This window comes from Labrys sp. (in: a-proteobacteria) (assembly GCF_047605565.1).
GTDB classification, from domain to species: Bacteria; Pseudomonadota; Alphaproteobacteria; order Rhizobiales; family Labraceae; genus Labrys; species Labrys neptuniae.
Window position 1 is genome coordinate 1 of the sequence record NZ_JASGFM010000023.1, and the last position, 57,671, is coordinate 57,671.

Here is a 57,671-nt window from a genome sequence, read left to right on the forward strand (position 1 = left end):
AGCTCGACACCAACACCACCAATCTCGCCAATGCCGCGGTGAAGTATGACGACCCCGCGGTGAAGGACAGGATCACGCTCGGCAATGCCGGCACGCCGGTGGCCATCGGCAATGTCGCCAATGGTGTGGCGGCCACTGACGCGGTCAATGTCAGCCAGCTCGACGCGGTCAGCCAGACCGCGAACAAGGGCTGGAACCTCTCCACCAACAAGGGCGCAAGCACCAGCAACATTGCGCCGGGCGGTACGGTCGATCTCAGCAATACGGACGGCAATGTCGTGATCGGCCAGTCCGGGCCGAACGCGACCTTCGACCTCGCCTCCAACGTGAAGATCGCCAACAGCCTGTCCGTCGGCGCGGTGACGATCGATACGACCAGCGTAGTGGTGGGCGCGTCCAAGCTCGACGCGACCGGCCTGACGATCACAGGCGGGCCGAGCGTGACGACTGCCGGTGTCGATGCCGGGGGCAAGAAGATCACCAACGTCGCCAATGGCGACGTGACGGCGACCTCGACCGATGCGGTCAACGGTTCGCAGCTCTTCGCCGTGGTCGGCAATGCCACCGCCAATGCGGTGCAGTATGACGACGCCACCAAGACCAAGATCACCCTTGGTGGTGCCGGCGCGACGCAGCCGACCCAGATCACCAATCTCGCCAATGGCGCGGTTGCGGCAGGTTCGACCGACGCGGTCAACGGCTCCCAGCTCTATGACGTGCAGCAGACCGCCAACATGGGCTGGAACCTGACCGCCAACGGCGCCAACTCCTCCAATGTTGCTCCCGGCAGCACGGTCGATCTCAACAACACCGACGGCAATCTCGCCATCACCAAGACCGGCAACGCCGTCACTTTCAACCTGTCCAAGGATGTCACGGTCGACAGCGTCACGTCCGGCAATTCCAAGCTCGACACCAGCGGTCTCACCATCGCGGGCGGCCCGAGCGTGACGACGGCCGGCATCGATGCCGGCAACAAGGCGATCACCAATGTGGCCGCCGGCACCAATGCCACCGACGCGGTCAATCTGAGTCAGCTCAACAGCGTCTCCACCTCGGTGACGAATCTCGGCAACAACGTCAACAATCTCGGCAATTCGACCGCTTCGACCATCGGGGGCGGCACGACCTACGATCCCAACACCGGCACGCTGTCAGGCTTCAGCCAGAATGTCACCGCGGTCGACGGCAAGGGTAATGCGGCCGGTGCGCCGACCCAATACACCACGGTGTCCAATGCGCTGACTCAGCTCGACACCAATACGACCAATCTCGCCAATGCCGCGGTGAAATACGACGATCCGGCGATCAAGGACAAGATCACGCTGGGCGGCATCGGGGCATCGGACCTCACCCTGATCACCAATCTTGCCAAGGGCAATATCAGCGCCACCTCGAGCGATGCGGTCAACGGCTCGCAGCTCTACGCGGCCTCGAACTCGATCGCCGACAATTTTGGGGGCGGCTCGGTCGTGAACCCGGACGGCACGGTGAGTGCACCGAACTACAATATCGGCGGCAACACCTATAACGATGTCGGAAGTGCGCTGAATGCCGTGAGTTCGACGGCGAGCGCGGGCTGGAACCTGTCGACCGGCGGCGATACCGCGGGCAAGAGCAATGTCGGTCCCGGCGGCACGGTGGATCTGAGCAACACCGACGGCAACATCGTCGTCGCCCATAACGGCTCGAACGCCACCTTCGACCTCGCCAAGAGCATCACACTCGACAGCGTCACGGCGGGCGGCAACACGCTCGACGCCACCGGCTTGACCGTGGGCAACACCACGGTGACCACCGACGGTCTCACCATCACCGGTGGGCCCAGCGTGACCACCGCAGGCATCGACGCAGGCAACAAGAAGGTCACTAATCTCGCCGACGGCAGTGATCCCAATGATGCGGTCAATTTCAGCCAGCTCAACACCGTCGCGACGTCGGTGACCAATCTCGGCAATAACGTCAACAATCTCGGCTCGACGACGGCCTCGACGCTGGGCGGTGGGGCAAGCTATGATCCTGCTACCGGCAAGATCGCTAATTTCAGCCAGAACGTCACGGCTGTTGACGGCAAGGGCAATGTCGGTGCCAGCACGGCCTATACGACGGTGGCCGGGGCGCTGACGCAGCTCGACACCAACACCACCAACCTCGCCAATGTGGCAGTGAAGTATGACGATCCTGCCACCAAGGACAAGATCACCCTGGGCAATGCCGGCACGCCGGTGACCATCGGCAATGTCGCCAACGGTGTGGCGGCCAATGATGCGGTGAATGTCAGCCAGCTCCAGGCCGTGGGCAACAATGCCAATGCCGGCTGGAACCTGTCGACCGGCGGCGATACCGCGGGCAAGAGCAATGTCGGTCCCGGCGGCACGGTGGATCTGAGCAACACCGACGGCAATATCGTCATCGCCCATAACGGCCCGAACGCCACCTTCGACCTCGCCAAGAGCATCACGCTGGACAGCATCACGGCGGGCGGCAACACGCTCGACGCCACCGGCCTGACGGTGGGAGGCACCACGGTGACGACGAACGGCCTGACCATCACGGGCGGGCCGAGCGTCACCACCGCAGGCATCGATGCCGGCAGCAAGGCGATCACCAATGTCGCAGCCGGCACCAACGCCACCGACGCGGTGAATGTCGGCCAGTTGCAGACGGTGAGCAATGCCGCCGGCAATCTCGGCAATTCGACGGCGTCGACCCTGGGGGGCGGCACGACCTATGACCCGGCGACCGGCACGCTGTCGGGCTTCAGCCAGACCGTCACGGCGATCGATGGCAAGGGCAATGTCGGCACGACCACGGGCTACACCACGGTAGCCGGCGCGCTGACGCAGCTCGACACCAACACCACCAACCTCGCCAATGCTGCGGTGAAGTACGATGATCCCGCGGTGAAGGACAAGATCACGCTCGGCAATGCCGGCACCCCGGTGACGATGACCAACCTTGCCAACGGTGCGGTGACGGCAGTCTCGAGCGATGCGGTAAATGGCTCGCAGCTCTACGCCGTGCAGCAGACGGCCAACAAGGGCTGGAACCTCTCGACCAACAACGGGTCGACGACCGCCAATGTGGCGCCCGGCGGCACGGTGGATCTCAACAACACCGACGGCAACATCGTCATCAGCCAGTCCGGCTCGAACGCCACCTTCAACCTCGCCAGCGCCATCACGGTTGCCACTCTCACCGCCAACAGCGTGACGACCGGCAATGCGACGCTCGACACCAACGGCCTCACCATCACCGGCGGGCCGAGCGTGACCACCAACGGCATCGATGCCGGCGGCAAGAAGATCACCAATATCGCCAAGGGTGACGTGTCCTCGACCTCCACCGATGCCGTCAACGGCTCGCAGTTGTTCAGCCTGGGCAATTCGGTGGCAAGCGGCCTTGGCGGCGGCTCGAGCTTCGATCCCAGCAGCGGCACGGTGATCACCAGCCTCAACTATGGTGGCAGCACCTTCACCTCGGTGCAGAGCGTGCTCGACAAGATCGGCGGCTCCATCAATGGCGGTGGCATCAAATATTTCCACGCCAATTCGACGGAGGCGGACAGCGTCGCCAGTGGGGATGGTGCTGTAGCGATTGGTCCGAAGTCCGTGGCGAGCGGCGCCAAGTCGATCGCCGCGGGCAACGATGCCAACGCGGGAGGTGCTTCATCCGTCGCGGTCGGCAATGGTGCCGAGGCCAGCGGCAATGACTCGATTGCGACAGGCACCCAGGCCAAGGCTAGCGGCGAGGGGGCGATCGCCACCGGTAAGAATGCCGAGGCGAGCGGTACCGGTTCCACCGCCATGGGCTCCGGCAGCAAGGCCACGGCTGATGGCGCCACGGCGGTCGGCGCCAATTCGAGCGCGACGACGGCCAACTCGACCGCGATCGGCAATGGCGCCCAGGCCTCGGCCAATGAAGGCGATGTCGCGCTCGGTGCTGGTTCGGTGACCTCGACGGTGATCAACACCACGGGCACGACGATCAACGGCACGCCCTACACCTTTGCCGGCACCAATGCGACCAGCACGGTGAGCGTCGGCTCGGCGGGCAATGAGCGCACGGTCACCAATGTCGCGGCTGGCCAGATCTCGGCGACCTCGACGGATGCGGTCAATGGCTCGCAGCTCTACGCCACCAACCAGGCGATCGAGGCTGCCAACCAGCAGGTCACGCAGCTTGGCAATAACGTCAACAACCTCGGCACCTCGACGGCCACGACCATTGGTGGTGGCGCGACATACAACTCGACCACAGGCAAGATCGAGAACTTCAGCCAGGGCGTGACCAAGATCGACAAGAATGGTGATGTCGATGCGAATGGTCCCACGCAATACAGCAGCGTGTCGGATGCGATGACGCAGCTCGATCAGAACACGACCAATCTTGCCAATACGGCGGTGAAGTATGACGATCCCAGCAAGACCAGCGTCACCTTGGGCAACGCCGGCACACCAGTGACCATCAACAATGTTGCCAATGGCGAAGTCTCAGGCGCTTCAAAACAGGCCGTCAATGGATCGCAGCTTTATGGCACGGCCAGTTCAGTGGCGGCCGCTCTAGGCGGCAACACTACCGTTGATGCCAATGGTCAACTCACGGGCACTAAGTATCAACTGAGCACAGGCACATACAATGATGTGGGAAGTGCGCTGACCGCCCTCGACAAGCGCTTCGACGGCATCGGCGGCAGCATCGCCAATCTGCAGAGCCAGGTGTCCAACAACCTCAAGGAAGCCCGGCAGGGCATCTCCCAGGCCATGGCGGCCTCGGCTTTGCGCTACGACGACAGGCCGGGCAAGGTCTCGGCCGCGGCAGGCATGGCGGTCTATCACCGCCAGGTCGGCCTCGCCGCCGGCCTGGGCTGGACCTCGGAGGACGCCAAGTGGCGCGCCAATATCGCCGGCACCTATTCGGCGGGCGGCCGCAAGCCGGACTTCGGCGTGATGGGCGGCCTGTCCTACACCTTCAATTGACGGGGACGGCGTCGCGCCCTGTCGACACGAGGCCCCGGGAAACCGGGGCCTTTGCCTATGCGGGGGCAGCGGTTTAGCAGAGAGCGGCGAGATCCTGCCTGAGGCGGATGGCCTGGCCGCCCGCCAGCGCCGTATCCAGCAGGGCATGGCTCTCCTGCCAGATCGGCACGGCCCGCGCCAGCAGCGACCGCCCCGCCGCGGTAAGCGCGAGCAGGCGGGACCGCCGGTCCGCCGGATCGCGCAATATCTGAACGAGGCCGCGGGCCTCGAGCCGCTTGAGGGCGGCGGTGAGGGTGGTGCGATCCATGGCCAGCAGTGCCGCCACCGGCCCCATTGGCGGCGGGGCAGGGCGGTTGAGCGCCATTAGCAACGAGAACTGGCTGTTTGTCAGCCCGACCGGACGCAGGGCGTCGTCGAAGCGGCGAGCCAGTGCCCGCGCCGCGCGCTGGACGTGCAGGCACAGGCAAGTATCGCGCACGAGCAGGGTCGTCGCGAAGGGAACGAGGGTTTCCTGCGTGCCCTCCGCGTCCGGGGGATCTGCCTCATCGAGGCCCGGCTGGGATGAAAAGCGCCGATGATCGGTGTGTTTTGACATGCACTAATAATGTTGATATCAACCTATTTAGTCAAGCGATCCAGAATCCGCTATCCAGGAACTGCTGCAGGGAGGTCGACATGCCAGCCCATCAGGTCGTGTCTCGGGAAGAATGGCTGACGGCGCGCAAGGCGCTGCTGATCAAGGAGAAGGAGGCGACGCGGGCACGCGACCGGCTGAATGCCGAGCGCATGGCGCTGCCTTGGGTCAAGGTCGACAAGGCCTATCTTTTCGACACGCCCCAGGGGCGGCGTACGCTCGCCGAGTTGTTCGAGGGCCGCAGCCAGCTGATCGTCTACCATTTCATGCTGGGCCCCGACTGGGATGCCGGCTGCACCGGCTGCTCCTTCCTGGCGGATCATCTCGACGGCGCCGTGGCCCATCTCAACCACCACGACGTTACGCTCACCGCCGTCTCGCGGGCGCCGCTTGCCAAGATCGAGGCCTATAAAGAGCGCATGGGCTGGCACTTTCCCTGGGCGTCGGCCTTCGGCAGTGATTTCAATTTCGACTATCACGTCTCCTTCAGCCGGGAGGACCTGGCGGGCGAGGAGATCGTCTATAATTTCACCAGCCAGCCGAGCGCCCAAGGCCATGACGAATTGCCCGGGCTGAGTGCCTTCTACAAGGACGAGCAGGGCGAGGTGTTTCACAGCTATTCGAGCTATGCCCGCGGTCCGGAGGAACTGATCGGCACTTTGATGATCCTCGACCGCGCACCCAAGGGGCGGAACGAGGCTTCGACCATGGATTTCGTGCGGCGGCATGACGAATACGAGGACAAGCCCGCTGCACATGGCTGCTGCAGCTGACACCCGTTTCGATGGCTATCGCCAAGGGGCTGTGATCGGGCCGCCATGGTCTCGGCCTATCGTCCCCTGCCAAGAAATCTGATCCGCAATCTGATCCGAAACCGACATCAAAGGGAGCCCGTCATGTCCGTCACGCATGGAAGCTTTGTCTGGTACGAACTGATGACCACGGATGTGAAGGCGGCGGCGGCCTTCTATAGCGCCGTGCTGGGCTGGGATGCGGCCGATTCCGGTATGCCGGGCCTCACCTACACGCTGTTTTCCAACAAGGGCGCGCTCGTGGCCGGCCTCATGGACATTCCGCCCGATGCTGCCGCCCGCAACGTGCCGCCGAACTGGACCGGCTTCGTGGCCGCTGACGACGTCGATGTCTCCGCGGCCGAGGTGGTGAAGCTCGGAGGCCAGGTTCATCGTGCGCCGGATGACATTCCCGGCGTCGGCCGCTTTGCCATTGCCGCCGATCCCTATGGAGCCGTGTTCGGCCTGTTCAAGGGGCAGGGGGAACCGCCGGAAATGCCGGGCCTGGGCACGCCGGGCCATATCGCCTGGCGGGAACTGCATGCCGGCGACGGGCCCGGCGCCTTCGAGTTCTATTCCAGGCTGTTCGGCTGGGAGAAGCACCAGGGCCTCGATATGGGGCCGATGGGGGTCTATCAGCTCTATGGCCAGAACGGCACCGATTATGGGGGCATGATGACCCGCACCAAGGACATGTGCGGGCCGATGTGGGTCTACTACATCCAGGTCGACAATATCGACGAGACGGCCAAGCGCGTCACAGACAATGGCGGCAAGATCCTGATGGAGCCGATGGAAGTGCCCGGTGAGATGTGGGTGATCCAATGCCGTGATCCGCAAGGGGCCCTGACGGCGATGGTCGGGCCGCGTTCCTGATCGTGTCCGCTAACGCGAATGATGGCGAGGCCCCGGAAGCGATGACGGGGCCTTTGTCATGCGCCACCATGTCCTTGTTTAATTTGTAAGACAAGAATTGGCCCAATTTGTAAGACAAGAACTTGCCTCACCTCGGCAAAGGCCTTATCGCTAGGCTGAGAAACGGCGGATTCGAGCCGTCTTCGGGCCCAGAACGGGCATCATGAGACAAAAGATGCGGTGCGATGCGCGAGGCTTCGGCTGGGTGTTTTCGGTCGCGGGGAAATGACGAGGCGAGGCGATGAAAGTCCTGATCCTGGGTGCGGCCGGCATGGTGGGCCGCAAATTGCTGGAGAGCATGAGCCGCGACGGCAAGCTTGGCGGCAAGTCCGTCAGCGAAGCATTGCTCAGCGACGTCGTGCTGCCCCAGGTTCCCGCCGGTCTGCCGTTCGCCTGCAGCGCCAGCCAGGACGATCTGCCGGTGCCCGGCACGGTCGAGCGTCTGATCGGCACTCGTCCCGATGTGATCGTCCATCTCGCCGCCATCGTCTCGGGTGAGGCGGAGGCCGATTTCGACAAGGGTTATCGCATCAACCTGGAAGGCACCCAGCGCCTGTTCGAAGCGATCCGCCAGGCCCATGGCGATGCCCGGCCGGGCGAGGGCTATTATCCGCGCGTGATCTTCTCCTCCTCCATTGCCGTGTTCGGCGCGCCCTTCCCGGAGCGTATCGGCGACGAGTTTTTCAACACGCCCCTGACCTCCTATGGCACGCAGAAGGCGATCGGCGAGCTGCTGCTGGCCGATTACAGCCGCCGTGGCTTCTTCGACGGCATCGGCATCCGCCTGCCGACCATCGCGGTGCGCCCCGGCAAGCCCAACAAGGCAGCCTCGGGCTTCTTCTCGGGCATTTTGCGCGAGCCGCTGAATGGGCAGGAAGCCATCCTGCCGGTCTCGGACGATGTGCGCCATTGGTTTGCCAGCCCTCGCTCGGCGGTCGGCTTCCTCCACCATTCAGCGGCGATCGACACGGCCCGCCTGGGCGCGCGCCGCAATCTTTCCATGCCCGGCCTCTCCGCAACGGTGGCCGAGGAGATCGAGGCCTTGCGCCGGGCCGCCGGTGACAAGGCCGTGGCGCTGATCAAGCATCAGCCCGATCCCGTGATCGAGAAGATCGTGGCGGGTTGGCCGCGCGACTTCGACACGGCGCGTGCCCTCGAACTCGGCTTCGTCGCCGATCGCGACATGGACGCCATCGTGCAGGCCCATATCGAGGACGAGCTTGGCGGCAAGCTGCCGGCCCTCTGAGCAGGCGCTTTCCTGGAGCGTCGTACCGAAAAGTGAATGCCGATTTTCGGTAAAAACGATGCAGCAACAATAGTCCATGGCGTGGGATCTGACTTCGAAAATCAGATCCCACGCCATGGATCTGCCTGCCTGCCGGAGCTTCTCGTTCCAATGCATTTTGCGATTTGGTGATTTCGCCAGACCGCAAAACGCTTTAGGTCTTGGCGCTATCCTTCGATCCATTCCATTCCCTGAGAGTTCCCTCGGCATGTCCGCACCCGATCTTCTGATGCCCAAGCCCATGCTTGCCCAAACGGTCGAGGCCTTGGATCAGGCCTTTACCGTGCACAAGCTCTGGCTGGCGGATGATCCCGATGCGGTGCTGGCGAGGATCGCCGACCGGGTGCGCTTCCTCGCAGCTGGCGGCCATGCCCATGTCGACGAAGCGCTGATCGCTGCTTTACCCAAGCTCGAAATCATCGCCAATTTCGGCGTCGGCTATGATTCCGTCGATGCCGCCGCGGCGGCACGGCATGGCGTCGTCGTCACCAACACGCCCGAAGTCCTCAACGAGGACGTCGCCGATCTCGCCATGGCCTTGCTGCTGGCGACCATCCGCGAAGTACCGCAGGCCGACCGCTTCCTGCGGCAGGGCAAATGGCTGAGCGAAAACTATCCATTGACGCCGGCGACGCTGCGCGGGCGCACGCTCGGTATCGTCGGCCTGGGGCGGATCGGCAAAGCCATCGCCCGCCGCGCCGAGGCCTTTGGCCTGAAGATCGCCTATTACGGGCGCCGGCGCCAGGCGGATGTCGCCTATGCCTACCACTCCAGCGTGAAGGCGCTGGCGGAGGCGGTGGATACGCTGATGATCATCGTCCCCGGCGGGGCGGAGACGCGCCATCTAGTCGATGCCGAGGTGCTCAAGGCGCTCGGCCCCGACGGCGTGCTGATCAATGTCGCCCGCGGTTCTGTCGTCGACGAGGGCGCCCTGATCGAGGCGCTACGCAATCGCACCATTCTCGCGGCGGGGCTCGACGTCTTCGCCGACGAACCGCAGGTGCCCGAAGCGCTGGTGGCGCTCGACAATGCGGTGCTGCTGCCGCATGTCGGCTCGGCCACCATTCACACCCGCCGGGCCATGGGCCAGCTGGTGGTCGACAATCTCGTCTCCTGGCGCGATGGCAAGGGGCCGCTGACGCCGGTGTCCGAGACGCCCTGGCCCCGAGAGAAGGCCTGACGGCCGTCAGCTTCAGCCATAGACAAGACAAGCAAGCACCGCTGGACCATCGGTCCGGCGGTGCTTGCTTGTGTCTGATGCGGAGAGATTTCTCGTCTCGTTGCATGGCATGCCACCTGCAAGCAAAACGGGATATCGGATAGGAACTTTTCCGAACTCATTCCGGCATCGATGTGCGGGGGCGGTGGATCGGTAAGTCTTATATTACCACATGGAAACTGATTGGCCTGCAATGACGGGCTTGTGGTGTCTTTTGCTAAGAGATAGAGGTTTCGTGTATTAATTTTATGTGTTCCAATTATAAAACACCGAAATAAACTTATATTTTGTTGGTATATTAATTAGATATACCCTTAAGGGTAGTCGATTCTTTGGTGTAAGCTACGATGCTCTGGATGTGTCTTTTGAGTGACACATATTCGCCAAAATGTTTTCTGTCGGTGCCAAGGTAGAAAAACTCTATTGTGGCGCTTTCTAGAATATCGCACCTTCATTGCGACGATTCACGTGGCGGCCAAGTGCTTTCCAAGCATGCGCCAAGTTCGGTCGGCTGTTGCGAGTGGGGTGTCATGACAAGAAGTCCCCTCGTGCAAGTAAAATAATGTCCCGGAGGGGGTTTTGATGACGATTAAATCCGCACTTCTCGGCGCTGCTGCAGGCATCGCCGCCATCGGCGCCGCCCAGGCTGCCGACCTGCCCATGACCAAGGGCGAGGCCGTCGAATATGTGAAGGTCTGCTCGGCCTTCGGTCCCGGCTTCTTCTACATCCCCGGCAGCGATACCTGTCTGAAGATCGGCGGCGAGATCCGCGCCGATTATCGCGCGTTCGGCGGCGACCGGGTGGGCATCAATACGGCTCCGACATCCATCAACAATGTCTTGACCAATGTTGGGCAGAACCGGAATGATGATCGCTCGGCCTTCAACACGCAGGCCCGTATCTGGTTCGACGCCCGCACCGAGACCGATTGGGGCGTGCTGCGCTCCTACTTCCAGATCAATGCCGACTCTCATCCGATTTCGGCTCAAGGTCGTGGCGGCACCTACAACGGCAACACCTTCACGATCGACAAGGCCTTCATCCAGTTCGGTGGCCTGACCGCTGGTTACGCCCATTCGTTCTTCGGCTTCTACGACAACGAGTATGGCGATACGATCTGGGCACCCTACTACGCAGAAACCAGCACGGTTAACCTCATCGCCTACACCGCTCAGTTCGGCGGTGGCTTCAGCGCCACGCTGTCGATCGAAGATGGCCGCGACCACCGTGTCAACGACGTTGGCTTGGATAGCACGGTCCTCGGCTTCGGTAACAGCGTGGACATCAATCTGCAGGGCGGGCAACAGCTTCCGGACGTCGTTGGTCAGTTGCGCTATGATGCAAGTTGGGGATCCTTGGCCGTCCAAGGAGCTCTCCACCAGCTGCGCTCGCCCGAGACTGTTGACGTGACGGCGACGTTGGGTGGCAACACTGGCACTCTTTCCATCCCGACGACTCACGACAACAAGTACGGCTTTGCCATTGGCGGTACCGCCCTCATTAAAATACCGGTCATCGACGGCGGCCATTTTATCGTTGAAGGTCAGTATGCCGATGGCGCTACCGAGTATCTCGGTGTCAAGAACAGCCTGGGCACGCTCATCGGCTTGTCGGACCTCTTCCCCTCGTCGATCGGGCCCGGAGGTATCTCGGGCTATGACACGACCAAGGGCTGGTCGATCGTGGCCGAACTCGGTGGCAATATCACGCCGCAGCTCAACGCCAATCTGGTGGGCAGCTACATCGACGTGAAGGCGGACGGCATTCTGCGCAACGTTGTTCCGGGTATCGATATCTCGCTCAAGGAATACTCCATCGCGGGCAATCTGACCTATACGATCGTCAAGGGCCTCTCAGTGGCGGGCGAAGTCTCCTATACCCACACCAAGCAGGAAGTTGGCATCGGGCCGCTCGGGTCTTTGGATGGCTCCGCTAACTCCTGGCAGGGTGGTGTTCGCCTGAAGCGCACCTTCTGATCCGAACGAAACGATCTGAGAGCGGGGCCTGGCGTGAGCCGGGCCCCGCTTGGCCTATTGTGCTTGCGGTCTTGAAGTTGTGCTGTGCGTTTTGGCAACGTCCTCAAGAAATTGTGATGTTACGAATTTGATCTGTAACGCTGAATGCATTCCGGTATGGTAACGTATATTGGAGTGCCTTACGTATAGCAGTTGAAGTCCAGTGCATTTTGCGGAGTCTTCCCGGTTCTGGAGAAGTCGCGATGAAATATTTGAGAATGTTTGCTGAAAGAGTTCCAGGCAATGTAGCGCGATCTCACCAGGCGTGAAGTGAGTGAAGAAATGCAGGAAAGAGCGAGCCGTCCCTTCCAGAAGAACTCCACATCGCTCCAGATCGATTGGAAGCGATTTGGCGACGATTTGCGGAATGCGCGCGCCGCGCGCGGGCTGACCTATCGACAGTTCGGCGCACTTACGGGTGTGACCTTCAGTACGCTGGCGCGGCTCGAATCCTCCTACCTGCCCTGCAATGCCGAAACCTTCATGACGCTGGCGGTGGAAATGGGGCGTGATCCCCTGGCCTATGCGATCCGCGGCAATGCCAGCGCGAGCGGTGTGCTCGCCCAGGAGACGGATGCTGCGTGATTGAGGTGCTGCGAAAGCAGGACCAAGCATGCGCTGTTGCTGGAGCGGTAAAGCTGGTAGGGTCGCGCATCCTTCTCGCCGATTTGCCGCTTCATGCTCGATCGTTCCACGCCGGTTCCCCTTTATTTTCAACTCGCCGAAACCCTGAGGGCCGGAATTTCGCAAGGCCTCTACGCCGCGGGTGAGAGACTTCCTTCCGAACATGAGCTGTGTGCCCGTTACGACATCTCGCGTAGCGTCGTGCGCCAGGCCCTGCAGTCGCTGGCGCTGCAGGGATTGATCGAGACCGAGCGCGGCCGTGGTGCCTTCGTGCGCGAACGCAGGGTGCCGATCAATCTAAGCCAGCGCCTCGACCCGCTGCGGGAGGATCTGGCGCGGGCCGGCTTCAAGCTGAGCACGAAGATCCTGGCGCAGCGCCTGATCGAGGCCCCTGCGGCCATCGCCGAGCGCATAGGTGATGCCAGGGCCGTGCTGATCGAGCGCCTGCGCTATGCCGATGGCGAGGTGCTGCTTCTGGTGCGCAACTATCTGCCCTATGGCCGTGTGCCGGGATTGCTGACCTATCCCGGCCTCGACCAGGTCTCGCTCTACGAATGCCTCGAGCGGGATTTCGGCGTCATCGTCTCCAGCGGGCAGCGCACCGTGGAGATCGGCACGGCCGATGCCGAGATAGCCGGTCATCTCGGTCTCGATCCGGGGTCGCATGTGCTCTTCAACCGCGAACTGACCTATGACCAGGAAGGCAGGCCGGTGGAATATTACGAATCCTGGCACCATCCCGATCGCACGCGCCTGACCATCGAACTGCATCGGGCGCGCTGACGTCCTTCTCAGGTGCCGACCGCCAGCAGCGCCCTGGCCCTTGCCGCCACCGCCTCGGCCGTGAGGCCGAAATGCTGGTAGAGCAGCGGGCCGGGCGCGCTTTCCCCGAAGGCGTCGATGCCAACAACCGCGCCAGGGCCGCGCAGGAACTGATACCAGTAGATCGACGAGGCCGCTTCGACGAACAGGCTCGGCAGGCCCGGCGGCAGGACGGCGTCGCGATAGGCCGCCGACTGCTCTGCAAAGATGTTCGCGTTGGGGATCGATACCACCCGGGCATGGATCCCCTCGGCCGCGAGATGCGTCGCCGTTTCGGTGACGAGGCCGAGCTCGGAGCCGGTACCAGCAAGGACGAGATCGGGGCGCTGCGTTGGCTCCGAGAGGACATAGCCGCCGCGCCGGATCGCCTGCCGGTGTTCCCCGCTGTGCGTGATGGCTGAGCCGTCCTGGCGGGCGGCGACGATGACGCTGGGACCCTCGCGGCCCACCGCGTCTTCCCAGGCGAGCAGCGCTTCGAGCTCGCTGCCGGGGCGCCAGAGCGACAGGCCGGGAATGGCGCGCAGGGCAAGGAGCTGTTCGGCCGGCTGGTGAGTCGGGCCGTCCTCGCCGACCCCGATGGAATCATGCGTATAGAGAAAGATCGCCTTCAGCTTCATCAGGGCTGCAAGGCGCACGGCGTTGCGGGCGTAGTCGCTGAAGACGAGATAGGTCGAGCCGAAGGGGATCAGGCCGCCATGGGCTGCCATGCCGTTCATCACGGCGGACATGCCAAATTCTCGGACGCCGTAATGGATGAAATTGCCGGCGAAATCCCCCGGCAGGATCGACCTGGAAGCGGCGGTCCAGGCCAGGGTGGACTGGCTGAGGTCAGCCGAGCCACCGATCAGTTCCGGCAGCAGCGCGGTGAAGCGGGCGAGAACCTTGCTGGAAGCCTTGCGCAGAGGCTGGCGGGCTGGCGGTTCCGCCAGCAGGGCATCGGCATAGGCTGCCACGACGGAAGCAAAAGCGACTGGTGCTTCGCCGGCCATGCGGCGCTGCAGCTCCGCGGCAAGATCCGGATGGGTCGCCCGGTAGCGGGCGAACAGGGCCTCCCAGGCTGCCTGCCTGTCCGCTCCGCGCTTGCGCGCATCCCAGCCGGCGCGGATGGGAGAGGGCACTTCATGCGGCGGATAGCGCCAGCCCAGCGCTTCGCGGGTTGCCGTGGCCTCGGCAGCGCCCAATGGGGCGCCATGAACTTCTTCCTTGCCCTGCTTGGTGGGCGCGCCGAAGCCGATAATGGTGCGACAGCAGATCAGGCTCGGCCTGTCATGCACGCCACGCGCTTCCTCGATCGCGGCCTCGACGGCGCCGGGGTCATGGCCGTCGACATCAGAGACCACGTGCCAGCCCAGCGCCCGGAAACGCGCCGGCGTGTCGTCGGCGAACCAGGCCCTGACTTCGCCGTCGATGGAGATGCCGTTGTCGTCATAGAAGGCGATCAGCCGGCCGAGACCGAGTGCGCCGGCGAGCGAAGCGGCCTCCTGCGCCACGCCTTCCATCAGGCAGCCATCGCCGACAAAGACGTAGGTGTGATGGTCGATGACGGGAAAATCGTCGCGGTTGAATTCGGCCGCGAGCTTGCGCTCGGCGAGCGCCATGCCGACGGCATTGGCGAAGCCCTGGCCGAGCGGCCCGGTGGTCGTCTCCACGCCGGGCGTGATGCCGTATTCGGGATGGCCCGGCGTCCTGGATCCAGGCTTGCGATGGGCCTTGAGCTCCTCGAGGGAGAGGTCGTAGCCCGACAGATGCAGCAGGGAATAGATCAGCATCGCGCCATGGCCGTTCGACTGCACGAAACGGTCGCGGTCGATCCAGCTCGGGTCGGCCGGATTGTGCTTGAGGAAGCGATTCCATAGCACCTCGGCGATATCGGCCATGCCCATGGCGGTGCCGGGGTGACCGGTCCCGGCCGCCTCGATGGTATCGACGGTCAGGAAGCGGATGGCGTTGGCGAGGTCGCGCTGGGAGGGGGCAGGTCGTTCGTCGAAGCTCATGGCGTTTCCTGTGCGGTCGGCTGGTCCATTCAGGGCGAGCTGGTTTCGCTTCTTGTAATCCTGTCCGTACAAGTAGGCTGGACAATCGATGCTGTCAAACACGACCGCTCATGCGGGCCGGATGGCCTGCAGCGGTCACAGCGGCGGATGACCGCTTCTGCTGAGCCATCCTTACCCGAGGGACGACAGTCGTAATTCAACTGCTGGCAAAGACGCTGGAAAATCGCCTGGACAACAGAACTTCGACTGTAACCCTATCCATGGTCCATAACAGCCTCTAGCCTTTCACGTAACGCCGCCAGGGATGCTCTTCGCGGAAACCCAGCAGCTCGCGGGCCTTCTTGTTGGACAGCAGCGTCTCGTATTCGCCGAGCGCGCCCTTGACCGGTACCTCGGGGTAGAAGCGGCGGAGCAGTTCGGCTGTCGGCAGATTGGACGAGGTCTCGTCGTTGACGGCATTGAAAACCTGGAAGCCGAGGCCCTCCTTCTCGATGGCGAGCCGGGTGATCTGGCCGAGGTCGCGCGCATCGATGTAGCTCCAGGCGATGCGCTTGCGAAAACCGGGATCGGCGAACCATTTGGGAAAGTTCTCGGTGTAGTCCTCGGGAATGATGACGTTGCCGATGCGCAGCGCGTAGATGTCGATGCCCTCGCGCAGGGCAAAGGCCCGGGCCGTCTTCTCGTTGACGACCTTGGAGAGGGCATAGCTGTCCATCGGGTCGACGTCATAGTTCTCGTCGAGCGGGAAATAGGCGGGATTGCGGTGCTCATGGGCGAAGACGACGCCATAGGTCGTCTCGCTCGAGGCAATCACGACCTTGCGGATGCCGAGCTTGGTCGCCGCTTCGATGACGTTGTAGGTGCCGAGCGCATTGACGCGGAACACCTCGTTGTCAGGCACGATCATGATGCGTGGAATGGCGGCGAAATGGACGACGGCGTCGACCTTCTGCGGACGCAGCGAGGCGTCGAACTCGTGCGTGCCCATATAGCTCGACAGCGCATTGAAGACCTGGCCGGCATCGGTGATGTCGGCAATCAGCGTGCGAACGCGCGGATCGTCCAGCGGCTTGGTGTCGATGTTGAGCACCTCATAGCCGTGATCGAGGAGATCCTTCACGACATGGCGGCCGGCCTTGCCGCTGCCGCCGGTGAACATGATGCGCTTGGCCATTGTCCGCTCCCTCATCTTGTCATCGTATTTTGTATGACAATAGTGGGAGGAAGCCGAAGCGCAAGAGCAAGATTCTACCTTAGATTTGCGCCTCGGCAGGGGGGAATTATCCTGACGGTCGGGCCAAGCATGGCCGCCATCGGCATCACCCCTTCTTGATGATCACATAGCCGAGCACCAGCGAGATCGCGGTGGCGACATAGATCGAGAGCGACTGCTCGACGAAGCGCATCCAGAACAGATGGATGGCGATCAAGAGGACCACGGCGATGAAGCCGCGGTCGAAGCCGTTGGTGTGGATCGGCAGGAAGCCGGTCTTTTCGACGGGAGGCTTTTCGAGCTCTTCGTCCTGCTTGTCGAGATTGGCGAACTGGTTCATGGCCTCATCCCTTCACGGCGCCGAAGGTCAGGCCGGCGACGATATGGCGCTGAACCACGCCGAGGATCACCAGGGCGGGGATCAGCGTCAGCATGGCGGTGGCGGCAAGCTGGCCCCAATTGGTGCCGGTGACGGAGACATATTCTGCAAGCAGCGTGGTGATGGTGCGGGCCTCCACGCTGGTGAGGGTGGCGGCCAGGAGATATTCGTTCCAGGCGAAGATCCAGGTGAGGATCATGGTGACGGCGAGGCCCGGCCGGGCGAGCGGATAGATCACCTTGGCGAGAAGCTGGAAGGTCGAGGCGCCGTCGATGGTGGCGGCCTCGTCGAGTTCCTGCGGGATGGAATCGAGCACCGGCCGCAGCGTCCACACGGCGAAGGGCAGGTTGAACACGCAATAGAGCAGGACGAGGCCGATGCGCGTATCGAACAGTTTCCAGTCGCCGACGACGAAGACCTGCGTGTAGAGCAGGAACAAAGGCAGCAGGAACACCGCCGGCGGGGCCATGCGGTTGGTGATGGTCCAGAAGAAGACGTTCTCCTTGCCGACCAGCTTGTAGCGCGTCAGCGCATAGGTGGCGAGGAAGCCGAGCAGGGTCACAAGAAAGGCATTGGAGGTGGCGACGATGACCGAATTCAACATGTATTTCTGCAGGTTCGGGTCGGTCAGGGCGTTGGCGTAGTTGTCCGGGAAGAAGGAAGTCAACAGGAAGCTCGGCCGGCCGAAGAGCTCGACGCGGCTCTTGGCCGAGACCACGAACAGCCAGTAGATCGGCGCCAGCGTGATCAGGCTGAGCACGATCCAGAGCAACAGGCTGACGAAGACATTGGGCTTGCGCATCACTCGGGCCTCCTGAGGTCGCGGCGGGCCACCAGGGCCGAATAGAGCAGCCAGCACATCACGATGGTGAGGTAGAGGACCAGCACGGACATGGCGCCGCCATAGCCGTAGTCCTTCTTGGGAAACACCACGCGGAAGATATAGAGGCCGACGAAGCGGGTGGCATCGCCAGGGCCCCCGGAGGTCAGCATGAAGATCTCGTCGAAGGTGCGCAACGCATCCATCAGGCGGATGAACACGGTGGCGAGAATGGCCGGCTTCAGCATCGGCAAAGTGATGTGCCAGAAGATCTGGAAGCGGCTGGCGCCGTCGATCTGCGCCTGCTCGAAGGGATCCTTGGGCAGGGACGACAGGGCGGCGAGCAGGGTCAGCGTCACCAGCGGCGTCCAGTGCCAGATATCCATGATCACCACGGCGGTGAAGGCCTGGTCGGAGAAGCGGCTGATGTTGAGGTCGTAGCCGAACCAGCTTCGAAGATAGCTCGGCAACGGGCCGAGGCCGGGCGTCAGCAGCAGACGCCAGATCGCGCCCACGGCGATCGGCGCGATCACCAGCGGCAAAGTATGGATGGTACGGAAGAAGCCCTTGCCCGGGAAGTCGCGCATGAAGAGTTGGGCGAGGAAATAGCCGAGCACGATCTCGCTGACCACGGCGAAGAAGCCGAATTTCAACGTGCCCCAGATCGACTTGAGGAAGTCGGTATCGAAGACCAAGGCCCGGAAATTGTCGAGCCCGTTGAAATGCATGGTCGGATCGGCAGCGAAGCTGTTCCACTGCGTGAAGGAGACCACCATCACGTAGATGAACGGCACGACACCGAACAGAGCGAGGATGAACAGGGTGGGTGCCAGCAGCAGCCAGCCGGTTGTCGACGATCGCATGAGGGTTCCTTCACCCGCGAGGCAAGAGGGATGCCGATCTCGAAAGCTACGGCACCTCGAGCAAGTGAGCGTTCAGGCGTGAACGCTCACTTGCTCCAACTCTTTGATCCAACGTGTCTTTGCGATTTGAAGTGTCTCGTTCAAATGGCGGCCCGCTTTGGATCGATGCGGCCTTTGTCATTGCCGGGCTTGGCCCGGCAATCCAGTCCCCACCTGGCCAGTACTCACCTGGCGAAGGCACCCGGATGCCCGGGTCAAGCCCGGGCATGACAAAGGCCGACGTTCTTACTTGCGATAGCCCAGCTTCTTGAGTTCGGCTTCCGTCGTGGCCGCCATCTGGTCGAGGGCGTCGGAGGCGGAAAGGTCGCCCGTGATCGCCTTGTAGAAGATCGAGGCGGTCGCTTCACGCACCTGGGCGTGGAAGGGGTAGGGCGGGGCACCGGCAAAGAGTTTGCCGTCCTTCTTCATCAGCGAATAGTAGCCGTTCGTCTTCTCGTCCTGCGCCTTCACCTTGGGATCGTCATAGGTCGCGGTGTGGGTGATGCGCGAACCGGCGACGGCCCAATCGGCCTGGACGCTCTCCTGGGCGATATATTGCAGGAAGAGCAGGGCCGCTTCCTTGTTCTTGGAGGCATAGGAGATGCCGAAGGCACCGCCGTCATAATAGCCGATATAGCCCTTGCCGGCTTCCGCGGCCTCGATCACGCCGGGGGAGGTCGGCGGCAAGGCCACGCCGACCTTGCCCACCACCTTGGACTTGGAGGCATCGGTGGCGATCCAGGCGGCGTTCTCGCCATAGACCAGGCCCTGGGCCGCGCGGCCGGCTGCGAAGGTGGCGGCGACTTCGTCCCAGGTGCTGGCGGTGGATTCGGGCGGCGCGTCCGGCAGCAGGCTCAGCCAGTATTCCAGGGCCTTCTTGGCCTCGGGGCTGTTCATCGAGCCGCCATTGGCGACGGTGGCGGCATAGTTCTTGGAAGCGTCGATGCCCCAATTATAGACGCCGAAGGTCGGCGCGACGCTTTCGAAGAATTCGTACCAGGAGGCGGGGTGGCCGGTATTGGCCTGCACCGTCGAGCCCCACAATTCCTCGCCCTTGTCCTTGCCCCATTCGGTGAAGAAGTCGGCGATGGCCTTGTAGTCCTCATGGGTCTTGGCGGGCGCGAGATCCTTGCCGGTCTTCTTCTTGTAGGCTTCCTTCACCGCCGGATCATCGAACAGGTCCTTGCGATAGAGGTAGATCTTGATGAAGGCCTCCATCGGCACGCCGTAGAGGTCGCCCTTGTCGTCCTTGAAGTAGTTGGCGAAGCTGGTGAACTTCGCGGGATCGTAGTCGGGCGCCTTCAGCGCCGGCTTGTCGGCGAGGGTCTTGGTGATGTCGACCAGGAAGTTGCGGGCCAGATAGCTGTAGATGATGTCCTGCTCGATATAGACGAAGTCATAGACGCCGGTCTTGGCCTCCATGTCCTTGATCGCCTTGTCGTACATCTGGTCCCAGGAGGTGGCTTCGAACTCCACCTTGATGCCGGTGGCCTTGGTGAAGGCTGGGCCCAGCACGTTCTTCACATAGTTGGAGGGCGGCGTGCTCTCGGAAATGCCGTGGATGGTGACACCCTGGAGGTCCTTGGATGCGTCGGACCAGAAATCGGCATAGGCGGAGGTGGTGGCGAGCAGGACGCTGACCGTCAGTGCGGCGAGGCCGGCTCCTATCTTCCTGTACATCTGGTTTCTCCCTGGAAATGGCTTGTTTCTTATTGCCCGCGTGGCGACGGGATTGGCGCCGGAGCCACATCATAGGGGCGCCCTTCATTTTGTTGCGCATTTCCACAAACTGAGTCAATGGGCAAGGTCACGCGCAAGGTGAAGTTGTATGAAGAATCTTGCGCAAAGTCATCCCGAAAATGTGACGAACCTTCTCCATTGTGTGAAGAAGGTTCGTCGCACGCTGCCTGTCTGGGAGAATGAATGCCGTTGCCGGTCTCAATCGGGCAGAGGAATATGCTCGGCGCGATCGTCCGGTGGCAGATCGAACAGGCCCTGGCCCCAGTTCTGGGCCTGCCATTGCGCCTTGGCTTCCTCGATGCGTTCCTTCGAGGAGGCGACGAAGTTCCACCAGATATAACGTGGTCCGCCGAGGGTGGCGCCGCCCAAGATCATCAGGCGGGCGCCCCGGTCGCCGGCCGCAACCGTGATGGCGTCGCCGGGGCGGAAGACCATCATCTGCCCGGCCTCGAAATCCTGGCCGGCAATGGAGACGGAGCCTTGCGTGATGTAGAGGCCGCGATCCTCATGATTATCCGGCATGGGCAGTCTTGCGCCGGGAGAGAGGACGACGTCGCCGTAGAAGGTTTCCGAGAACATCGTCGCCGGCGCCTTCTCGCCATAGGCATTGCCGAGGATAAGCTTCACGCTGACGCCGTCGCTTTCGATCACCGGCAGAGTCTCCTTGCCGTGATGCTCGAACATCGGCGCCATGTCCTCGTGGGTTTCCGGCAGGGCGATCCAGGTCTGGATGCCGAACAGGCTGTTGGGACCGCGGCGGGCTTGCGCCGAGGTCCGTTCCGAATGGGTGACCCCGCGCCCGGCCACCATCCAGTTCAGGGCGCCGGGGTGGATGACCTGGTCGGTGCCCAGGCTGTCGCGATGGTGGAAATCGCCGCGATAGAGATAGGTGACGGTACCCAGGCCGATATGGGGATGCGGACGGACGTCGACGCCCTGGCCGGTCAGGAATTCGGCAGGCCCCGCCTGGTCGAAGAAGATGAAGGGGCCGACCATCTGGCGCTTGGGGGCGGGCAGGGCGCGGCGAACTTCGAAGCCGCCGAGATCGCGCGAACGCGGAACGATCAAGGTTTCGATCGCGTCGATGCCGATCGCGTCGGGGCAGCCGGGTGTCAGGGCGGGGTTCCAGCTCATTCGATCCTCCAGTCCACTTGGTGCTTCGGACGTTGTCGGCCGCAAGATCTCAAACTTTGCTCAGGCGGCCCATGGCTCAGCATAGGTCGGGAACTGGTCGCTCAAAACCCTTTTGCCGTTCGACAATCGAGAACGCCGATTTCGATGTCAGTGACTTGGACGAACGCAGACGATCATGCGAGTTTGGAAAACATCGACAGGAGAGAGACGGGTAGCAATATGATGGCAATGGCCGCGAGCGGGATCCACCACGTCACCTTGATGACGCGCAACGTGCAGGCGAATGTCGATTTCTATGTCGGCTTCCTCGGCCTGCGCCTGGTCAAGCGTACGGGCGGCTACGAAGATGCCCAGCAACTCCATCTCTTCTATGGCGATCGTCTCGGCTCGCCCGGCTCCATCGTCACCTTCCTCGTCTGGGAGGACGGTGCCCCCGGCCGTGTCGGCAATGGCCAGGTTTCCGAGATCGCCTTTGCGGTGCCGTCGGCCAGCATCGGCGACTGGATGACGCGGGCCCTCAGCCATGGCGTGCCGATGACGGGGCCGTCGCAGGAATTCGGCGAATCCGTACTGCGGCTCAAGGATCCCGACGGCGTCATCGTCAAGCTGGTCGGTGCCGACCTGCCATCAGCCGCGCCCTGGGGCAACGAAGCGACCGCGCCGCGGCGCTTGCGTGCGGTGACCCTGCTGACGGACCAGCCGGAGGAAACGGCGGCCTTCATCGCGCGTTTCGGCTACCGGCCCGGGCCGCGCGAGGGCAGTGTCCAGCGCCTGCTGTCGGATACGGATGCCGTCGATGTCCGCGATGCCTCGGGCTATGTGCCGGGTGTTCCCGGTACCGGCACAGCCGATCATGTCGCCTTTCGCGCGGTGGATGTGGCTGAGGTGCGCAAGCACGAGGCTGCGCTGTCGCGTCTCAATTCGTCGCCAACCAATTTCCATGATCGCAACTACTTCACCTCGCTCTATGTACGGGAGCCAAGCGGCACCTTGATCGAAGTGGCGACGGATGGTCCGGGTTTTGCCATCGACGAGGAAGCCGACCGTCTCGGCGAGCGCCTGTTCGTACCGCCCGGCGATGCCGGGCGGGCGGAGGAGCTGAAGGCCATGCTGCCGCAGTTCTCCCTGCCTGGAGAGCCGCGCCTGCCGCATCGGGATCTGCCGTTCGTGCATCGGTTCCATACGCCGGACCAGCCCGACGGCAGCACATTGGTCCTGTTGCACGGAACCGGCGGGAACGAGGCCGATCTGATGCCGCTCGCCCGACAGATCGCGCCCCATGCGACCTTGCTGGGCGTGCGTGGGCGTAGCCATGAGGAAGGCGTGCTGCGCTGGTTCTGGCGCATGGGGATGACGGAGTTCGATCAGGCCGACATCGCCTTCGAAGCGAAGGCCTTTGCGGCTTTCATTGAGGGGGCCGTTGCAGGCTATGGACTCGACCCCACCCGTCTGACCTTTCTGGGCTATTCAAACGGCGCCAATTTCATCGCCGCCGTGATGGGGCTGCATCCCGGCATCATCACGCGCGCCGTTCTGCTGCGGGCGATGCCGGTGCTCGCGGCCTTGCCGCAGGCCGATCTTGCCGGGACATCGGTCCTGATGTTGGCCGGGGCTCGGGACCCCTTCGGGCAGGAAGCGCCCCGGCTTGAGGCCTGGCTGCGGGACCAGGGCGCCGACGTCACCGCCCGCAGCATCGACACCGGCCACGAATTGTCATCCGCCGACCGGTCGGCGGCACGTCAATGGTTCGAAATCACTGAAGGAGGCCGCAATGGCTGATATCGACATTCGTCGTGAGGAACTGACCGAACCGCGTGGGCGTTATGTCGCGCGCATCGACGGGGTGGAAGGGGAGGCCGAGATCGTCTTCACCAGGCACGGAGCCGGCCTGATCAGTGCCGATCATACCGGTGCCCCCGAGACGATGCGCGGCACCGGCGCTGCCGCGGCTCTGGTGGCCTACATGGTGGAGGACGCCCGCAGGGACGGCTTTCGCATCCTGCCGCTCTGCCCCTATGTGCGGGCGCAATACCGCAAGCACCCCGACTGGGCCGACGTGATGACGCTGGCGCCGGGCGAGGACCCGCCGGCGACGGCGTAGCTATACTGTTCTTATTCTTGTCTTATTCTTGGCGAAAGATCTAACGGAACTGCTCAAGCCGGGGCGATCGGATCTGGCCTGATTGCCTCCCGAACGCAGTTGCGGCACCGTGCGGGGATCGCACCTCGAGGTCGTCATGCAGTCTCCCGATGCAATCGCTACGCACGCCTATTTCGGACAGGTCACGGCGGATGGGTGGGATCTCATCTTCCATCCGCCTGCCAATCGCTCCGACGTCGCCTATAGGGCGGGGTATATGTGCCATCCGACCCGTGAGCATTACGAGGCGCTCCTGCCACGCCTGCCGGCCTTCGAAGCTTTCTGCCGCAATCTGGAAGAGAATGACCGGCGCGTTCGCCAACATTTTCGCTCCTGGCCCCCCTCCGCAGGAGCGTTCGAGCTCGTCTGTGCCATGATGGGCGGTGACGATGAGTTGCTTCCATCCTCGCTGACGCCTTACCCCTATGATCAGCGGCCCTTCGCCCTGCAATATCGCGCGATTGACCAAGCAGTCTGGGAGTTTGCCGGCATCCCTTGGTGGCCACCGGTTTTCGCCGCTCTTTTCGATGCCACCGGAAATTTCTCGGGGATCGAGTACCAGGTCGAACAGGCGATGCGCGACCTGCCGGATTCAATCGCACCGTCTCGATGGGAGGCGGGATATCGGCATTCCTTTTTCGGGCGACGCAAGCTGTCGGATTTTTCGCGCCTGGTAACGCCGATGGTTGCCGGGCGCAAAGTTCCGTTCGATCTTTTCATGACCAAGAAAACCATGGCTGCCTTCGAGCCGGAGCATCTGGATCCGTTCGTACCCCTGGTCGAGAAATTGGACAGGTTGGATGCCGGCGTGCGGTCTGGCTTTCCCGAGGCTTTGCGCATGGAATGGCTGGAGGAGCGTTTCACCTATGGTACCCCGACCCTGCGCCGGGCTCTCGATCAGATCTTTCCCGATGCAGCCGATCCTGGTGCCGTCTCGCCGCAGGCCTTTGCCGCGGCACTCGTTCTCAAGCGTGGATGTTTTTCACTTTCGCCCGAGAAAAGCGGCGGCGCGGCACTGACCCTCGACTATTCGATCCTGCCGGCCCGCAACGACAATGAATTGTTCGCAACCAAGTTTTCGCTCGATGGCGAGTTGCTTGACGTCGTGATCGAGAGTTGAGGGAGAGTGCCCGTTGCGATCTCAGGCCCAGACGTCGTTCTGGGCCGTGCGCTCGCCGCCTTCATGGCCGGTGTTGAGGGTGCCGCGCGGTTCGATCAGCAGGAGATGGACCTCGCTTTCTGCATAGGGCTTGTGCTCCAGGCCCTTGGGCACCACGGCCATCTCGCCCGGGCCGATGACAACTGCACCATGGCGAAAATCGATGCGCAGGCGGCCGCTGAGGACGATGAAGGTCTCATCCGTTTCAGGATGGTCGTGCCAGATGAAATCCCCCTCGATGCGCACCAGCTTGAACTGGTAGTCGTTCATCTCGGCAATGACGCGGGGCTGCCAGAGATCGCCGATCTTTGAGATCTTCTCGGCGAAGTTGATCGCTTTGGGCGTGGTTTCCATGGTGCCTTGCTCCGTTCTCGAATGATGCGACTTATGGAGCCTGCCGCGGCTGCGATCTTGAACGATTGTGCGCTTCTGCCGCGGTGCGGTTTCAAGGCTTGTCTCCAACAAAAAACCAGCGCCGGGGGATACCCGGCGCTGGCCTTGCGTTGGTTGGGCTATGTTCGTGGCCGATACTACAGGGACTGCAGACCGGCTTCGATGGCGGCGCGGCGGCCTTCGAGGAAAGGCGGCAGCGACAGGCGCTCGCCCAGGCTCTCCAGCGGCTCGTCGACGGCGAAACCGGGGCCATCGGTGGCGATCTCGAAGAGATTGCCGCCGGGCTCGCGGAAGTAGAGCGAGCGGAAGTAGTAGCGTTCCACTTCGCCCGAGCTCGGAATGCCGAACTGGCCGAGCCGTTCGGTCCAGGCATGGATTCCCGCGACGTCCGGGGTGCGGAAGGCGACGTGATGTACGGCGCCGGCGCCCTGGCGGGCAGTGCCGAGCCCCGGCTGCACGGCGACATGCAACTCGGCAGCGGCACCGCCTTCGCCCATGCGGTAGACATGCACTCGGCCCTCGCCGTCGGGCGAAGCATAGTCGCGCTCCTCCTTCATGTTGAGCACGCGGGTGAGGACGGCATCCGTGGGCTCCTTCTTCGGCACCGAGATGGTGATCGGGCCAAGGCCCCTGATCTGGTGTTCAGTCGGTACGGGGCTGCGGCTCCAGGGGTGCAGGGCGCCGTTGCCGCCATCGTCCACCAGCCGGAAACGCTGGCCCTCCGGATCCTCGAATTCAAGGCTGGCGCGACCGTCGATCAGGCCGACGTCGCCGGCGGTTACGCCCAGATCCTTCAGGCGGGCCGCCCAATAATTCAGGCTGTCCTCGCCGGAGACGCGCAGGCCCGTGCGGCTGATCGAATGGGTGCCGCGGCGTTCGGGTGCCACCGGCCAGTCGAAGAAGGTGAGGTCGCTGCCGGGCGTGGCCTCGCCGTCGGCATAGAAGAGATGATAGGCGCTGGTGTCGTCCTGGTTGACGGTTTTCTTGACCAGCCTCAGGCCAAGCGTGTCGGTGTAGAAGCGCTTGTTGCCGGGTGCGTTCGCGGTGATCGCGGTGAGATGATGAATGCCGGTGAGCTGCATGGCAGTCTCCTTCGTGTTGCGTTGCCCGGAATATCGGCGCGAACGGCTCGGCCGTGTAGCGTGATACTTGCACACGCCGCGTTCGAAGATTTCGAACGATTGGGGTTGGAAAGGCGGGGCTGACGGGGTAGGCAGAGGTGGGCCCGGCCCACCGATTTGGACGCTCGCCATGAAATGGACCATCGACGAGATCAAGACCTTCCTGGATGTGATGGAGACCGGCACGGTGTCCGGCGCGGCGGCGCGGGCGAACCTGTCGAAATCGGTGGTCAGCAAGCGCATCGCCGATCTCGAGCTGGCCCTGGGCGCGCCGTTGTTCCAGCGCCATGCCGGGCGCATCCTGCCCAACGAGACGGCGAGCGAACTGGCGGTACGGCTAAGGCCGGCCCTCGCTGAGATGACCAACGCCGTCGAGAGCGTGGCCTGGGGCATGGCGGGCCTGCGCGGTTCGCTCGCCATCTCGGCGCCGATGAGCTTCGGCATCCGCCATCTCAGCCCCTTGCTGGCTGCCTTCGCCCTGCGGCACCCCGATCTGGAACTGGTGGTCGACTATGAGGATCGCTTCGTCGATCTGGTGCGCGGCGGCTTCGACCTTGCCGTGCGCATCGGCCAGATGTCGGATTCCGGCCTGATCGCCCGCAAACTCTGCGACGATCCGCGCGTCGTCTGCGCGAGCCCCGACTATCTGGAGCGCCGGGGGGCGCCGAAGGATCTCGCCGACCTGCCCAATCATGCCGCTATCGGCTATCGCAACCTGCAGGCGACGCAGGTCTGGCAATTGGCCGATGGCTCGGGCGGTGTCGTCGGCGTGCCGATGCGCGGCCGCATTGCCGCCAACAATGGCGAGGTGATGCGCGACATGGCGATTGCCGGCCTTGGGCTGGCCCTGCTGCCGATGTTCATTGCCCATGAGGCCCTGGCCGATGGTCGCCTCGTCGCCCTGCTGCCCGGCAACCCGCCGCAGCCTTTGCCGATCGCCGCGGTCTGGCCGCCGGTCAAGCCGATGCCGCGCAAGCTGCGGGCCATCGTCGACCACCTGGTCGAGGGCTTCGGTGAGGTGCCCGACTGGCTGCGCGGGCCCGCGCGATGATACCGGTTCTCTGCCCGCGGATGTGCCGATGCCGATAGAACGATATGACGGCCCGCGCGACGCCCTGCTGGCGCTGTTCGCCCTCGCCGATGATTCACCGGTTCAGATCGCCTCCTATATCGGGCTGGGCGATGTGCTGGTGGCCCGCCGGGAAGGCATCATCATCGGCCACGCCCAGATCGTCGCCACCGATGAGCCAGACGTGCTCGAGCTCAAGAGCCTGGCGGTGCTGGCCGAGCACCGCGGCACGGGGATCGGGTGCGAACTGGTCGAAGCGGCCATCGCGTTTGCCCGGGATCAGAGCGCTCTGTCGCTGGTCGTCTCGACGGCGACGGCCGATATCGGCAATCTGCGCTTCTACCAGCGCCGGGGCTTTCGCATGACCCGAATCGTGCCGGATGCCTTCCGGCCGGAAACGGGTTACCCCGACGGCATCATGATCGATGGTATAGTCCTACGTGATCAGGTGTTTTTCGAGTTGAAACTTGCGGATTGAGGGAGAGAAATCGATATTTTCTTGGTGAATTGACGGCGTGATCTGGAATAATGCAGGCGTTGCTTTCGAGAGGAAGCCGTCATGGATCAGCAACTGGTCGATCGGATCTACGAATGTGCCTTCGTGCCGGAACAATGGCCGGACACGCTGGACACGCTTTCACGCATGACGGCGGGGGCAGGCGGCAGCCTCTATGTCTTCGGCAAGGATGCCACCATGCTCACGGCCTCGCCCGACGCACGGGAGAGGGCCAAGGCCGCTCTGGCCGGCGGCTTCGCCCAGCGCGGCCATGGGCTGAGCCGGGTGTTGGCATCCTCGCGGGCCGGTTTCATCACCGAGCGGGACATCATGACCGAGATCGAGCTCGAGCAGGAGCCGCTCTATCGTGATTTCTGGCGTCCCTCGGGCATCGGCTCGATGATCGTGACCACGGTGGAGCTGCCGACCCGGGAAATGCTGCTGCTCCTGTTCACGCGCTGGCTCGCCCAGGGGCCGGCCGAGCGGGCCTTGGTCGATCGTTTCGATATATTGCGCCCCCATCTGGCCCGCAGTGCCCTGATGACCGCACGCCTGCAACTCGAGCGGGCCCGCGCCGCCAGCCAGACCCTGGCTGCTCTCGGCCTGCCGGCGCTGGTGCTCGACCGGATGGGCAAGGTGCTGGCCGCCAACAGCCTGATCGAGGATCTCGGCGCCTTCGTGCATTGGCGCGCCTTCGACGGCGTCTCCTTCGTCGATCGGGCGGCCGACAAGCTCCTGCGCGATGCCATCGTCACCATCGACCAGCCGCATGGTGCGAGCGTGCGGTCCTTCCCGGTGCGGGGGGAGCCCGAGGCGATGGTCGCCCATATCGTGCCGATCCGCCTGAGCGCGCGCGACATTTTCGTGAGCAGCGCGGCGGCCCTGATCCTGACGCCAGTGACCGCGCCGCAGGCACCGCCGGTTGAGCTGGTGCAGTCCCTTTTCGACCTCACGCCGGCGGAGGCCCGGGTCGCGCGCAGCCTCGCGACAGGCGACAGCGTGGAGCACATCGCCCAGCATAGCGGCGTGACGCCGAACACCGTGCGCACGCAGGTGCGCGGCGTCCTGGAGAAGACCGGTTGCAGCCGCCAGGCCGAGGTGGTCGCCCTGCTGGCCGGACTGGCGCCACTGCCTCGCATGGCGTGATCCCGGCGGGGTTGATAGGTGCTTCCTCACCTCATCTTTCCGGTTGCGTTGCCCCTCACCCTAACCCTCTCCCCGTGAGGACGGGGCGAGGGGGACTTCAGCCTTGTATTTCAGGCCGAAAGTGTCTCATCTCGCCCAGCGGTTGGGCGAGATGAAATCTCCGACGATTATTCGTGACGTTTGCGCCTCCCTCGCCCCGCTGCTTGCGGGGAGAGGGTTAGGGTGAGGGGCAGCGCTCCCGTGTGCAGTCATGTTGATAGACACTTTGCTTTCGATGAGCACCGTGACGCAAGAAATCCGGCTGCGCCTCATCTGTTTTGATGATGTTTCCCTGGCAGGAATGGCGAAACTGGAGCTGCGGCTGAGACAGCCGGAGGCTTCCTGCAAATCCTCCTGCACTTTTTCGGCGGCACCACAGACGGAGCGGGGACAAACCTCGCCCAACCCCCACTGCCGAGAGAGTAGAGACATGGATCAGGAGCTGACTTACAGGCTCGGCGAATCCGTTCTGGATCTCAGCCGAGGTACATTGCGCAAGGCCGGCGCGCGCGTGCCGGTGCGCTCCAAAACCTTCAAATTGCTGAGCTATCTTGCTCGCAATGCCGGAAGGGTCGTCCGCAAGGACGAATTGTTCGCCGCGGTCTGGCCGCATGCCGTGGTTACCGAAGGGGCCCTGCTGCGCTGCATTCGCGATGCGCGTCAGAGCGTCGGAGACGAGCAGCACCGTATCATCCACACCGTGCCGGGGCGGGGCTACATCTACATGCCGCCCGAAGGCTTCGCTGATGCGCCGGAGGCACCGGAGCAGGGCACCGATGACATCGATCTCGATGCCGGCGCGGCGGAGCCCAAGGTCGCGGTGATGCCGTTCAGCCTGCGTGGCGTGGATGGCGGGATGAAGCCTGCCTTCGAGACCATCGTGCAGGAAATCCGGGGCGCGATCGCCAATTCGCGCGTGATCGTGGTGCAGCCGCCGGCACGGCGCAAACCGTCACCCAAGACGGTCGCCGGTGTCGACTATCTGGTCGAGGGTCAGGTCGTGGCCGGCGAGCCGCATCTCAATGTCGTCGTGACCTTGTCCGATGCCCGATCGGGCCGCCGCCTGCTGACGCAGTCCTTCTTCCTCAAGGCCGAAAGCGTCGTGGCCTTCCACCAGAACGTCGCCAGGCAGGTCGTCAGTGCGCTCGTCTTCAATATCGAGACGGCCTCCTGGCACGGTACGACGCAGGGCACGACATCGCTGCACATGTGGTGAAGGCCAAGAAAAAGGCCTTTCTCGTGCGCCGATATAGGCAAGGGAGCGGTTTTCGCCTGCCGGTGGCTTGCTATTGTGGGTTGTAGTCACACATGAAGATGTGGGGATCTCGCAACGGGCGGGAGGCGACTTTTGTCCAGCAATGGCGATCCGGACAGATCCGGGCTGTTTTCGTTCGTCTGGCGGTACAGCAGGCGACATCAGCTTTTATTACTGGCTGCGACCGTGGCTTCCTTTCCGGTGCTCTATCTGTCGCTGGAATTGCCGAAATATATCCTGAACGGCGCGCTTCAGGGGCATGTCACGCCGCTCAACCACCTGGGCCTGCATCTCGACCAGACCACGCTTCTCATGGTGCTCTGCCTGGCCTTTCTGGTCTGCACTTTGGCCAATGGCGTCATCAAGATGCAGCTCGGCATCTACCGGGGTGTCATCGGCGAGAGGCTGATCCGGCGGCTGCGCTACAAGCTGATCGCCCAGGTGCTGCGCTTTCCCCTGCAACGCTTCGACACCGTCTCGCAGGGCGAGGTCGTCTCGATGGTCACCGCCGAGGCCGAGCCCTTGAGCGGCGTGATGGGCGATGCCTTCGCCCAGCCGGTGTTCCAGGCAGGCCAGATCTTGACCATCGTCGCCTTCCTCTTTCTCCAGAATGTCTGGCTCGGCGTTGCCGGCATCGGCCTCATTCCGGTGCAGGCCTATCTGATCCCGCGCATGCAGCGCTATGTGAACAGGCTGCATCATCAGCGCGTCAGCCGGGTACGAGCCCTGTCGGAACGCATCGGGGAAAGCGTCGCCGGTGTCGCCGATCTCCGGCAGAGTGGCGGTTTGCGCTATCGCCTCGCCGAGTTCAGCCGGCAGCTGGGCGAGCTCTATACGATCCGGCTGCGCATTTTCGAGCGCAAATTCCTGATCAAATTCGTCAACAACTCGATCACGCAGCTCACCCCCTTCCTGTTCTTCTTGATCGGCGGCTATCTGGTCATCCATGGCCAGCTCAGCGTCGGCGCCCTGATCGCGGCGCTTGCCGCCTCCCGCGACATCGCCGATCCCTGGCGCGAATTGCTGACCTATTGGAACCAGGCCCAGGAAGCATCCTCGCGTTATGACGCCCTCCTGGAGCAATTCGAAGTGCCGGAGGTTCCGGCCCCGGCGGTGGCCGATGCCGATGTGCCGCGCCTGAACGGCACCATTCATCTGCGCGACGTCACCGTGCCGGGCCTTGGCGGCGTGCCTCTGCTCGATCAGGTCGATCTCACCATTCCCGGCGGGGCGCTCGTCGCCATTCAGAGTGCGGACATGCTGGTGCGCCGGGCCTTGTGCGACCTCTTCTCGGGCGCCTCGGCGCCGAGCACCGGGCAGGTGAACATATCCGGCCTCGATCTCGTCGGCGTCAGCCCGACCGTTCTGGCGGCGCGTATCGGCGTCGCCACCAGCACGCCCTACCTTTTCCGCGGCACCATCGCCCAGAACACCAGGATGCCCCTCTATTTGGAACCCGTGCCGTCGGGTGAACCGTCGGACGAGGAGGCCAAGGCTGTGGCCGAAGCCGTGGAGACCGCCAACAGCCCCGATCGGCTCGATAGTGCCTGGAACGATGGCGGGCTCGTCGGTTTCAAGGACGAAAGCGAGGTCGACGCCTGGTGGCTCGCTGTCATCGAGGTGATCGGTCGCTCGGAAATGCTGCTCGATCGCGCTCTCGACGGCTATCTGGTTCCGGGCCAGCATGACGATCTCGCCGGCCGCGTCCTCGCCCTCAGGGAACGGGTGGCGCGACGCCTGGAGACTGATGGATTGGCCGGGCAGATCGACCGGTTCGATCCCGGCGCCATCAATCCAGGCCTGACCATCGGCGAGAACCTGCTCTATGCCGTCCACCATCACGGTGAGACCGAATCGAGCCATCCGGGTGAACGCCTCCTGGCCGAGATCGCCGGGCTCGACATTGCCGAACAGCTCCTGGCCTTCTCGATCGACCTTGCCTCGACGCTGGTCAGGGCCTTTGGCGAAGTCGGGCCTCGCCATCCGCTGCTGCGCCGCTTCACCACAATCGGCCCCGAGCTGTTCGAGCGCTTGCGGTCGGTCGCCTCCAAGGAGCAGGCCCACGACGTCGCCGGCATGAGCGCCGCCGAGCGTGCCACGCTGCTGTCATTGCTCTTCAACATCGCGCCGAGTGATCTCGGCACCGATTTTCCCGCCGAACTTGCGGCCGCCATCGTGGCCGCACGTGCCCGCCATGGTGCGCGCCTGAGGGAGCTGGCAGGCGGAACTTTTTCGCCGATCCAGGCCGATGCCTATAATTATGACCTGACCGTACTGGAAAACTTGGTGTTCGGCCTGTCGGTGGCGCCGTCGGAGGCGACCCGCCGGCAGATCCACCACGTGCTGATGGAAGTGGTGGAGGCGCAGGGCCTCGCCGGCGCCCTGCGCCTGCTGGTGGGAGAGGTGCGTACCGCGATCGCCGGCACCAACCTCTCGCCGGCGGTGCGCGAGCGCATCGGCCTCGGCCGGGCCCTGATCCGCCGGCCCGATCTCGTCCTGCTCGATCATGCCATGGCGAGCGCTTCGGAGGCGGACCGTCGTGCCATCTGGCTCAGGCTGCGTGCCCTGCTGCCTGACAGCACCATCATCGTACTGGAGCCCCAGATCACCCAGAGCGAAGACTTCGACCTGGTTGTCACCATCCGCGACGGTCGTTTGATCAACGGGGCCAGCCGCCCGCCGGCGCCGGCCTATCACGCCTCGATCTCGGGCGACCTGCAGGCCAAGGTCGAGGTGCTCTCGGCGGTGGAGAGCTTCCGCGGCCTCAAGCGAAGCCAGATCGAGCTGCTCGCCTATGCCTCGCGCTGGATGTCGACGAAAGCCGGCGACTATGTCTTCCGCACCGGCGAGGTGCCCGATGGCGCCTATGTCGTCGCCTCCGGCAGCGCCGAACTGCGCTGGCTCAATTCGCTGGGCGAGGAGGAATTGATCGATACCATCCTGCCCGGGCGGCTGATCGGTGATCTTGCCGTCATCCTCGGCCAGACGCGCATGGTGTCGATGATCGCGACGGCCGACCTGACCGGCCTGCGCATCGGCACGCGCGAATTCCTCGACATCGTCGAAAGCGACATCACCGTCGCCCTGCATTTGCTGCGCACCGTCGGGCATCACCTGGTCGAGGTCGGCGAGGAGGTGATCACCAAGGGCGCCTACAAGCCCAAGCAGCCGGGCGAGGTCGCCACCGGTCGGCCATAAGAGTGCTCGGGCGTTCTCCGGAAAAGCCAATGGGGAATGGATCACTCCCTGTCGCCGAGGTCGCGCAGCCCCTCACCTCTATCCTCTCCCCGTGAGAACGGGGCGAGGGGACCTTGACGGTACATTTTATACTGAAAACGTCTCATCTCGCTCAACCCCCGGGCGAGATGAACGGCCCGAGGATGAATCGCGACGCCTGCGCCCCCTCGCCCCGTTCTTACGGGGAGAGGATAGAGGTGAGGGGCTGCGCGACTTTGATGGGACGTGCCATTACAAGCGGGGTTGCTTGTAATGGTGCCGACCCTATTCGCCGTAGGGCACCCAGATGTTCTTCACCTGGGTGGCATGGCGCAGATAGTCGGCGCCCTGGGCCTGCGCATCCTTCAGCCAGTCGATGGCCCGGCCCTGGTTGGTCCAGGTCGCCTTGAGGTTGCCGGCGGAGGCCTTCTCGGCGGCCGCGGCGCCGCTTCTGGAGCCGTGATACCAGAGGGCGTCGACGTCGTCGTGCTCGGCCAGGGTCTTGGCGAGTTCGTCGCGCGCGCCGGTGACGATGTTGACGACGCCGGCCGGCACGTCCGAGGTTTCCAGGATCTGGTAGAAGTCGGTCGCCGCCAGCGGGAAGGCCGGCGAGGGTACCGCGACGACGCGGTTGCCCATGGCGATCGCCGGCAGCACCAGCGAGACGAAGCCGAGCAGCGGCGCCTCGTCCGGGCAGAGGATGCCGACCACGCCGAAGGGCTCGTTCATCGCCAGCGTCACGTTGCGCGAGCGGGTGGCATGCACGCGGCCGTCATATTTGTCGGCCTGGGCGGCGTAGTAGAAGATGCGCCGGATCGCCTTCTCGACTTCCGCCTTGGCTGCCTTGGCGCTGTGGCCATAGCTCACCAGGCGCTGCTCGAACTCGGCCGCACGGGCCGACAGGTTCTCGGCGATGTAATAGAGCACCTGGGCACGGTTATGCGCCGTGGCGGCGCCCCAGCCGCCTGCCTTGGTCGCTGCTTCGACCGCGTTGCGGATGTCCTTGCGATTACCCAGGCCCGCCTGGCCGAGCGTGGCGCCGGCCGTGCTTTTGACCGTGTAGCTGTAGCCGGAATCCGGGCGGGCCTGCTTGCCGCCGACGAACAATTTGGCGGTGCGGTCGATGCTGGGCAGGCCGGTGCTGGCAGGCGCGTCGGCCGGCGTGACGCCAAGCGTAGCGGCCTTGTTGTCCTCGGCCGCCGGCAGGGATTTCTCCCAGTCGGGCTTGAGATATTCGTAGAGGCCTTCGCGGCCGCCCTCGCGGCCGAAGCCGCTCTCGCGATAGCCGCCGAAGCCGGCGGCGGCGTCGAACAGATTGGTGGAGTTGACCCAGACCACGCCGGCCTTCATGCGGGCGGCGGTGTCGAGGGCGCGGTTGATGTTCTCCGACCAGATCGAGGCGGCGAGGCCATAGCGGGTGTGGTTGGCGAGCTGGATCGCCTCGTCGGGCGTGCGGAAGGTCATCGCTACGGCGACCGGGCCGAAGATCTCGACCTCCGAGACCGTGGAGGAGGGCTCCACATCGACGAAGATCGAGGGCGGGAAGAAGCTGCCCTTGGCCGGCAGGGCGCAATCGGCCTGCCAAAGGGTGCCGCCCTCCTGCTCTCCCTTCCTGACGAGGTCCTGGATGCGCTGGAGTTGCACCGGCGCGACGATGGCGCCCATGTCGACGGATTTGTCGAGGGGATCGCCGACGCGCAGCGTCTCCATGCGGCGGCGCAGCTTGCCGAGGAAACGCTCGGCGATGCCTTCCTGGATCAGCAGGCGCGAGCCGGCGCAGCAGACCTGGCCCTGGTTGAACCAGATGGCATCGACCACGCCTTCCACGGCGCCGTCGAGATCGGCATCCTCATAGACGATGAAGGGCGACTTGCCGCCGAGCTCGAGCGAAAGCTTCTTGCCGGAGCCCGCCGTGGCCTGGCGGATCAGGCGACCGACTTCGGTGGAGCCGGTGAAGGCGATCTTGTCGACGTCGGGATGGGCGACGAGGGCTGCACCCGTGGCGCCGTCGCCGGTGACGATGTTGACCACGCCATCCGGCAGGCCGGCTTCGCGGCAGATCTCGGCGAAGGCCAGCGCCGTCAGCGGGGTGAACTCGGCGGGCTTGAGCACCACCGTGTTGCCGGCCGCGAGCGCCGGCGCGATCTTCCAGGCCAGCATCAGCAGCGGGAAGTTCCAGGGAATGATCTGCCCGCAGACGCCGACCGGGCCGTAGCCGGCGAATTCGGTCTCGACCAGCTCGGCCCAGCCGGCATGGTGGTAGAAATGCCGGGCGACCAGGGGAATGTCGATGTCGCGGCTCTCGCGGATCGGCTTGCCGTTGTCCAGCGTCTCCAGCACCGAGAGGAAGCGCTCGCGCTTCTGGATGTGGCGGGCGATGGCATAGAGATAGCGGGCGCGCTCGTGGCCCGGCAGGGCGGACCAGGCGGGAAACGCCTTGCGTGCAGCCTTGACGGCGGCATCGACGTCCTCGGCCGTGCCGGCGGCGACCTTGGCGAGCAGCGTATCGCGGGCGGGATTGACGACCTCGAAGGTGTCCTTGCCCTTGGAGGCGACGAAGGCTCCGCCGATGAAGTGCTTGAAGCCCTTCTCATGGCTCGCCAGCCAGGCCGTGACGTGATTGTCGGCTTCGGGCGCAGGACCATAGTCCATGGTTTGCAGAATTTCCTTTACGGTGGGCATCGGTGTGTTCCTCCAGCCGGCGAGGGCTGTATCACCCTCCCCTGGAGGGGGAGGGTCGACGCGAAGCGTCGGGGTGGGGTGAAACTGGTACGACACTGATCATTTGGTGCCGGCAGGCGAGGGGTAAGGAAGTCACCCCACCCCGGCCCTGCGGACCGACCCTCCCCCTCCAGGGGAGGGTGAAAAAATCAGGCCAAAGCGTGGTGGGTCAGCGCCGAATAGCGCCCGGTCACGAAGTGTTCGAGCTGGCGCTCGATGTCGGCGAGCATCGAAGAGGCTCCGATGCGGAAGAGATTGGGTTCCAGCCAGGGGCGGCCGAGCTCTTCCTTCATCAGGGCCAGCCAGGCGAGGGCGTCCTTGGCGGTCCTCAGGCCGCCCGCCGGCTTGAAGCCGACCGCCTCGCCGGTGAACTCGCCATAATCGCGCAGGGCGCGGAGCATGGTGAGGCTGACGGGCAGGGTGGCGTTGACGTCCTCCTTGCCGGTGGAGGTCTTGATGAAATCGGAGCCCGCCATCATGGCGACCATCGAGGCCTTGTAGACGTTGCGCAGCGTCTTGAGGTCGCCGGTGGCGAGAATGGCCTTGAGATGGGCTTCGCCGCAGGCCTCGCGCATGGCGCGGATCTCGTCATAGAGGGCGTTCCAGTCCTGCGTCAGTACCTGGGCGCGGTTGATGACGATGTCGATCTCTCCGGCACCCTGGTCGACGGCATAGCGGATCTCGGCGAGGCGCTGGGGCAGCGGGGTGAGGCCGGCGGGAAAGCCGGTCGCCACCGAGGCGACGGGAATGCCGGAGCCGGCGAGCGCCTTGACGGCGGGGCCGACCATGGTGGGGTAGACGCAGACGGCGCCCACCGTGGGCGGGGTGTCGGCGAGGCCGAGAGCGGCCACGATGTCCTCGCGGATGGGGCGGCGCGCCTTCAGCGCGAGGCGATGCACGCGTCCGGGCGTATCGTCGCCAGCCAGTGTGGTGAGGTCGATGCACTGTACCGCCTTCACCAGCCAGGCAGCCTGATATTCCTTCTTCACCGTGCGGCGCCCGCCGAGGGTCGCGGCCCGGCGTTCGGTGGCGCTGAGATTGACCTCGATCGCGTCGAACCATTCCGGCTTGAGGGCGGTGCCGGGATTGCGGGCATGGGCGCCCTGGCCTGACACGGTGAGGGCGGAGCTGACAGGCACCACGCTGAGGGCAGGGACTGTTTGACCCGAGGAGACCTGGGCGGGCTTTTTGGAGGCAGCCGGCGTGCCTTTTTCGGTCTTATCCATGGTGGCTTTCATCCAGGAGGAAGCGTGCCGTCTCTTCGTCGGTGACGAGCACATTGACATAGCCGGCCCGGAGGCAGGCAAGGGTTACAGGCTGTTTGGACTTGCCGGCAGCGACGCCGATCGAGAATTTGCGTTCCCGGCAATAACGCAGGTCCAGACCGATGGTTCGGGCATCGATGTCCGCATCGACGATATTGCCATGAGCGTCGATATAGCGGCTGAGAATGTCGCCGACGGCACCCTTGGCCTTCAGAGCGGCGGTCTCCGCCTCGGTGACGAAGCCCGATTGCACCAGGACGGAATCGGGGCTGATCGTGCCCATGCCGAAGCAGATCACCGGGGCCTGGCGGGCAAGCTCCAAGACGCTGGCGATGGTGGGGTCCTGCTCCAGGGCGATGCGGGTGGCGGCATGGCCGAGAATGGCCGGCACCGGCAGCAAGGTCGCCGTGCCATTGGCCGAACGGGCGAAGAGCTCGGCCGTGTTGTTGGTACGCACGGAGGGCGAACGGATATTCATGGCACCGTTGAGCAGCACGACTTCCACGCCTTCGTTCCAGAAGGGCGGCAGGCGATGGGCCACCGCGCTCATGGTGCGGCCCCAGGACACGCCGATCAGCGGCACCTTGCCGAGGCCGGCGAGCATGCGTGCGGCGGCCTGCGCCACGGCATCGAGCAGGAGCCCCTCGTCCTCCTCGCCATTGTTGGGGACGACGACGGCCTCCTTCAGGTTCCAGCGGCGCTGGAGCCTCGACTCGATATCGGGCGAGCGCGGCGCCCGCGGCACGATCTCGATGCGCACGATGCCGGCCTCGCGTGCCTCGGTCAGCAGGCGGCTGGCCTGCCAGCGCGTGAGGTTGAGCTCCTTGGCAAGGTCGCCCATGGTCATGTCGAGCTCGTAATAGCGCTTGGCGACCTGGATCATCAGGAGTTCGCGCTGCTCGCCGGACATCGTCCTGAACTGGACGTCTTGGTCGAGATTGCCGACACTCATCAACGCGGTCCCTCAAGCTGTCTTGATGCCAGCCTGCGCGAGAGTGGCGCAAGAAGCTCGGTGGCTTCAAGATAATCCTGCAGCAATTCACCATAGCGGGCATGGGCAGCGAGGTCGGGCTCGACCAGCGTGACCGGCTGGGCCACCGCGTCCGCCGCGGCAAAGAGGTCGTCGAACAGGCCGGCGCCGGTGGCGGCTGAGGCGGCGGTGCCGACGAGGGTGAGATTGGTCTGGCCGAGGAGTTCGACGGGCATGCCCATGGCATCGACGGTGGCCCGCAACCACAGCGGATTCTTGGCATAGCCGCCCGAAGAGACGATGCGGTTGCAGGGAATGCCGAGGTCCTGGATACGGCGGAACACGTTGGCCGAACCCAGCGCCACCGCTTCGACGGCGGAGCGATAGAGATCCGCGCGAGTATGGCTGAGGGCGAGGCCGAGCACCGCGCCGCGCAGCAGGGGATCGCGATAAGGCGTGCGATTGCCCATGAAATAATCGAGCGTCAGCAGGCCGGTGCCGCCGACCGGCAGGGCGCTCGCTTCCTGTACCAGAGCAGCGCGCTCCTGCTGGTCGAGCCCGAACATGTCGCGCGCATACCAGGACATCACCGAACCGGCCGAAACCTGGCCGGCTTCCACCAGCCAGTAGTCATCGACCAGGGCATGGGGATAGGGACCCCAGAAGCCGGTGACCGGGGCCTCGGCCGCGAGCTGGAAGAGATGGACGATCGAGGTGCCCCCGATCAGCAGATGCTCGCCCGGTTTCAGGGTGCCGGCGCCCGCGATGCCGGTATGGGCGTCGATGCCGCCCTGGGCGAGGATGGGCCGGTTGACGAGGCCGAGATGCTCGGCCGCGGCGGCACTGACGGGGGCGATCGGCGCGCCCACCGCCTTGATATCGTTTGGCAGTTTCGTGGCGAGATCGGCAATGCCGAACTCGGCATAGAGCTCGTCGGGGAAGCGGCGGCTGACGGAATCGTAGTTCCACTTGCAGGTCGCGTTCATGCGCGAGCCGACCCACAGCCCCGTCAGCTTGAAATTGATGTAGTCGAGGCACTCGCAGACGATCTCGGCCTCGGCATAGACGTCTGGCTCGTGCCGCGCGAGCCACATCGCCTTGGGCACCAGCCATTCGGCCGCATCGCTGCCGCCGGCATAGGCCAGCACGGGGTGCTTCGAGCGGGTCGTCCGGGCCGCTTCCTCGGCGGCCCGGCAATCCATCCACAGGAGGGAGGGGCGGAGCGGCGTGCCGTCCCGCTTGCAGGCCACCACGGTCGAAGCGGTGGTCGCGGCGCAAACGCCGTCGATGACGGGCGAGCCGAGGTCGCGCATCAGGCCGCGGCTGGCCTGGCCGAGTGCCTCCCACCAGTCGGTCGGCGATTGTTCCGCCCAGCCCGGATGGGGGTGGCGGGTGGGGTACTGGACCTCCCGCTCACCGAGCATCGTGCGGCTGTCGAGGTCGAACACGCCGACCCTGATGCCGCCGGTGCCGAAATCCAAGCCGAGAAGACGTGGCATGAGGTTCTCCAAGATAGAGCGCAACTCCCTTCTCCCCTTGCGGGAGAAGGTGGCGCGTAGCGCCGGATGAGGGGTGGAAGAGGATGCCTTGCAAGGTAGCGCATCTCCCCTCATCCCCCTGCCGGGACCTTCCGCCGCAAGGGAGAAGGGACCCAGTCTACGGCCTGAACATCACCTTGGAGAAGAACTCGTTCTTGCGCTTGAAGCTCTCGAACATGCCGGGTAGTTCCTCGAGCGTGAGCTCATGGGTGATCATGAACTCCCATTTGAGCTTGCCGGTGGCGAGGGCGTCGAGGGACACGGTCCATTGCTTGCCAGGGAAGGGGGCGCCGAAGGAGTTCCAGGCCCCGTGCAGCGACACTTCCTGGCGCAGGAAGTGCTGGAAGGTCTGGTTCTCCAGCGCGACCTCGCCGACGGGAATGCCGATGAACACGACATGGCCGCCTGGGCCGGCCAGCTTGGCGGCAAAGTTGATCGAGGAGGGATGGCCGGCAGCCTCGACGATGAGGTCGCAATTCAACCCTGATGGCAACGGATCGGTGATCAACTGGGTGTGGGTCGCACCGGCCTCGCGCGCCTGTTCGAGCTTCTGCTCGGAGACGTCGACGGCGACGACTTCCGTGCAGCCCATCAGCTTCATCCACTGTATCGCGAACAGCCCGATCGGGCCGCAGCCGATGACGCCGCCGCGCTGGCCAACGGTGGGCGGGGCCTTCCAGACGGCGTGGAGGGCGATCGAAGCCGGGTCGGTCATGGCGATGGCGCGGGGATCGGCGTCGGCTGGGGCCTTGAGCAGATTGCCCACCGGCACCGAGACGAATTCGGTATAGGCGCCGTCGCGACGGCTGCCGAAATAGTCATAGTTGCGGCAGCGCGAGAAATTGCCGGTCGCGCACTGATCGCAGACCCGGCAGGGGATGAGCGGGGCGACGCCGACGAGCTCCCCCTTCTCGAAACCGCTTACGCCGGCGCCGATCTCCGTGATGTGGCCGGAGAATTCATGGCCGCAGATGATCGGCATGCGATGGGCGCCCTTGGTCAGCATGCGGGGAAGGTCCGAGCCGCATACGCCCACCGCGGCAACCCGCAGCAGCACCTCACCCGTTGCGGCAACTGGCTTCGGAACATCCTCGAGGCGAATGTCGCCCGGCGAATACATGACGGCTGCGCGCATGGTCAAAGTCCTTGAATAGGGGAGGAGGTGTGTCGGAAAAGGGGAAGCAGGGGCCGTCAGACGGCCTGCCGCTCCGCGCCGAAGAGCGAGGAGGTGAAGGCGTCCAGGGCGATGATGGCATCGCGGACGATCTCCACCGACAGGGGCACGGCGACCCGCCAGGTGATCGACCCTTCCTTCAGGGCCGCCTTGGCGACGCGCTCGATGTCGGCGGCGGTGGCCTTGCCGAGCCTGAGGTCGGCTAGGGTGGCGGGCAGGCCCAGCGATTTGCAGAAGCGGGCGGTTTCCTCGATCTCGGCGAGCGGGCGCCCCTCCAGCATCAGGAGGCAGAGCACGCCGAAGGCGACCTTCTCGCCGTGGAAGAAGCCATGGCTTTCCTCGAGAGCGGTCAGGCCGTCATGGATGCCGTGGGCGGCGGAAACCGCGCAATTCTCGAAGCCCAGGCCGCTGAGCAGCGTATTGGCCTCGATGATGTTCTCGACGGCCGGCGTCAGCGCGCCCTTCTCGACCGCGAGCTTGGCCGCCAGCGCATCGCGCATCAGCACTTCGTGGCAGGCCTTGGCGATGGCGATGCCCGCGAGCGGGGCGGGATAGCCGCCAGCGATGAAATTGTCGGAACGCGATTCCAGGTTGGAGCGAGCCTCGAACCAGGTGGAGAGCGCATCGCCGATGCCGGCGACCAGGAAGCGCGCGGGCGCCTTGGCGATCAGGGCGCTGTCAACCACCACCACGTCCGGGTTGCGCGGCAGCATGAAGGATTCCTTGAACACGCCCTGCGGGGTGTAAGTCACCGCGATGGCGCTGGTCGGCGCGTCCGTGGATGCGATGGTCGGCACGATGGCGATGCGGGCCTGGTTGGCGATCGCGGCCAGCTTGGCGGTGTCGGCCGTCTTGCCGCCGCCGATGCCGACGACGACATCCGCCTTGGCCTCGGCGACCAGGGCCGTCACCCGGTCGATCTCCTCGCGGCAGCATTCGCCGTTGAACTTCTCCATGGTCAGGCCGAGGCCGCTGCCCTCCAGCGAGGCAAGGATCGAGGGGCCGAGTTTCTCGAACACGAAGCCATCGACGAGCAGGAAGGCCTTGCTGCCGAGCGGACGAAGATGATCGGCGAGGCGGTCGATCTCGCCGGCGCGCTGAATGTATTTGAGCGGACCACCGAAGGCCCGGCCCTGTGCGCTGTGCCATCCCTGAGTTGCGGCCATTTGAAGGAATTCCCTGTGTCGCACCGCCTGGCGGCGGTGAATGACCGATATTCACATTTGTGAAATATGATCATATATGTGAAAAACTAGACAAAAAGAGACGCGCTGTCAACGGAGTCGGCAGCGCGTCGGGTCGTGTTCTATCGTTTCAAGGTGCCGGTGGCGTATTGCAGCAGCATCGCCACCACGATGATCAGGCCGGTATAGAGCTGCTGGCTGTAGCCCGGCACCCCGGCGAGGTTCATGATGTTGGCGATGATGCCCATCACCAGCGTGCCCAGCAGCGTGTTGACCACGTCGCCGCGGCCACCCATCAGGCTGGCGCCGCCGATCACCACCGCAGCGATGACGTTGAGTTCCATGCCGACGCCGACCTGCGCCGAGCCGATGGTCGTGCGGCTGGCGGAAATCACGCCGGCGAGCCCGGCCAGCGCCCCGGAGATCACATAGACGGAGAGAACGTAGCGCGGCACCGCGATGCCGGAGAGCCGCACGGCCTCCTCGTTGGAGCCGATGGCGGTGATGATGCGGCCGAAGCGCGTGAAGGAGAGCACGATGCCGCCGACGATGAACACCGCGAACATCAGGATGACGGGCTGGGGTATGCCGAGCCAGTAGCCGGCGCCGAAATCGGCCAGGGCCTGGCCGCCGTCACCGATCGAGATCGGCCGCCCTTCCGAGATCATGAAGGAGAGCGAGCGGGCGATCGCCATCATGGCCAGCGACATCACGAAGGAGGGCAGGCGCATATAGGCGACGAAGAAGCCGACGGCGAGGCCACAGGCGGCCCCGCACAGGATCACCAAGGCGATGCTGACGCCGACGCCATAGCCGAGCTTGGCGATGAAATAGGCTGTGAGCACGCAGCCCAGCGCCAGCACCGAGCCGACGGAAAGGTCGATGCCGCGGGTGAGGATGACGAAAAGCATGCCCACCGACATGATGCCCGCGCCGGAAGCGACCTGCCGGAGCACGTTCAGGATGTTGTTCTTGGTCAGGAAGCTGTCGGTCCACACGGAGGCGACGATGACCAGGACCAGGAAGATGCCGAGGGTCGCGAAACGCTGCACCAGGGCGCCGAGATCATAGCCGCGCTTGCCGTCGCCGCGGTTCTCGCTGAGAGCTGTCATTGTCCTATACCGTTCCAGCTTGAATTGGTTTGCCGGGCTGCCCACCCTCGCTCATGGCCAGGGAAAGCAGGTTTTCCTCGCTGTAGCCGTCCGGCCTGAGTTCGCCGCGGATCTCGCCCTCGCGCATCACCAGCACGCGGTCGCACAGGCCGAAGAGTTCCTGGTGCTCGGAGGAGATCACCAGCACGGCCTTGCCGGCCTCCGCCAGGCGATTGACCAGCGTGTAGATCTCGGTCTTGGCGCCGACGTCGACGCCGCGGGTCGGCTCGTCGAGGATGATGAGATCGCCATCGGCATGGAACCACTTGGCCAGCACTACCTTCTGCTGGTTGCCGCCCGACAGGCTCGAGACGGGCGCGTCGACGCTGGCGGCCTTGAGGCGCAAGCTCTGGCCAAGCTCACTGACGGTACGCCGTTCCAGGCCCCGGCGCAGGAAGCCGAGTGCAGTAGTGATCGACGACATCCGCGCCATGGTGGCGTTCACCCGGATGGGTTTGTCGAGGATGACGCCCTGATGCTTGCGGTCCTCAGGGACCAGCCCGACGCCGGCCGCGACGGCATCGCGGGGCGAGCGGAAATGCACCGGCTTGCCCTTGAGCTTGATGGCGCCGCTATCGGGTTTGTCGGCCCCGAAGATCAGGCGGGCAACCTCGGTGCGTCCGGAGCCGACCAGGCCGCCGAGGCCGACGATTTCACCGGCACGCACCGCCAGGCTGACATTGCGGACCTTGCGGCCGGCATGCAGGGCGGAGACGCTGATCACTTCCTCGCCGATCTTGCGCTCCCCACGCTCGGGGAAGAGGGCGGAGAGCGGCCGGCCGACCATCATGCGGATGATGTCGTCGATGCTCACGTCCTTGGCAGCGACGGTGCCGACGAGCTGGCCATCCTTCATCACCGTCATGCGGTCGGAAATCCGCATCACCTCTTCGAGGCGATGGGAGATGTAGACGACGCCGACACCATGGGCGCGCAGGTCGGCGATGACCTTGTGCAGGCGTGCGGCGTCTCGGTCCGACAGCACGGCGGTCGGCTCGTCGAAAATGATGATCTTGACCTCGCGCGACAGCGCCTTGGCGATCTCGACCACCTGTTGATGGGCGACGGCGAGATTGCCGACGCGCTCGCCCGGATCGATGTCGAAACCCAGCCGCTTGATCAGTTCGCCGGCGCGTTTCCTCAGCCCAGGCCCGGCGAAGACGCCGGGTAGTTCGCCCAGGAAGATGTTCTCCGCCACCGACAGATCGGGCGCCAGCGCCAGTTCCTGGTGGATCACGGCGATGCCGAGGGCCTTGGCCATGCGCGGATCGCGGAAATCGACATGGCGGCCGGCGATCTTCACCTCGCCGCTGCTGGGCTGGAGCTCGCCGCCCAGCACGCGCATCAGCGTCGACTTGCCGGCCCCGTTTTCGCCGAGCAAGGCATGGACTTCGCCGCTCTGGACGTCGAAGTCGACGCCCTTGAGGGCGTGCACGCCGCCGAAGGATTTGGTGATGGCGGTGAGCCTGGCGAGTTCGGACATCAAGACCTCGCTGGTTTGGATATCGCAGGGCGACTATTGCCTTCTCCCCTTGCGGGAGAAGGTGGCGCGAAGCGCCGGATGAGGGGAGACGCACGACCTTGCCGTGTCTGCGTTTCACCCCTCTGCCGGGACCTTCTCCCGCAAGGGGAGAAGGCGCATGACTCGAAGCGGCCGCTTAGAACACCGCGTCCTTCTTGTAGAACTTGTCGACGTTCTCCTGGGTGATCACCGCGGGCGTGGTGAGCTGGAGCTTGGGCGTGTCGGCGCCGAGCTCGCCCTTGAGGGCCTTCAGGCCGATATCGACAGCGGTACGGGCTACCAGATCGGGGTCGTTGAGGCCGGTCGCGCCATATTTGCCTTCCTTGATGAGGGCGAGCGCTTCCTTCTGGCCATCGGCGGCAGCGAGCACCAGCACGTCGTTCTTGCCGGCGGCCTGCAGCGCCTTCATGCCGCCCAGCGCCATCGAGTCGTTCTCGGCCAGCAGCACGGTGACGTCGGGATGGGCCTGCAGCAGGTCCTCGGCGGCCTTGAGGCCGTCTTCGGTCGCCCAGTTGCCCCAGCCCTGGCCGAGCACTTCGAAGCTGGCCTTGCCGTCATTGACGAGCTGGCCTTCGACCAGGCCGCGGAAGACGCCGAGGCGACGGTCACGGCCGACTTCATTGCCCTGCGAGCCTGAGAGCAGGATGATCTTGACAGGCTTGCCCTGCATCTTCTTGGCCAGCCACTGGCCGACCAGGAAGCCGTTCTGGTCGTTGGAGGAGCGCACCTGGGTGACGATGTTGGCCTTGGTGTTGATGGAGGAATCCATCACCACCACCTTCACGCCGGCCGCGCTGGCGGCATTGGCGGCGCCGACGAGGCCTTCGGGATCGCGCGGGTTGAGAATCAGGAGGTTGACGCCCTTGGCGACCATGTCCTCGACGTCGGAAATCTGCTTGCCCATGTCGTTCTGGCCGTCGGAGGTGGTAACCTCGCAACCCGCCTTCTTGCCCTGGTCGATGGCGGCGGCCTGCTGGGCAGCGAAATAGGGGGCGCTCAGCGTGTACATCGCCACGCCGATCTTGCAGTCGGCGGCGCTCGCCATGCCCATCGTGCCGGCCAGCAATGCTGCGGCCAGGCTGCCGCCCAAAAGGGTCTTCTTCATTGGCTCTCTCCTCCACGTCGTCTGTCAGGGCATTTTTTCGGGCCCAGTTCTGTAGCATAAGTACATTTTTTGATAGGGGTCAAGCGAGTGAAATTTTAAAAAATTGAAACAAAATCACATTCGTGAAATATTGCAACGCAATATTGCATAAATTAGCTTGAAATAGGTTAAAATAATGCATCTGGGGTTGTCGGGGTGCTGATAAAAATGTAGTGATGCTACAAAATGGCGAACTTCCTAGATTGCCGCAGTCGAAAGAAAGGTTGGTTGATATGTCCATGCGCGAGCCGGGCCTGTGCGTCGTCGATATCGAGAAGGGGGAATTGCGGGGGGCGACCAACCGCTACACCAAGACGATGGCCGACCTTGCCGGTCTCTATGAAGACGAGGCGGCCTACCAGGCGGTCCTGGCCGAACTCGGCGACAAGGTCGTCTATGAGGTGACGGATTACAAACCCTCGGCGGATGCCGGGGACATGATCATCGGGGTCACCCGCATGATTCCCGGCAAGGTGGGGCGGGAATATTTCCTCACGCGCGGCCACATCCACGCCAATCCCAATCGTCCGGAAATGTATTACGGCGAGAGCGGGCATGGCATCATGCTGCTGGAATCGCCGGCCGGAGAGATCCGCACCGTCGAGATCGGGCCGCGCAGCCTATGCTATGTGCCGCCCTACTGGATCCACCGCTCGGTCAATGTCGGCACCACCGATCTCGTCATGACCTTCGCCTATCCCGCCGATTCAGGGCAGGACTACGACATCATCGCCAAGGCTGGCGGCATGCGCAGCCGTATCGTCGACGACGGCAAGGGCGGCTGGGCGGCCGTCGACAATGACGGTTACCAGTTCCGACCGAAGGATTTGGTCGAAGCCATCATGGCGAGATGAATGAGGCTTCCCTTCTCCCCTTGCGGGTGTCGTCAACTCCCTTGAGTTGACTAGAGGTCCCGGCAGGGGGATGAGGGGTCTCGCGACTTATCTAGGTCATGTTGGCGGCAGGTCGCCAAGAACGGTGAGGTTGCAAAACCCCTCATCCGCCCCTTCGGGGCACCTTCTCCCGCAAGGGGAGAAGGGAAGGTGGGCTGCTTCCCACCTTCACGCCTCGTCGGCGTCGCCCTCGTCGTCGTCATCGGCGTCCATCTCGCCGCCGAGTGCATGCTTGAAGCCCTTTTCGACCCGCTTGAGCAGCTTGCGCAGGCGCTTGCGGTCCTTGTTGTCGAGATGGCTGGTGGCTTCCGCCTCGATGTCGAGCGCCAGGGCTGCGATGGCGGCGGCCTTTTCCTTGCCGTCCGCGCTCAGGCCCACGCGCACGACACGGCCATCGCCGTCCGTCGCCTTGCGCTCGATCAGGCCGGCGGCCGACAGGCGTGCGATCGTCTTGGAGGCCGTAGGCGGCCTGACGCGCAGGATGTCTGCCAATTCGCTCATCGAGAGGGCTTCCCGCCCGGCAAGGGCTTCGAGCACCTGTTCCTGGCCCGGAAACAGGCCGAGCCCTTCGAGGAGCTTGGCGGTGCGGGCCCGGTGCAGCCGGGCCACGTGGATCAACTGATAACCAAGTGTCTTGGAGGCCGGATGTCGCATGGCAATGATCCGCCGGCTGATGATTTGCTGTAGCCGGCTTCAGATACAGTTTCTGGCAGAAAATGTCGAGGATTTCGTGGGCTTTTACCTGGAATCAGGTAAAAATTTCCTATCCGGCGCAGCTTTTAGATCCTGGCGAGCGTCCGCTTCACCTTGGCCAGGAAGGCAGCACGCGACCGGTCCGTCGACAGGTTCATCGAATAATGGGCGAGATAGCGAAAGCGCGCGAAGGGCTTGACCACGCCCCGCAGCATGCGCGTGATCACGCGTCGCGGCGGGTCACTCATCAGCAAGGCTTTCAGGTGCGAGCCGCCATAGGTGGTGACGGCCACCACCTTGGTGATGTTGTGTAAATTGCCCTGAACCTTGCCGTCGACCAGGGTGAAGGATACGCCGGGCAGGAAGACCCGGTCGAAGAAACCCTTGAGGATGGCGGGAAAGCCATAATTCCAGATCGGCGTGACGATCACCAGCACCTGCGCCCGCTGCAGGCGTTCGACGTAAGCCGCCACGCCGTCACGGTTTCGCGCCAGGTCGTGATAGGCGCGCCGTTCGGCGGCCGTCAGCACGGGCTGGAAGCCCTCGGCATAGAGGTCGCAATCGTCGACCTCGTGGCCGGCCTTGCGCAAGGACTCCACGACGCAGGCATGCAGTGCCGCGCCGAAGGATTCCTCGCAAGGGTGGGAGAAGAGGACGAGGACCCGCATCAGCCCTTCATCTCGACCTCGACGAAGGCCATGTGGGACTGGCCGCCATTGAAGACATTGTGCTCGACGCCGGCCGGGCGCGAATAGGAGATGCCGGCTGCGAGCGGCACCAGCTTCTCGCCCTGCGCGTCGACGATGCGCAGCGTGCCGTCGACCAGCGGCACCACGGCATAGGGATATTCATGCCGATGCCAGCCGGTTTCCTGGCCGGGCTGGAAATCGTAGCGAGTGATGCGCACCCGATCGTCGTCGACCTGCAGCGTTCCTGTCGCCAGATTGGTGTTGTCGCTGTTGTGTGCTCCACACATCGTCAGGCCTCCATTTGCATGCCCCGGAACAGATAGGTCCGGTTCTTGGTGTAATCATAATCGGGATCGTCCCAGGCGATCATCTTGCCGGGATTGAGCAAGCCCTTGGGATCGGCTTCGCGCTTGAAGGCGAGCTGCACCTCGTCGGTCTGCTTCATGCCGCCTTCCTCCAGCGTATAGCGGTGCGGATTGAACACCGGCGCGCCCATGTCCTCATGGATGCGGATGATCTCGTCGAGACGCTCCTCGGTGGTGAACTTGACGAGCGGCAGCCCGAAACAGGTGATCTTGCCGTCGAAGCGCACGAATTCGAGATGGGCCACCACTTCGTCGCCGAAGACAGCGTGGATCCTGGAGACGAGGTCGAGCTGGTTGGGGAAGGGATAGAGCGTCTGCAGATAGGTGATGGTAGGGTCGATCTTGAGGGCACGCAGCGTGGTGTGGTTCCAGCCGAGCTCGTAGATGTCAGGCAGGCCCTTGCGGTCGGCCTCGCTCATATCAGATGTCGAGAACAGCAGTTCGGCGCCCTTGCGCCGACGGGTGATGGTGAGGAAGGCGTCGTAGTTCTGCGGGGCGATCATGGCGCAGACGATGTGCTTGTCGCGCGGGATCCAGCGCCGGTGCCGGTTGAAATAGTCGTGGGCAGCCGGTGCGGCCACCACGGCAAGCTGTTTCTTGAGGATGCCGTCGGCCTCACCCGTCTCATTGGCGAAGGCGGCTGCCTCGGCGAGCGTATCGAAGCCGACGATGACGTCGATCCATTTGAAGGCGGTGGTCAGCGGCATCTCGACTTCGGTGATGATGCCATTGGTGCCGTAGGCATGGCTGACCTTGTGCAGGTCCTCGCCGGTGAGATCGAGGATGCGCGGGCTTTCTTCCATCGTCACTACCTTGAGGCGGGTGACGTTGCCCCAGTCACGCAGCCCGCCCCAGGTGATCGAGCCGACGCCGCCCGAGCCGCCGGCGACGAAGCCGCCAATGGTGGCGGTCTTGGCGGTGGAAGGATGCAGGCGTAGTTCCTGGCCGGAATGGACCTGCGTCTTCTTGTCGATCTCGGCCATCACCGCGCCGGCTTCGGCGACCAGCACGCCGGGCTCGATCGAGATGATCTTGTCCATGAAGGACAGATCGAGCACGGCCCCGCGCGAAAGCGGCATGGCCTGGCCGTAATTGCCGGTACCGGTGCCGCGGGGGGTGACGGGAATGTCGAGCTTGTAGCAGGCGGCGAGCGCGGCGACGACGTCGGCGGCCGATTTGGCGAAGATGATGCAATCGCCGGTGATGTGGTCGAGCTCGCGCTTGAGCACCGGCGAATACCAGAAGAAGTCGCGGCTCTTCTGCCGCACCAAAGTCGGGTGATCCTCGATGCGGATGTCGGGCAGGCGGGCCTTGAGGGCGGCGATGTCGGTCATGCGATCGAACCTGGCGGAGATTTTCGGGGGGCGGGTCTTCAGACCCGCCGATTCGAGCGATCAGGGGTGGTGGGAAGCAGGCGGGTCTGAAGACCCGCCCCCCAGCACCGCGTCCAGCTCTTCATAGTCCGGCAAAGTGGTGTCGATGGCCCGGCCATCGCGCACCACGATGCGGTCGGCCTGCGGGCGGGACAGCAGTTCCGTCCAGGTCCTGGCCTTGAACAGCACGAAATCGGCCGGTCCCCCGACGCGCAGCCGGCCGGCATCGATGCCCATCACCGAGGCCGGCGTCGCCGTGATGGCCTTGGGCCAGTCGCCGAAGGGATGGTCGAGATGGGCCACGCGCGTCGCCTCGCGGAAGACCTCGAGGGCATCGAGATCGCCATAGGCATAGAAGGGGTCGCGGGTGTTGTCGGAGGAGACTGCGACATCAACCCCCGCAGCCTTCAATTCGTGCAGCAGCGTCACGCCGCGCGAGCGCGGGGTGCGGCCGGGAACACGATCCTGCAGATAGAGATTGCACATCGGCAGCGACACCACGGCGATGCCGGCTTCGGCCACCTTGTCGATGGTGGCCTTGATCTCGTCCTCCTCCTGCCGGGCGAGGGAACAGCAATGGCCGACCGTGACCTGGCCGGCGAAGCGATGGCGCAGGGCCGCTTCGGCGACGTGGCGCAGGGAACGGGCGGTGGGGTCCTGGGTCTCGTCGACGTGGAAATCGAGGTCGAAGCCATTATCGGCGGCGAGACGGAACAGCGTGTCCAGGCCCTGGTCAAGCTCCGGCACCATATAGGTGACGCCGCCCAGGATGCCGTCATGTGCGCGCAGGGCTGCGATGATGTCCGACATATGCGCACGATCGGCCACGTGCTCGATGGAGAACAGCGCCACCGCCTGCAATTCGATGCTGCCAGCCCATTTCTCCCGCATCTCGGCAAAAACAGGCCAGGAAATGCCGATCTGCTTGCCGATCGAATCGAGATGGGTGCGGATGGCGGATGTGCCATGCGCATAGGCGCAGCGCAGCGAGAAATCCATGCGGGCGGCGACGTCGGCGGCCGACCAATTGGCTTCGCGATCCAGGGTGACGTTGTCGAGCGCGCCGAAGAAGGTGCCGTCGGGATTGCGGCGACGCGGCCAGATATGGCCCTTGTCGAGATGGGTGTGCAGTTCCACGAAGCTCGGGAACACCATGCCGGTCGAGAGCGCGTCGGTGGGGCCCGTCACGGCCTCGATCGCCTCGATGCGGCCGTCGGCGACGGTCAGGCAGACGCGCGCCAGGCCGTCTTGGTCGATGCCGGCAAGCTGCTGCGGCACCAGGCAGGCCGGCACGCTGGCCTCGACCGCCCAGCGGCCGGCGGGTGGGATCTTGGCGGCTGATTGAACGGATTTGGGCACGATCAGTTTTCCCGCTTCAGCGCGCTCTCATGCCATTTGTGCAGCAGGAGATGCGACAGATAGGACAGGGCGAGGAAGATGACGATGCCGCTCAGCGACAGCAGCACCAGCGCGGCATAGGCACGCGGATAGGCAAAATAGCGCGGCGCGAGATAGATGATATAGCCAAGCCCGCCGCGGGCGCCGCCCGCGCCGGTGGCAAGCTCCGACACCACGGCGCCGATCAGCGACAGGCCGCCGGCAATGCGTACGCCGCCGAGGAAATAGGGCAGGGCGCCGCGCAGCCGCAGCAGCCATAGCTTCTGCCAGGACGAAGCGCGGTAGAGCTCGAACAGATTGAGCAGATTATGGTCGGTCGAGCGCAGGCCGATCAGCGTGTTGGCGAGCACCGGGAAGAAGGCGACGAGCCACACGCAGATCAAGAGCACGGTGGCCTGCGAGAAGATCACCAGCAAGAGTGGCGCCAGGGCCAGGACCGGCGTGACCTGCAGGATGATGGCATAGGGATAGAGCGTATATTCGACCAGCCGCGACAGCGAGAACAGGATGGCCAGGCACACCCCGCCCACCACCGCGAGTACGAAGCCTTTCAGCGTTACTTCCAGGGTGAAGAGCCAGGCCGGCCCCAGTGTTTCCCATTCGCGGAAAAAGGCCGCCCAGATCTCGCTGGGAGCGGGCACCACCTTCATCGGCGTGAGACCGGCCGCCACGCAATATTCCCAGGCCCCCAGCACCACCACCAGAAAGGCGAGCGGCAGCAGCCATTTCAGCAGGGCTGGCGGGCCCCGGCGGGATGCTGCGGAAGGGGCGGCGGCATCGCCCGCTGAACTGATCGCGCTCATCCTGTTCCTGCCCTCCTGATCCAAATCTCTCGCGATCAATGCCCGTCGACGGTCCCGGCGGCCTTGCCGATGGCCGAGGTCAGCGCGGCGGAGGCCTGGCGGCAATAGTCGACATAGATGGGCGTGGTGCGGAAGGCCGCGCCGCGCGGGCGTTCGGCATCGATGGTGAGTTCGGCGAAGGCCCGTCCCGGCCGGGCCGCCATCACCACGATGCGGTCGGAAATATAGACGCTTTCGAACACCGAATGGGTGACGAACACCACCGTCCAGCCGAGTTCGCCTTGCAGGCGCATCAGGTCGTCGTTGAGTTTCTGGCGTGTGATCTCGTCCAGCGCAGCGAAGGGTTCGTCCATGAGGAGGAGCCTGGGGCGGGTCACCATGGCGCGGGCGATCGAGACGCGCATGCGCATGCCGCCGGAGAGTTCGCGCGGATAGGCATCGGCGAAGGCGGCCAAGCCGACGCTTTCGAGGGCCTGCATGACCGGATCCCGGACGGCCTTTCGCGATACGCCCTTGAGGCGCGCGGGCAGCCAGACATTGTCGAAGACGCTGGCCCAGGGCATCAGCGTCGGTTCCTGGAAGACGAAACCGACGTCGCGGGAATGGTCCGCTCCGCCATCCGCCCAGACCACGCTGCCGCTCGAGGCCTCGCCCAGCCCGGCGATGATGCGTAGCGCCGTCGACTTGCCGCAGCCCGAAGGTCCCAGCAGAGAGAGGATCTCACCCTGGCGAATGTCGAGGTCGAGATGCTGGAGCGCGGTCGTGCCCGAGGAGAAGGTCTTGCCCACGTCGCGCAGCGAGACGACGGTCGGGCGGGCCGGAGGGTTCAAGATGGACCTCCGGTACGTTGGCTTGGCCTGTCGCCTCGGCGAGATGGCCCTTTATTGCCGGGGCAGCGCCACCCCGACCGGGAGGCGTGGCGGAACTCTGCCGGTAACACTCGACCCAACATCGTCACTTCTTGATCAGGTCGGAGCCGACATTCTTGTTCACGAATTTCAGCGTGTAGGCCTTCTTGTAGTCGAAATCGGGCTTGTAGAGGCCGACGGCGACCATCTTGTCGAAGAAGGACTTCATATGCTCGTCGGTCATGGCGCCGATGCCGCTTTTCTCGGCGTCACCCGACATGACGATGCCATAGGCCTTGATCTGCTTGACGGCGAAGGCGAGGTTCTCGTCGGTCATGTCGGGATTGTCCTTCTGGATCGCCGCATTGCCGAGCTTGTTGTCGCCGTAGAGATAGGTGGCCCAGCCGATCGCCGAGGCATCGACGAATTTCTGCACCACGTCAGGCTTGGCATCGATGATGTCCTGACGGGTGACGATCAGGGTCGAATAGGTGTTCCAGCCCTGGTCCGCGATCAGGAAGACATTGGGCTTGAAGCCGCCGCCCTTTTCCACCTGGAGGGGCTCGGACGCCACATAGCCTTGCTGGACCGAACCCTTGTCGGCGATGAAGGGGCCGGGATTGAAGTCATAGGGCTTGACGGCCTCGTCGGTGAAGCCGAAGGCCGCCTTCATCCAGGCATAGCCGGTGGCCTGGAAATCGGGGCCGATGAAAATGGTCTTGGCCTTCTTCAAATCCTCCCAGCTGTCGAGGCCGACGCCGGGATGCGTCATCAGGATCTGCGGGTCCTTCTGGAAGGTCGCGGCCACCGCGACGAGGGGAACCCCCTCCTTGGCGGCTGAAAAGACCTCGACCAGATTGCCGCCCATATAGAAGTCGTTCTTGCCGGCGACCAGGGCAGTGGCGTTGTTGGCGGTCGGTCCCCCCTGCACGATCTCGACGTCGAGGCCGAACTTCTTGTAGGTGCCGTCGGCCACGGCCTGATAGTAGCCGCCATGCTCGCCCTGGGCCAGCCAGTTGGTGCCGAAGCGTACCTTCACCAGTTCCTCGGCACAGGCGGCGTTCAGGTTGGCAAAAAACACGGCCGTCGCTGCAAGCACGGCGGTCTTGAGCATGCTGTTCATTCCTGTCGCCTCTGTTCGGTTTCGTCTTGGGAGTTACTGGTATCGGATTGCCGCAACGCCGGTGCCCGATTGTTAGCGCCAATTCACGCTTGCACAAGTCGTGATCACGATTAATTTTGCGCCGGCCAGATTTTCGAAGGACCCGCCATGCTTCGCGCCGTCACACCGTCCTCGCTGCGGGCTCCCTTCGCCCGCTACAGCCACGCCATGGAGGTGCCGGCCGGCGCCCGCATGCTATTTTGTTCCGGTCAGCTCGGCATCGGCCCGGACGAGTCGATTCCGGAGGGGGCAGAAGCACAGGCCAGGCTGATCTTCAAGACGATCGAGACGATCCTGACCGAGGCCGGTATGGCGCTCGCCGATATCGTCAGGATCAATGCCTATGTCACCGGCCGCGAGCACATGGCAGGTTATATGAAGGCCCGTGATGCGGTGGTGGCCGATCCGCCGCCCGCCTCCACCCTGATGATCGTCTCGGGCTTCACGCGGGAAGAGTTCAAGGTCGAGGTGGAGGTGGTGGCGGCAAAGGCGTGAGAGCCGAGGGAGGCAGCCGGTCGCCATAGGCCCTTGTGATTTTCGATCGGTATGGAACAATGCCCACAAGCGTCCTGGGCCTTGAAAGGGCCGGCCGGCACAGGCGGGGACGCCAGACCAGGGGATCGAGAGCATGGACCACCCTATCCGGCGCCCCGCGGCGCACGTGCCGCCGTCATGCGTCCCGCCCATCCGGCTTGCCGGCTCTTCGCCGCACTCCGCATGCTGAACCTCGATCCCTACCTGCTTCGCGCCTTTCTCTCCGTCGCCGAAGTGGGGACGGTGAACGGCGCGGCGCTGTCGCTGCATCGCACGCAGGCCGCGGTCAGCATGCAGATCCGCAAGCTCGAAGCCCTGGTTGGATCGGACCTGTTCGAGCGCAGCCCCAAGGGGCTGACGCTGACCGCGGACGGGCTCCTCCTGGTGCCCTATGCCCGCGAGATCCTCACCTTGACCGACGAGGTCGGCAAGCGCCTGAACGGCCGGCAGATCGAGGGGCGCATCCGCCTCGGCGTGGTCGAGGATTTCGCCGCCACCCGGCTGATCGAGATTCTCCGCGATTTCCGTGACAAGAATGCCCGGGTCGACATCGACATCCTGGTCGAATCCAATGCGCGGCTGGCCGCCATGCTGGAGAATGACGAACTCGACATCGCGGTCTGCGATACCAGCCGCTGCAGCCGCAAGCCGGCGCATGTGTGGAACGAATATCTGCACTGGGTCGGGCGCTCCGACATCGAGTTCACGCCGGACACGCCGCTGCCCGTGATCATGTTCGTGGAAAGCTGTCCCTGGCGCGGACCGGCCATGGCGACGCTGGCCATGCGCAACCGCAACTGGCGCATCGTCTGCGAGGCCTCGACTTTGGTGGCGATGGCGACGGCGGTGCGCGTGGGCATCGGCATCGGTCCGATGATTGCGGCAACCATTCCCGAGGGCTGCCGTGCCCTCGACAAGACCATCGACATGCCGGGCTCGGCCCGGGTCGATATCGGTCTCTATGTCCGCAGCGGCGCGCGCGAGGAATCGCGTTTCCTGGCCGATTTCGTGCTGCGCCAGGTCGAGCTCGGCCACGCCTGAGCTGTTTTCAATAGGCGACCCGAGCTCGATAAGATCGCCACGAGAAGTCGAGCTTGCACACGCCTGATATCGATCTGGGCGAATGTTTTGTCATCCCCGGCCGAGCGAAGCGAGGGGAAGGGGCTAAGGTATTGAAACCGTTGGCCGCTGGATCCCCTTCCCGAGGTCTGTGGCCTCGCCGGGGACGACAAACAGACACTCGGTATCGTCGGTATGAGACAATCCGCATGTCCGGGGGCATTCAGCAACGCTTATACCCTCACGCGAATTATCCGGCTACCGCAGGCGGCCTTTTTCGGGCCCCCTTGGCCTCGCCTGAACCTGTCCATAACAGTCGATCCACGACGAGGACATGGTGATCGCTACCGAGGGGAACATCATGGTCGAACTGTCGCGCAGGAACCTGCTCGCTCTCATGGGCTCGCTGAGCCTGCCCGTCTTGCTGGGGCAGGCCGCACCGGCCCGGGCCGCCGGCACCAAGCTGACCGCCGTCGAATGGGGCGGCGACGTCGTCAAGGCGATGAAGGAAATCGCCGCCCAGCAAAGCGCAGCCGAGATCGACTGGGTGCTGCACCAGGGCGGCGCCGCCGCCATCCTGCCCAAGATCAAGGCGATCTGGCCACGCACCGATTTCGACTATGTCGCCGGCTGGGAAGGTTCCTTCAACTCGATGATCAAGGAAGACTGGCTGGAGACCGTCAACCCGGCCGACATTCCCAATCTCGCCGACATCCCCGCCAAGATGATCATCAAGAACGACAAGGGTGGCATCATGGCGGTGCCGCGCGCCGTCGGCGGCATGTATTTCGGCTATCGCACCGACACCGTGCCGATGCCGGTCACCAAGATCGACGACCTGTTCGATCCCAAGCTGAAGGGCGCCATCTGCTGGCCGGGCCCGACCCAGAGCATGATGCTGCAGATCGTGGCGCTGGCCCTGCATGGCGGCGGCGACGAGAAGAACATGGAACCGGGCTGGAAGCTGATGGCGGACCTGGCCAAGTCCGGCAATATCGGCCGCATCGCGGTGACCGATGTCGACTTCACCAATTCCTTCACCGCGGGCGAAACCTCGGTCGGCTTCTTCGCCGAACCGAGCTGGGCGGCGGTCGCCAAGAACTTCCCGGTGACCCGCCTGACCAAGCAGAAGGGCATGGCGACCTTCCTCTATCAGAGCGGCTTTGCCGTGCTGAAGAACCGGCCCAACCTCAAGGCGACGCTGGACTTCATCAATTTCGCCATCAGCCCGGCTATGAACACGCTCTACGCCAAGGTTGCGGGCGAAGCGCCGCTCAACGCCAAGGCCGAAAAGCCCGACAATCTCAAGCACCTGATCTTCACCCCGGCCGAAATGGACGAGTTCGTCCATGTGCCCGACTACAATGTGGTGCTCTCCAACCAGGACGCCTGGGCCAAGCGCTGGGAAGCCGACATCGCCCCGCTGCTGTGAAGTAACTTCGAGTGGGCGCATCGGAATCGATCTCCGGCCTAGTAGGCAACAGCCTTGCGGGTCGCGCGAGATGACGGACTTAACGAAAGAGTGCGACGCGTGTGCCCCCCTCGCCCCGTCCTTACGGGGAGAGGATAGAGGTGAGGGGCTTCGCAAAGCGCTTAATCACTAAGGTCACGCTGCCCCTCATCCCTACCTTCTCCCCGTAACGACGGGGCGAAGGGGTGGCTGGCGTCGCGACCATGAAGCCAG

The 57,671-nt window shown here is 64.1% G+C and carries 47 protein-coding genes; 20 read left to right on the forward strand and 27 right to left on the reverse strand.

Annotation, left to right across the window (positions count from 1 at the left end):
* Positions 1-4,979: beta strand repeat-containing protein (locus QM672_RS19615; RefSeq protein WP_415084582.1), on the forward strand; the 4,979-nt coding region annotated here is incomplete at its 5' end.
* A 73-nt stretch (positions 4,980-5,052) separates the two neighbouring features.
* Here the strand turns inward: QM672_RS19615 and QM672_RS19620 are convergent.
* On the reverse strand, positions 5,053-5,574 hold the full coding sequence (locus QM672_RS19620; RefSeq protein WP_415084584.1) for a MarR family winged helix-turn-helix transcriptional regulator: 522 nt from the start codon (positions 5,572-5,574) through the stop codon (positions 5,053-5,055).
* Between the two features lie 80 nt (positions 5,575-5,654).
* On the opposite strand from QM672_RS19620, the gene QM672_RS19625 reads away from it, so the two are divergent.
* The 7 genes from QM672_RS19625 to QM672_RS19655 all read left to right on the forward strand — a co-directional run bounded on the left by QM672_RS19625 (position 5,655) and on the right by QM672_RS19655 (position 13,246).
* Positions 5,655-6,386, forward strand: a complete 732-nt coding sequence (locus QM672_RS19625) for a DUF899 domain-containing protein (protein ID WP_415084586.1) — start codon at positions 5,655-5,657, stop codon at positions 6,384-6,386.
* Between the two features lie 123 nt (positions 6,387-6,509).
* Complete coding sequence (locus QM672_RS19630; RefSeq protein WP_367625400.1) at positions 6,510-7,280, forward strand: VOC family protein; 771 nt, start codon at positions 6,510-6,512, stop codon at positions 7,278-7,280.
* A 280-nt stretch (positions 7,281-7,560) separates the two neighbouring features.
* A complete protein-coding gene (denD, locus tag QM672_RS19635; RefSeq protein WP_367625401.1) occupies positions 7,561-8,565 on the forward strand; it encodes a D-erythronate dehydrogenase in 1,005 nt (334 codons plus the stop codon).
* Positions 8,566-8,812: 247 nt separating this feature from the next.
* Complete coding sequence (locus QM672_RS19640) at positions 8,813-9,784, forward strand: 2-hydroxyacid dehydrogenase (protein WP_311944458.1); 972 nt, start codon at positions 8,813-8,815, stop codon at positions 9,782-9,784.
* Between the two features lie 621 nt (positions 9,785-10,405).
* Complete coding sequence (locus QM672_RS19645; RefSeq protein WP_415084589.1) at positions 10,406-11,800, forward strand: porin; 1,395 nt, start codon at positions 10,406-10,408, stop codon at positions 11,798-11,800.
* A gap of 321 nt (positions 11,801-12,121) precedes the next feature.
* On the forward strand, positions 12,122-12,424 hold the full coding sequence (locus QM672_RS19650; protein ID WP_311940138.1) for a helix-turn-helix domain-containing protein: 303 nt from the start codon (positions 12,122-12,124) through the stop codon (positions 12,422-12,424).
* A 93-nt stretch (positions 12,425-12,517) separates the two neighbouring features.
* Positions 12,518-13,246: a GntR family transcriptional regulator gene (locus tag QM672_RS19655; protein ID WP_311940136.1), complete on the forward strand. Its 729-nt coding sequence runs from the start codon at positions 12,518-12,520 to the stop codon at positions 13,244-13,246.
* Between the two features lie 8 nt (positions 13,247-13,254).
* Here QM672_RS19655 and tkt read toward each other — a convergent pair whose 3' ends face one another.
* From tkt to QM672_RS19690, 7 genes are all read right to left on the reverse strand, one after another.
* The gene (gene tkt / locus QM672_RS19660) at positions 13,255-15,279 is read right to left on the reverse strand and encodes a transketolase (RefSeq protein ID WP_311940135.1); all 2,025 of its coding nucleotides are present in this window, start codon (positions 15,277-15,279) and stop codon (positions 13,255-13,257) included.
* Between the two features lie 277 nt (positions 15,280-15,556).
* Positions 15,557-16,453 (reverse strand): NAD-dependent epimerase/dehydratase family protein, encoded by an 897-nt coding sequence (locus tag QM672_RS19665; RefSeq protein ID WP_415084592.1) that lies wholly within the window; start codon positions 16,451-16,453, stop codon positions 15,557-15,559.
* Between the two features lie 145 nt (positions 16,454-16,598).
* Positions 16,599-16,832 carry a DUF2160 family membrane protein gene (locus QM672_RS19670; protein ID WP_311940131.1) on the reverse strand — a complete coding sequence of 78 codons (234 nt, stop codon included), beginning with the start codon at positions 16,830-16,832 and terminating at the stop codon, positions 16,599-16,601.
* A 4-nt stretch (positions 16,833-16,836) separates the two neighbouring features.
* Positions 16,837-17,673, reverse strand: a complete 837-nt coding sequence (locus tag QM672_RS19675; protein ID WP_068295726.1) for a carbohydrate ABC transporter permease — start codon at positions 17,671-17,673, stop codon at positions 16,837-16,839.
* Positions 17,673-18,554: a sugar ABC transporter permease gene (locus QM672_RS19680; protein ID WP_311940129.1), complete on the reverse strand. Its 882-nt coding sequence runs from the start codon at positions 18,552-18,554 to the stop codon at positions 17,673-17,675. Before QM672_RS19680 ends, QM672_RS19675 begins: the two co-directional genes overlap by 1 nt.
* 285 nt (positions 18,555-18,839) lie before the next feature.
* On the reverse strand, positions 18,840-20,273 hold the full coding sequence (locus QM672_RS19685) for an ABC transporter substrate-binding protein (protein WP_068295730.1): 1,434 nt from the start codon (positions 20,271-20,273) through the stop codon (positions 18,840-18,842).
* A 258-nt stretch (positions 20,274-20,531) separates the two neighbouring features.
* A complete protein-coding gene (locus tag QM672_RS19690) occupies positions 20,532-21,467 on the reverse strand; it encodes a pirin family protein (protein WP_367625405.1) in 936 nt (311 codons plus the stop codon).
* Between the two features lie 219 nt (positions 21,468-21,686).
* On the opposite strand from QM672_RS19690, the gene QM672_RS19695 reads away from it, so the two are divergent.
* The 3 genes from QM672_RS19695 to QM672_RS19705 all read left to right on the forward strand — a co-directional run bounded on the left by QM672_RS19695 (position 21,687) and on the right by QM672_RS19705 (position 24,727).
* On the forward strand, positions 21,687-23,246 hold the full coding sequence (locus tag QM672_RS19695; protein WP_415084597.1) for a VOC family protein: 1,560 nt from the start codon (positions 21,687-21,689) through the stop codon (positions 23,244-23,246).
* Positions 23,239-23,568: a GNAT family N-acetyltransferase gene (locus QM672_RS19700; RefSeq protein WP_149252071.1), complete on the forward strand. Its 330-nt coding sequence runs from the start codon at positions 23,239-23,241 to the stop codon at positions 23,566-23,568. Before QM672_RS19695 ends, QM672_RS19700 begins: the two co-directional genes overlap by 8 nt.
* Before the next feature lie 136 nt (positions 23,569-23,704).
* A complete protein-coding gene (locus tag QM672_RS19705; RefSeq protein WP_415084599.1) occupies positions 23,705-24,727 on the forward strand; it encodes a hypothetical protein in 1,023 nt (340 codons plus the stop codon).
* 21 nt (positions 24,728-24,748) lie between these two features.
* Here the strand turns inward: QM672_RS19705 and QM672_RS19710 are convergent, their stop codons facing one another.
* Together QM672_RS19710 and QM672_RS19715 are read right to left on the reverse strand one after the other, a co-directional pair.
* On the reverse strand, positions 24,749-25,120 hold the full coding sequence (locus QM672_RS19710) for a cupin domain-containing protein (RefSeq protein WP_311940118.1): 372 nt from the start codon (positions 25,118-25,120) through the stop codon (positions 24,749-24,751).
* A 176-nt stretch (positions 25,121-25,296) separates the two neighbouring features.
* Positions 25,297-26,241, reverse strand: a complete 945-nt coding sequence (locus tag QM672_RS19715; protein WP_367625408.1) for a ring-cleaving dioxygenase — start codon at positions 26,239-26,241, stop codon at positions 25,297-25,299.
* Between the two features lie 169 nt (positions 26,242-26,410).
* Here QM672_RS19715 and QM672_RS19720 point away from each other — a divergent pair, with 169 nt between their 5' ends.
* The 5 genes from QM672_RS19720 to QM672_RS19740 all read left to right on the forward strand — a co-directional run bounded on the left by QM672_RS19720 (position 26,411) and on the right by QM672_RS19740 (position 33,483).
* Complete coding sequence (locus QM672_RS19720) at positions 26,411-27,331, forward strand: LysR family transcriptional regulator (RefSeq protein WP_311940114.1); 921 nt, start codon at positions 26,411-26,413, stop codon at positions 27,329-27,331.
* Between the two features lie 28 nt (positions 27,332-27,359).
* Positions 27,360-27,827, forward strand: coding sequence for a GNAT family N-acetyltransferase (locus QM672_RS19725; protein ID WP_311940113.1), 468 nt, complete (start codon positions 27,360-27,362; stop codon positions 27,825-27,827).
* Between the two features lie 81 nt (positions 27,828-27,908).
* Complete coding sequence (locus tag QM672_RS19730; protein WP_311940111.1) at positions 27,909-28,991, forward strand: helix-turn-helix transcriptional regulator; 1,083 nt, start codon at positions 27,909-27,911, stop codon at positions 28,989-28,991.
* A 469-nt stretch (positions 28,992-29,460) separates the two neighbouring features.
* On the forward strand, positions 29,461-30,246 hold the full coding sequence (locus QM672_RS19735; protein WP_415084603.1) for a winged helix-turn-helix domain-containing protein: 786 nt from the start codon (positions 29,461-29,463) through the stop codon (positions 30,244-30,246).
* A gap of 225 nt (positions 30,247-30,471) precedes the next feature.
* Positions 30,472-33,483 carry an ABC transporter transmembrane domain-containing protein gene (locus QM672_RS19740; RefSeq protein ID WP_415084605.1) on the forward strand — a complete coding sequence of 1,004 codons (3,012 nt, stop codon included), beginning with the start codon at positions 30,472-30,474 and terminating at the stop codon, positions 33,481-33,483.
* Positions 33,484-33,786: 303 nt separating this feature from the next.
* Here the strand turns inward: QM672_RS19740 and QM672_RS19745 are convergent, their stop codons facing one another.
* The 9 genes from QM672_RS19745 to QM672_RS19785 all read right to left on the reverse strand — a co-directional run bounded on the left by QM672_RS19745 (position 33,787) and on the right by QM672_RS19785 (position 46,131).
* A complete protein-coding gene (locus tag QM672_RS19745; RefSeq protein ID WP_415084607.1) occupies positions 33,787-36,183 on the reverse strand; it encodes an aldehyde dehydrogenase family protein in 2,397 nt (798 codons plus the stop codon).
* A 188-nt stretch (positions 36,184-36,371) separates the two neighbouring features.
* On the reverse strand, positions 36,372-37,448 hold the full coding sequence (gene deoC / locus QM672_RS19750; protein ID WP_415084609.1) for a deoxyribose-phosphate aldolase: 1,077 nt from the start codon (positions 37,446-37,448) through the stop codon (positions 36,372-36,374).
* Positions 37,441-38,439, reverse strand: a complete 999-nt coding sequence (locus QM672_RS19755; protein ID WP_367625414.1) for a sugar-binding transcriptional regulator — start codon at positions 38,437-38,439, stop codon at positions 37,441-37,443. Before QM672_RS19755 ends, deoC begins: the two co-directional genes overlap by 8 nt.
* Positions 38,439-39,956, reverse strand: a complete 1,518-nt coding sequence (locus tag QM672_RS19760) for an FGGY-family carbohydrate kinase (protein WP_415084611.1) — start codon at positions 39,954-39,956, stop codon at positions 38,439-38,441. Before QM672_RS19760 ends, QM672_RS19755 begins: the two co-directional genes overlap by 1 nt.
* 157 nt (positions 39,957-40,113) lie before the next feature.
* Positions 40,114-41,130, reverse strand: coding sequence for a galactitol-1-phosphate 5-dehydrogenase (locus tag QM672_RS19765; RefSeq protein ID WP_415084613.1), 1,017 nt, complete (start codon positions 41,128-41,130; stop codon positions 40,114-40,116).
* Between the two features lie 56 nt (positions 41,131-41,186).
* Complete coding sequence (locus tag QM672_RS19770) at positions 41,187-42,335, reverse strand: glycerol dehydrogenase (protein WP_415084615.1); 1,149 nt, start codon at positions 42,333-42,335, stop codon at positions 41,187-41,189.
* Between the two features lie 140 nt (positions 42,336-42,475).
* A complete protein-coding gene (locus QM672_RS19775) occupies positions 42,476-43,465 on the reverse strand; it encodes an ABC transporter permease (RefSeq protein WP_311940095.1) in 990 nt (329 codons plus the stop codon).
* Positions 43,466-43,469: 4 nt separating this feature from the next.
* Positions 43,470-44,987 (reverse strand): sugar ABC transporter ATP-binding protein, encoded by a 1,518-nt coding sequence (locus QM672_RS19780; RefSeq protein WP_311940093.1) that lies wholly within the window; start codon positions 44,985-44,987, stop codon positions 43,470-43,472.
* A gap of 175 nt (positions 44,988-45,162) precedes the next feature.
* The gene (locus QM672_RS19785) at positions 45,163-46,131 is read right to left on the reverse strand and encodes a substrate-binding domain-containing protein (protein ID WP_209432877.1); all 969 of its coding nucleotides are present in this window, start codon (positions 46,129-46,131) and stop codon (positions 45,163-45,165) included.
* Between the two features lie 272 nt (positions 46,132-46,403).
* Here QM672_RS19785 and QM672_RS19790 point away from each other — a divergent pair, with 272 nt between their 5' ends.
* Complete coding sequence (locus QM672_RS19790; protein WP_311940157.1) at positions 46,404-47,024, forward strand: glucose-6-phosphate isomerase; 621 nt, start codon at positions 46,404-46,406, stop codon at positions 47,022-47,024.
* 207 nt (positions 47,025-47,231) lie between these two features.
* Here the strand turns inward: QM672_RS19790 and QM672_RS19795 are convergent, their stop codons facing one another.
* The 8 genes from QM672_RS19795 to QM672_RS19830 form a co-directional block, all read right to left on the reverse strand.
* Positions 47,232-47,717 (reverse strand): MarR family winged helix-turn-helix transcriptional regulator, encoded by a 486-nt coding sequence (locus QM672_RS19795; RefSeq protein ID WP_311940089.1) that lies wholly within the window; start codon positions 47,715-47,717, stop codon positions 47,232-47,234.
* 125 nt (positions 47,718-47,842) lie between these two features.
* A complete protein-coding gene (locus QM672_RS19800) occupies positions 47,843-48,424 on the reverse strand; it encodes an NAD(P)H-dependent oxidoreductase (protein WP_415084619.1) in 582 nt (193 codons plus the stop codon).
* Complete coding sequence (locus QM672_RS19805) at positions 48,424-48,732, reverse strand: cupin domain-containing protein (protein ID WP_311940085.1); 309 nt, start codon at positions 48,730-48,732, stop codon at positions 48,424-48,426. The genes QM672_RS19800 and QM672_RS19805 overlap by 1 nt, the downstream gene beginning before the upstream one ends.
* Positions 48,733-48,734: 2 nt before the next feature.
* Positions 48,735-50,144, reverse strand: coding sequence for an FAD-binding oxidoreductase (locus QM672_RS19810; RefSeq protein ID WP_415084621.1), 1,410 nt, complete (start codon positions 50,142-50,144; stop codon positions 48,735-48,737).
* Positions 50,145-50,204: 60 nt separating this feature from the next.
* A complete protein-coding gene (locus QM672_RS19815; protein ID WP_415084623.1) occupies positions 50,205-51,542 on the reverse strand; it encodes a cytosine deaminase in 1,338 nt (445 codons plus the stop codon).
* Between the two features lie 2 nt (positions 51,543-51,544).
* A complete protein-coding gene (locus tag QM672_RS19820) occupies positions 51,545-52,384 on the reverse strand; it encodes an ABC transporter permease (protein WP_394312970.1) in 840 nt (279 codons plus the stop codon).
* A 35-nt stretch (positions 52,385-52,419) separates the two neighbouring features.
* Positions 52,420-53,214 carry an ABC transporter ATP-binding protein gene (locus QM672_RS19825; RefSeq protein ID WP_415084626.1) on the reverse strand — a complete coding sequence of 265 codons (795 nt, stop codon included), beginning with the start codon at positions 53,212-53,214 and terminating at the stop codon, positions 52,420-52,422.
* Between the two features lie 124 nt (positions 53,215-53,338).
* Positions 53,339-54,355, reverse strand: a complete 1,017-nt coding sequence (locus QM672_RS19830; protein WP_311940074.1) for an ABC transporter substrate-binding protein — start codon at positions 54,353-54,355, stop codon at positions 53,339-53,341.
* Between the two features lie 147 nt (positions 54,356-54,502).
* On the opposite strand from QM672_RS19830, the gene QM672_RS19835 reads away from it, so the two are divergent.
* The 3 genes from QM672_RS19835 to QM672_RS19845 all read left to right on the forward strand — a co-directional run bounded on the left by QM672_RS19835 (position 54,503) and on the right by QM672_RS19845 (position 57,419).
* The gene (locus tag QM672_RS19835; protein WP_415084628.1) at positions 54,503-54,889 is read left to right on the forward strand and encodes a RidA family protein; all 387 of its coding nucleotides are present in this window, start codon (positions 54,503-54,505) and stop codon (positions 54,887-54,889) included.
* Between the two features lie 222 nt (positions 54,890-55,111).
* Complete coding sequence (locus QM672_RS19840) at positions 55,112-55,969, forward strand: LysR substrate-binding domain-containing protein (RefSeq protein WP_311940155.1); 858 nt, start codon at positions 55,112-55,114, stop codon at positions 55,967-55,969.
* 415 nt (positions 55,970-56,384) lie between these two features.
* Positions 56,385-57,419, forward strand: a complete 1,035-nt coding sequence (locus QM672_RS19845; RefSeq protein WP_394313160.1) for an ABC transporter substrate-binding protein — start codon at positions 56,385-56,387, stop codon at positions 57,417-57,419.
* Positions 57,420-57,671 lie beyond the last annotated feature (252 nt).

What these genes read in the sequence shown, in the direction of transcription:
- QM672_RS19775 (WP_311940095.1), bottom strand. Translation starts at nt 43,465, where the DNA reads ATGACAGCTCTCAGCGAGAACCGCGGCGACGGCAAGCGCGGCTATGAT.
- QM672_RS19640 (WP_311944458.1), top strand. Translation starts at nt 8,813, where the DNA reads ATGTCCGCACCCGATCTTCTGATGCCCAAGCCCATGCTTGCCCAAACG.
- QM672_RS19710 (WP_311940118.1), bottom strand. Translation starts at nt 25,120, where the DNA reads ATGGAAACCACGCCCAAAGCGATCAACTTCGCCGAGAAGATCTCAAAG.
- QM672_RS19830 (WP_311940074.1), bottom strand. Translation starts at nt 54,355, where the DNA reads ATGAACAGCATGCTCAAGACCGCCGTGCTTGCAGCGACGGCCGTGTTT.
- QM672_RS19700 (WP_149252071.1), top strand. Translation starts at nt 23,239, where the DNA reads ATGGCTGATATCGACATTCGTCGTGAGGAACTGACCGAACCGCGTGGG.
- QM672_RS19745 (WP_415084607.1), bottom strand. Translation starts at nt 36,183, where the DNA reads ATGCCCACCGTAAAGGAAATTCTGCAAACCATGGACTATGGTCCTGCG.
- QM672_RS19670 (WP_311940131.1), bottom strand. Translation starts at nt 16,832, where the DNA reads ATGAACCAGTTCGCCAATCTCGACAAGCAGGACGAAGAGCTCGAAAAG.
- QM672_RS19620 (WP_415084584.1), bottom strand. Translation starts at nt 5,574, where the DNA reads ATGTCAAAACACACCGATCATCGGCGCTTTTCATCCCAGCCGGGCCTC.
- QM672_RS19795 (WP_311940089.1), bottom strand. Translation starts at nt 47,717, where the DNA reads ATGCGACATCCGGCCTCCAAGACACTTGGTTATCAGTTGATCCACGTG.
- QM672_RS19625 (WP_415084586.1), top strand. Translation starts at nt 5,655, where the DNA reads ATGCCAGCCCATCAGGTCGTGTCTCGGGAAGAATGGCTGACGGCGCGC.
- QM672_RS19730 (WP_311940111.1), top strand. Translation starts at nt 27,909, where the DNA reads ATGGATCAGCAACTGGTCGATCGGATCTACGAATGTGCCTTCGTGCCG.
- QM672_RS19715 (WP_367625408.1), bottom strand. Translation starts at nt 26,241, where the DNA reads ATGCAGCTCACCGGCATTCATCATCTCACCGCGATCACCGCGAACGCA.
- QM672_RS19665 (WP_415084592.1), bottom strand. Translation starts at nt 16,453, where the DNA reads ATGGCCAAGCGCATCATGTTCACCGGCGGCAGCGGCAAGGCCGGCCGC.
- denD (WP_367625401.1), top strand. Translation starts at nt 7,561, where the DNA reads ATGAAAGTCCTGATCCTGGGTGCGGCCGGCATGGTGGGCCGCAAATTG.
- QM672_RS19655 (WP_311940136.1), top strand. Translation starts at nt 12,518, where the DNA reads ATGCTCGATCGTTCCACGCCGGTTCCCCTTTATTTTCAACTCGCCGAA.
- QM672_RS19645 (WP_415084589.1), top strand. Translation starts at nt 10,406, where the DNA reads ATGACGATTAAATCCGCACTTCTCGGCGCTGCTGCAGGCATCGCCGCC.
- QM672_RS19630 (WP_367625400.1), top strand. Translation starts at nt 6,510, where the DNA reads ATGTCCGTCACGCATGGAAGCTTTGTCTGGTACGAACTGATGACCACG.
- QM672_RS19785 (WP_209432877.1), bottom strand. Translation starts at nt 46,131, where the DNA reads ATGAAGAAGACCCTTTTGGGCGGCAGCCTGGCCGCAGCATTGCTGGCC.
- QM672_RS19725 (WP_311940113.1), top strand. Translation starts at nt 27,360, where the DNA reads ATGCCGATAGAACGATATGACGGCCCGCGCGACGCCCTGCTGGCGCTG.
- QM672_RS19695 (WP_415084597.1), top strand. Translation starts at nt 21,687, where the DNA reads ATGATGGCAATGGCCGCGAGCGGGATCCACCACGTCACCTTGATGACG.
- tkt (WP_311940135.1), bottom strand. Translation starts at nt 15,279, where the DNA reads ATGAGCTTCGACGAACGACCTGCCCCCTCCCAGCGCGACCTCGCCAAC.
- QM672_RS19780 (WP_311940093.1), bottom strand. Translation starts at nt 44,987, where the DNA reads ATGTCCGAACTCGCCAGGCTCACCGCCATCACCAAATCCTTCGGCGGC.
- QM672_RS19680 (WP_311940129.1), bottom strand. Translation starts at nt 18,554, where the DNA reads ATGCGATCGTCGACAACCGGCTGGCTGCTGCTGGCACCCACCCTGTTC.
- QM672_RS19760 (WP_415084611.1), bottom strand. Translation starts at nt 39,956, where the DNA reads ATGCCACGTCTTCTCGGCTTGGATTTCGGCACCGGCGGCATCAGGGTC.
- QM672_RS19735 (WP_415084603.1), top strand. Translation starts at nt 29,461, where the DNA reads ATGGATCAGGAGCTGACTTACAGGCTCGGCGAATCCGTTCTGGATCTC.
- QM672_RS19650 (WP_311940138.1), top strand. Translation starts at nt 12,122, where the DNA reads ATGCAGGAAAGAGCGAGCCGTCCCTTCCAGAAGAACTCCACATCGCTC.
- QM672_RS19675 (WP_068295726.1), bottom strand. Translation starts at nt 17,673, where the DNA reads ATGCGCAAGCCCAATGTCTTCGTCAGCCTGTTGCTCTGGATCGTGCTC.
- QM672_RS19685 (WP_068295730.1), bottom strand. Translation starts at nt 20,273, where the DNA reads ATGTACAGGAAGATAGGAGCCGGCCTCGCCGCACTGACGGTCAGCGTC.
- QM672_RS19805 (WP_311940085.1), bottom strand. Translation starts at nt 48,732, where the DNA reads ATGTGTGGAGCACACAACAGCGACAACACCAATCTGGCGACAGGAACG.
- QM672_RS19840 (WP_311940155.1), top strand. Translation starts at nt 55,112, where the DNA reads ATGCTGAACCTCGATCCCTACCTGCTTCGCGCCTTTCTCTCCGTCGCC.
- QM672_RS19845 (WP_394313160.1), top strand. Translation starts at nt 56,385, where the DNA reads ATGGGCTCGCTGAGCCTGCCCGTCTTGCTGGGGCAGGCCGCACCGGCC.
- QM672_RS19690 (WP_367625405.1), bottom strand. Translation starts at nt 21,467, where the DNA reads ATGAGCTGGAACCCCGCCCTGACACCCGGCTGCCCCGACGCGATCGGC.
- QM672_RS19835 (WP_415084628.1), top strand. Translation starts at nt 54,503, where the DNA reads ATGCTTCGCGCCGTCACACCGTCCTCGCTGCGGGCTCCCTTCGCCCGC.
- QM672_RS19765 (WP_415084613.1), bottom strand. Translation starts at nt 41,130, where the DNA reads ATGCGCGCAGCCGTCATGTATTCGCCGGGCGACATTCGCCTCGAGGAT.
- deoC (WP_415084609.1), bottom strand. Translation starts at nt 37,448, where the DNA reads ATGGATAAGACCGAAAAAGGCACGCCGGCTGCCTCCAAAAAGCCCGCC.
- QM672_RS19720 (WP_311940114.1), top strand. Translation starts at nt 26,411, where the DNA reads ATGAAATGGACCATCGACGAGATCAAGACCTTCCTGGATGTGATGGAG.
- QM672_RS19810 (WP_415084621.1), bottom strand. Translation starts at nt 50,144, where the DNA reads ATGACCGACATCGCCGCCCTCAAGGCCCGCCTGCCCGACATCCGCATC.
- QM672_RS19770 (WP_415084615.1), bottom strand. Translation starts at nt 42,335, where the DNA reads ATGGCCGCAACTCAGGGATGGCACAGCGCACAGGGCCGGGCCTTCGGT.
- QM672_RS19790 (WP_311940157.1), top strand. Translation starts at nt 46,404, where the DNA reads ATGTCCATGCGCGAGCCGGGCCTGTGCGTCGTCGATATCGAGAAGGGG.
- QM672_RS19800 (WP_415084619.1), bottom strand. Translation starts at nt 48,424, where the DNA reads ATGCGGGTCCTCGTCCTCTTCTCCCACCCTTGCGAGGAATCCTTCGGC.
- QM672_RS19705 (WP_415084599.1), top strand. Translation starts at nt 23,705, where the DNA reads ATGCAGTCTCCCGATGCAATCGCTACGCACGCCTATTTCGGACAGGTC.
- QM672_RS19820 (WP_394312970.1), bottom strand. Translation starts at nt 52,384, where the DNA reads ATGAGCGCGATCAGTTCAGCGGGCGATGCCGCCGCCCCTTCCGCAGCA.
- QM672_RS19755 (WP_367625414.1), bottom strand. Translation starts at nt 38,439, where the DNA reads ATGAGTGTCGGCAATCTCGACCAAGACGTCCAGTTCAGGACGATGTCC.